This is a genomic window from Planomonospora alba (assembly GCF_039534085.1).
Classification (GTDB): Bacteria; Actinomycetota; Actinomycetes; order Streptosporangiales; family Streptosporangiaceae; genus Planomonospora_B; species Planomonospora_B alba.
On the sequence record NZ_BAAAUT010000020.1, the window covers coordinates 16,728 to 74,398 of the forward strand.

At 73.6% G+C, this 57,671-nt stretch carries 44 protein-coding genes and 1 pseudogene (1 of these 45 only partly in view); 15 read left to right on the forward strand and 30 right to left on the reverse strand.

Annotated features, from left to right (window positions below; all coding sequences use genetic code 11):
* Positions 1–61: 61 nt before the first annotated feature.
* The 6 genes from ABD823_RS13975 to ABD823_RS14000 form a co-directional block, all read right to left on the reverse strand.
* Positions 62–3,130, reverse strand: coding sequence for a glycoside hydrolase family 3 C-terminal domain-containing protein (locus ABD823_RS13975; RefSeq protein WP_344859518.1), 3,069 nt, complete (start codon positions 3,128–3,130; stop codon positions 62–64).
* Positions 3,131–3,235: 105 nt separating this feature from the next.
* Positions 3,236–4,051 (reverse strand): carbohydrate ABC transporter permease, encoded by an 816-nt coding sequence (locus ABD823_RS13980; protein WP_344859520.1) that lies wholly within the window; start codon positions 4,049–4,051, stop codon positions 3,236–3,238.
* 73 nt (positions 4,052–4,124) lie between these two features.
* A complete protein-coding gene (locus ABD823_RS13985) occupies positions 4,125–5,078 on the reverse strand; it encodes a carbohydrate ABC transporter permease (RefSeq protein WP_344859522.1) in 954 nt (317 codons plus the stop codon).
* A gap of 201 nt (positions 5,079–5,279) precedes the next feature.
* Positions 5,280–6,596 carry an ABC transporter substrate-binding protein gene (locus ABD823_RS13990; protein WP_344859524.1) on the reverse strand — a complete coding sequence of 439 codons (1,317 nt, stop codon included), beginning with the start codon at positions 6,594–6,596 and terminating at the stop codon, positions 5,280–5,282.
* Between the two features lie 96 nt (positions 6,597–6,692).
* Positions 6,693–8,927, reverse strand: coding sequence for a TIM-barrel domain-containing protein (locus ABD823_RS13995; protein WP_344859526.1), 2,235 nt, complete (start codon positions 8,925–8,927; stop codon positions 6,693–6,695).
* 33 nt (positions 8,928–8,960) lie between these two features.
* On the reverse strand, positions 8,961–11,210 hold the full coding sequence (locus ABD823_RS14000; RefSeq protein WP_344859528.1) for a glycosyl hydrolase family 95 catalytic domain-containing protein: 2,250 nt from the start codon (positions 11,208–11,210) through the stop codon (positions 8,961–8,963).
* Between the two features lie 40 nt (positions 11,211–11,250).
* Here ABD823_RS14000 and ABD823_RS14005 point away from each other — a divergent pair, with 40 nt between their 5' ends.
* The gene (locus ABD823_RS14005) at positions 11,251–13,107 is read left to right on the forward strand and encodes a beta-galactosidase (RefSeq protein ID WP_344859530.1); all 1,857 of its coding nucleotides are present in this window, start codon (positions 11,251–11,253) and stop codon (positions 13,105–13,107) included.
* 92 nt (positions 13,108–13,199) lie between these two features.
* Entirely contained in the window at positions 13,200–14,429 is a 1,230-nt protein-coding gene (locus ABD823_RS14010) for a pentapeptide repeat-containing protein (protein ID WP_344859532.1), read from the forward strand.
* A gap of 136 nt (positions 14,430–14,565) precedes the next feature.
* Here ABD823_RS14010 and ABD823_RS14015 read toward each other — a convergent pair whose 3' ends face one another.
* Complete coding sequence (locus ABD823_RS14015; protein ID WP_344859534.1) at positions 14,566–15,003, reverse strand: helix-turn-helix domain-containing protein; 438 nt, start codon at positions 15,001–15,003, stop codon at positions 14,566–14,568.
* A 137-nt stretch (positions 15,004–15,140) separates the two neighbouring features.
* Complete coding sequence (locus ABD823_RS14020) at positions 15,141–16,535, reverse strand: NAD(P)H-quinone dehydrogenase (RefSeq protein WP_344859537.1); 1,395 nt, start codon at positions 16,533–16,535, stop codon at positions 15,141–15,143.
* 143 nt (positions 16,536–16,678) lie between these two features.
* Here ABD823_RS14020 and ABD823_RS14025 point away from each other — a divergent pair, with 143 nt between their 5' ends.
* From ABD823_RS14025 to ABD823_RS14040, 4 genes are all read left to right on the forward strand, one after another.
* Complete coding sequence (locus tag ABD823_RS14025; protein ID WP_344859539.1) at positions 16,679–17,128, forward strand: gamma-glutamylcyclotransferase family protein; 450 nt, start codon at positions 16,679–16,681, stop codon at positions 17,126–17,128.
* A gap of 110 nt (positions 17,129–17,238) precedes the next feature.
* Positions 17,239–18,042 carry a purine-nucleoside phosphorylase gene (locus ABD823_RS14030; protein ID WP_344859541.1) on the forward strand — a complete coding sequence of 268 codons (804 nt, stop codon included), beginning with the start codon at positions 17,239–17,241 and terminating at the stop codon, positions 18,040–18,042.
* Positions 18,043–18,132: 90 nt separating this feature from the next.
* Positions 18,133–19,782, forward strand: coding sequence for a phospho-sugar mutase (locus ABD823_RS14035; RefSeq protein WP_344859542.1), 1,650 nt, complete (start codon positions 18,133–18,135; stop codon positions 19,780–19,782).
* A 147-nt stretch (positions 19,783–19,929) separates the two neighbouring features.
* Positions 19,930–21,411: an ATP-binding protein gene (locus ABD823_RS14040; RefSeq protein WP_344859544.1), complete on the forward strand. Its 1,482-nt coding sequence runs from the start codon at positions 19,930–19,932 to the stop codon at positions 21,409–21,411.
* Positions 21,412–21,493: 82 nt separating this feature from the next.
* Here the strand turns inward: ABD823_RS14040 and ABD823_RS14045 are convergent, their stop codons facing one another.
* The 5 genes from ABD823_RS14045 to ABD823_RS14065 all read right to left on the reverse strand — a co-directional run bounded on the left by ABD823_RS14045 (position 21,494) and on the right by ABD823_RS14065 (position 26,023).
* A complete protein-coding gene (locus ABD823_RS14045) occupies positions 21,494–22,138 on the reverse strand; it encodes a PH domain-containing protein (protein ID WP_344859545.1) in 645 nt (214 codons plus the stop codon).
* A 37-nt stretch (positions 22,139–22,175) separates the two neighbouring features.
* The gene (locus ABD823_RS14050) at positions 22,176–23,255 is read right to left on the reverse strand and encodes an adenosine deaminase (protein ID WP_344859547.1); all 1,080 of its coding nucleotides are present in this window, start codon (positions 23,253–23,255) and stop codon (positions 22,176–22,178) included.
* A 63-nt stretch (positions 23,256–23,318) separates the two neighbouring features.
* Positions 23,319–23,672, reverse strand: a complete 354-nt coding sequence (locus ABD823_RS14055; protein WP_344859549.1) for a cupin domain-containing protein — start codon at positions 23,670–23,672, stop codon at positions 23,319–23,321.
* 64 nt (positions 23,673–23,736) lie between these two features.
* Positions 23,737–24,423, reverse strand: a complete 687-nt coding sequence (locus ABD823_RS14060; RefSeq protein WP_344859551.1) for an AMIN-like domain-containing (lipo)protein — start codon at positions 24,421–24,423, stop codon at positions 23,737–23,739.
* A 166-nt stretch (positions 24,424–24,589) separates the two neighbouring features.
* On the reverse strand, positions 24,590–26,023 hold the full coding sequence (locus tag ABD823_RS14065; RefSeq protein ID WP_344859553.1) for an MFS transporter: 1,434 nt from the start codon (positions 26,021–26,023) through the stop codon (positions 24,590–24,592).
* 86 nt (positions 26,024–26,109) lie between these two features.
* Here ABD823_RS14065 and ABD823_RS14070 point away from each other — a divergent pair, with 86 nt between their 5' ends.
* Together ABD823_RS14070 and ABD823_RS34635 are read left to right on the forward strand one after the other, a co-directional pair.
* Complete coding sequence (locus ABD823_RS14070; RefSeq protein ID WP_344859555.1) at positions 26,110–26,541, forward strand: MarR family winged helix-turn-helix transcriptional regulator; 432 nt, start codon at positions 26,110–26,112, stop codon at positions 26,539–26,541.
* A gap of 25 nt (positions 26,542–26,566) precedes the next feature.
* Positions 26,567–26,641 (forward strand): annotated as a pseudogene (locus ABD823_RS34635) (hypothetical protein); the annotation flags it as partial.
* Positions 26,642–26,782: 141 nt separating this feature from the next.
* Here ABD823_RS34635 and ABD823_RS14080 read toward each other — a convergent pair.
* The 7 genes from ABD823_RS14080 to ABD823_RS14110 all read right to left on the reverse strand — a co-directional run bounded on the left by ABD823_RS14080 (position 26,783) and on the right by ABD823_RS14110 (position 35,244).
* Complete coding sequence (locus ABD823_RS14080) at positions 26,783–28,063, reverse strand: thymidine phosphorylase (RefSeq protein ID WP_344859558.1); 1,281 nt, start codon at positions 28,061–28,063, stop codon at positions 26,783–26,785.
* Positions 28,064–28,065: 2 nt separating this feature from the next.
* The gene (locus ABD823_RS14085; protein ID WP_344859560.1) at positions 28,066–28,467 is read right to left on the reverse strand and encodes a cytidine deaminase; all 402 of its coding nucleotides are present in this window, start codon (positions 28,465–28,467) and stop codon (positions 28,066–28,068) included.
* Positions 28,464–29,744 carry an ABC transporter permease gene (locus ABD823_RS14090; RefSeq protein WP_344859562.1) on the reverse strand — a complete coding sequence of 427 codons (1,281 nt, stop codon included), beginning with the start codon at positions 29,742–29,744 and terminating at the stop codon, positions 28,464–28,466. Before ABD823_RS14090 ends, ABD823_RS14085 begins: the two co-directional genes overlap by 4 nt.
* A complete protein-coding gene (locus ABD823_RS14095) occupies positions 29,741–30,892 on the reverse strand; it encodes an ABC transporter permease (protein WP_344859564.1) in 1,152 nt (383 codons plus the stop codon). The genes ABD823_RS14090 and ABD823_RS14095 overlap by 4 nt, the downstream gene beginning before the upstream one ends.
* Positions 30,893–30,929: 37 nt before the next feature.
* Positions 30,930–32,468, reverse strand: a complete 1,539-nt coding sequence (locus ABD823_RS14100) for an ABC transporter ATP-binding protein (protein WP_344859566.1) — start codon at positions 32,466–32,468, stop codon at positions 30,930–30,932.
* An 86-nt stretch (positions 32,469–32,554) separates the two neighbouring features.
* Positions 32,555–33,631, reverse strand: coding sequence for a BMP family lipoprotein (locus ABD823_RS14105; RefSeq protein ID WP_344859568.1), 1,077 nt, complete (start codon positions 33,629–33,631; stop codon positions 32,555–32,557).
* A gap of 371 nt (positions 33,632–34,002) precedes the next feature.
* Entirely contained in the window at positions 34,003–35,244 is a 1,242-nt protein-coding gene (locus tag ABD823_RS14110; RefSeq protein ID WP_344859570.1) for a M20 family metallopeptidase, read from the reverse strand.
* A 533-nt stretch (positions 35,245–35,777) separates the two neighbouring features.
* On the opposite strand from ABD823_RS14110, the gene ABD823_RS14115 reads away from it, so the two are divergent.
* The gene (locus ABD823_RS14115) at positions 35,778–37,154 is read left to right on the forward strand and encodes a peptide ligase PGM1-related protein (protein ID WP_344859573.1); all 1,377 of its coding nucleotides are present in this window, start codon (positions 35,778–35,780) and stop codon (positions 37,152–37,154) included.
* On the opposite strand, the gene ABD823_RS14120 is transcribed toward ABD823_RS14115, so the two are convergent.
* Positions 37,128–37,364 (reverse strand): SCO4848 family membrane protein, encoded by a 237-nt coding sequence (locus ABD823_RS14120; protein WP_344859575.1) that lies wholly within the window; start codon positions 37,362–37,364, stop codon positions 37,128–37,130. The two genes, ABD823_RS14115 and ABD823_RS14120, sit on opposite strands and share 27 nt — an antisense overlap.
* Before the next feature lie 104 nt (positions 37,365–37,468).
* Between ABD823_RS14120 and ABD823_RS14125 the strand changes: the two genes are divergently transcribed.
* Positions 37,469–38,662 (forward strand): D-alanyl-D-alanine carboxypeptidase family protein, encoded by a 1,194-nt coding sequence (locus ABD823_RS14125; RefSeq protein ID WP_344859577.1) that lies wholly within the window; start codon positions 37,469–37,471, stop codon positions 38,660–38,662.
* 269 nt (positions 38,663–38,931) lie between these two features.
* On the opposite strand, the gene ABD823_RS14130 is transcribed toward ABD823_RS14125, so the two are convergent.
* From ABD823_RS14130 to ABD823_RS14145, 4 genes are all read right to left on the reverse strand, one after another.
* The gene (locus ABD823_RS14130) at positions 38,932–39,642 is read right to left on the reverse strand and encodes a GNAT family N-acetyltransferase (protein WP_344859579.1); all 711 of its coding nucleotides are present in this window, start codon (positions 39,640–39,642) and stop codon (positions 38,932–38,934) included.
* A 437-nt stretch (positions 39,643–40,079) separates the two neighbouring features.
* A complete protein-coding gene (locus ABD823_RS14135; protein WP_344859581.1) occupies positions 40,080–41,012 on the reverse strand; it encodes a YihY/virulence factor BrkB family protein in 933 nt (310 codons plus the stop codon).
* Between the two features lie 81 nt (positions 41,013–41,093).
* Positions 41,094–42,098: a tryptophan--tRNA ligase gene (gene trpS, locus ABD823_RS14140; protein ID WP_344859583.1), complete on the reverse strand. Its 1,005-nt coding sequence runs from the start codon at positions 42,096–42,098 to the stop codon at positions 41,094–41,096.
* 13 nt (positions 42,099–42,111) lie between these two features.
* Positions 42,112–43,500, reverse strand: coding sequence for a hemolysin family protein (locus ABD823_RS14145; protein ID WP_344859585.1), 1,389 nt, complete (start codon positions 43,498–43,500; stop codon positions 42,112–42,114).
* Positions 43,501–43,622: 122 nt separating this feature from the next.
* Here ABD823_RS14145 and galE point away from each other — a divergent pair, with 122 nt between their 5' ends.
* The gene (galE, locus tag ABD823_RS14150) at positions 43,623–44,582 is read left to right on the forward strand and encodes a UDP-glucose 4-epimerase GalE (RefSeq protein WP_344859588.1); all 960 of its coding nucleotides are present in this window, start codon (positions 43,623–43,625) and stop codon (positions 44,580–44,582) included.
* Between the two features lie 358 nt (positions 44,583–44,940).
* On the opposite strand, the gene ABD823_RS14155 is transcribed toward galE, so the two are convergent.
* The 3 genes from ABD823_RS14155 to ABD823_RS14165 all read right to left on the reverse strand — a co-directional run bounded on the left by ABD823_RS14155 (position 44,941) and on the right by ABD823_RS14165 (position 48,479).
* The gene (locus ABD823_RS14155; protein WP_344859590.1) at positions 44,941–45,765 is read right to left on the reverse strand and encodes a hypothetical protein; all 825 of its coding nucleotides are present in this window, start codon (positions 45,763–45,765) and stop codon (positions 44,941–44,943) included.
* A 235-nt stretch (positions 45,766–46,000) separates the two neighbouring features.
* Positions 46,001–46,978 (reverse strand): malate dehydrogenase, encoded by a 978-nt coding sequence (locus ABD823_RS14160; RefSeq protein WP_344859592.1) that lies wholly within the window; start codon positions 46,976–46,978, stop codon positions 46,001–46,003.
* Between the two features lie 43 nt (positions 46,979–47,021).
* Positions 47,022–48,479, reverse strand: a complete 1,458-nt coding sequence (locus tag ABD823_RS14165; RefSeq protein ID WP_344859594.1) for an MDR family MFS transporter — start codon at positions 48,477–48,479, stop codon at positions 47,022–47,024.
* A 56-nt stretch (positions 48,480–48,535) separates the two neighbouring features.
* Here ABD823_RS14165 and ABD823_RS14170 point away from each other — a divergent pair, with 56 nt between their 5' ends.
* Positions 48,536–49,060, forward strand: coding sequence for a PadR family transcriptional regulator (locus tag ABD823_RS14170; RefSeq protein ID WP_344859596.1), 525 nt, complete (start codon positions 48,536–48,538; stop codon positions 49,058–49,060).
* 112 nt (positions 49,061–49,172) lie between these two features.
* On the opposite strand, the gene ABD823_RS14175 is transcribed toward ABD823_RS14170, so the two are convergent.
* Positions 49,173–51,440, reverse strand: a complete 2,268-nt coding sequence (locus tag ABD823_RS14175) for a bifunctional serine/threonine-protein kinase/glutamate ABC transporter substrate-binding protein (RefSeq protein WP_344859598.1) — start codon at positions 51,438–51,440, stop codon at positions 49,173–49,175.
* A gap of 335 nt (positions 51,441–51,775) precedes the next feature.
* Between ABD823_RS14175 and ABD823_RS14180 the strand changes: the two genes are divergently transcribed.
* Positions 51,776–53,344 carry an RNA polymerase sigma factor gene (locus ABD823_RS14180; RefSeq protein ID WP_344859600.1) on the forward strand — a complete coding sequence of 523 codons (1,569 nt, stop codon included), beginning with the start codon at positions 51,776–51,778 and terminating at the stop codon, positions 53,342–53,344.
* A 25-nt stretch (positions 53,345–53,369) separates the two neighbouring features.
* Here ABD823_RS14180 and ABD823_RS14185 read toward each other — a convergent pair whose 3' ends face one another.
* Positions 53,370–53,960, reverse strand: a complete 591-nt coding sequence (locus ABD823_RS14185) for a hypothetical protein (protein ID WP_344859602.1) — start codon at positions 53,958–53,960, stop codon at positions 53,370–53,372.
* 63 nt (positions 53,961–54,023) lie between these two features.
* Here ABD823_RS14185 and ABD823_RS14190 point away from each other — a divergent pair, with 63 nt between their 5' ends.
* A complete protein-coding gene (locus tag ABD823_RS14190) occupies positions 54,024–55,814 on the forward strand; it encodes a hypothetical protein (RefSeq protein WP_344859604.1) in 1,791 nt (596 codons plus the stop codon).
* Positions 55,814–57,671, forward strand: the 5' portion of a protein-coding gene (locus ABD823_RS14195; protein WP_344859606.1) for a WD40 repeat domain-containing protein. It continues 164 nt past the right edge of the window; the window shows 1,858 of its 2,022 coding nt (coding positions 1–1,858); the start codon lies at positions 55,814–55,816; its stop codon lies off the right edge, out of view. Before ABD823_RS14190 ends, ABD823_RS14195 begins: the two co-directional genes overlap by 1 nt.

Below are 57,671 nucleotides of genomic sequence, written 5' to 3' on the forward strand. Positions count from 1 at the left end.
GCACGGGCACGGGCACGGGCACGGGCACGGGCACGGGCACGGGCACGGGCACGGGCACGGGTCAGCGGGCCAGGACGAGGTCCTTGATCCGTACATCGCCCCCGGCCACCAGGTAGACGTCCTGCCGACCGGAGGCCCGCGCCAGCGGGGCGGAGACCTCGGCCCACCGGTAGGCGCCGCCGGTGGCGGCTACCGGGACCGTGCCCAGCAGCCTGCCGGTCGGCGAGCCCGTGCGGACCTCCACCGAGGCGGCCCCGCTCGCGGCGACGCCCAGCCTCACCCCGCTCACCCCCCGGCCGAGGCCGGCGTCGGCGAAGGAGATCCACTCCCCGGCGGAGAGCGCGACCGCGTCCCCGCTCGCCTTGGTCTCGTCGACCAGCTCCGCCCCCGAGTGGTCGTCGAAGTCGGCGGCCCGGGTCACCCGGGACAGGTCGCGGGCGGGGATGCGCTCCCCGTCCACCCGGATCACGGTCCGCTGCCGGATCCGGTCCGAGGCGGAGCCGACGAGCACGTCGTGGGCCGACTCCTCCACCGCGAACCGCCCCCGGGTCACGTCCCACAGCGCCAGGTCGGCGGTCCTCAGCGTGAACGTCACCGTCTTCGTCTCACCCGGCGCCAGGTGCACCCGCTCGAAGCCGCGCAGCTGCCTGACCGGCTGCTCCACCCGCGAGGAGCGCTGGTGGGTGTAGAGCTGCACGACCTCGTCGCCGGCGCGCGATCCGGTGTTGGTCACCTTGACGCCCACCTCGAAGCCGTCGCCGTTCCGCCGGGCCTTCAGCCCCTGGTAGCCGAAGGTGGTGTAGCTCAGGCCGTGCCCGAAGGCGTACAGCGGCCTTTCCCGCGAGTACAGGTAGGTCGAGCGGGTCTTGATGATGTCGTAGTCGAGGATGTCCGGCAGCTCCGTGCCCGAGCGCGGCCAGGTCTGGGTGAGGCGCCCGGCCGGGTTGGCGTCGCCGTACAGGATGTCGGCCAGGGCGTGGCCGGTCTCCGCGCCCGCGTGGGTGGTCCACAGGATCGCCGGGACTGCTCCCTGCAGGCGGTCGATGGTGGTCGGGTAGCTGTTCTCCAGGACCACCACCGTGTTCGGGTTGGCCGCGTGCACGGCCTCGACCAGCTTCTGCTGGCCCTCGGCGAGGTCCAGGTCGGCGCGGTCGTGGACCTCGCGGCCGTTGATGAACGGCATGCTGCCGACCACGACCACCGCGGTCTCGGCGTTCTTCGCCGCCGCGACCGCCTCGTCGACGCCGCTGCGCACGACCTCCCTGGTGAAGGGGGTGGCATTCTCGGCGGTGGTCAGGGAGAGCGTGCCGTCGTCGGCGGCGCGCACGTAGACGTCCGGGCCGAACCACGGCTCGGCGGTCTCGTAGCCGGCGTAGCGCAGCAGCACGCTCCCGTCGGCCTGGGCCTCCAGCTTGAACTGCTCCTGGACGAACCAGCCGCCGGGCTGGTCCTTGTCGTTGACGAGGGTGGACCAGTTGGCGCGGCTGACGTACTTGCCGTTGGCGACACTGCGCAGCGTCACGACGCCCCCTCCCCAGTCGAAGACGTCGAACTGCTCGGTCGCGCCCGGGCTGGTCGCCGAGAGCCTCAGGTCGGCGCCCGCGCCGGTCCCGGCGGTCAGATACATCCCGCCCGCCTTGAGCGCGATCCGGTCGACGCCCTCGGTCGCGCCGGCGACCGCGCCCCGCTCCCTGATCCCGTCGAGCGGGGTCACCCGGTACGGCAGCGCGCCGGAGTACCAGTCGGTGTAGAGGGTGTCGGCGAGCGGGCCGATGACCGCGACCTTCTCGCCGGGGTCCAGCGGGAGGGCCCCGCCGGAGTTCTTCAGCAGCACCGCGGCCTCGGTGGCGGCCCGCCGGTTCAGCTTCCGGTGCCCGGGGCTGTCCACCGCGTCCTTGGTGATCTTCCCGTACGGCCCGCCGCCCGGGTCGAACTCGCCGAGCCGGAACCGCACGCTGAGGATGTTGCCCACCGCCCGGTCGATGTCGGCCTCGGTGAGCAGCCCCTGCGCCAGGGCCGCCTCGACCGAGGCGACGGTCGGGCGGCCGTCGGTGTTGTCGGCGGTGAAGCTGTCCACGCCCGCCCTGACCAGCGCGGCGGCGGCCTCGGCCTGGGTGGCGAAGTACTTCTGCGAGCCGGTCAGGTTGTTCGGGCCGCCGGCGTCGGAGACGTTGAACAGCGTGCGCTCCGTCCACGTCCGCACGGTGGAGTTCAGGTCGGTGACCGTGGCGGGGCGGCCGTTGACGAGGTTGTAGGAGGTCATCACGCCGGTGGCGGCGTCGCTCTCCAGCGCGGCCCGGAACGCCGGGAACTCGTACTCGTGCATGACCCGGGGCCGGAGGCTGGAGTTGGTGGTGTCCCGGCGGACCTCGTTGTTGTTGGCCATGAAGTGCTTGAGCACCGGGGCGGCCCTCAGGTGGTCGGGGTCGTCGCCCTGGATGCCGCGGCCGTAGGCGGTGGAGACGGCGCCGGTGAGCAGCGGGTCCTCGGAGTAGCCCTCCTCGTTGCGGCCCCAGCGCGGATCGCGCAGCAGGTTGACCACGGGCGCCCACAGCTGCAGGCCCCACACGCGCGGGTTCTCGGCGTGGTAGCCGCGGGCCTCGGTGCCGACGGCCTCGCCGACCTTCTTCACCAGCTCGGGGTTCCAGGTGCTGGCCAGGCCGACGGCCTGCGGGAAGACCGTGCCCTTCGCGGTGACGACGTCGCCGCCGTCGTCGACGTCGGTGGACCAGGCGACGCCGTGCAGCGCCTCGGTACCGGTCTTGAACGGGCCGATGCCCAGCCGTTCGACCGCGGGCTGGTACTGGTGGAGCCAGGAGACCTTCTCCGCCAGGGTCAGCCGGCCGAGCAGGTCGTCGACGCGCTGCCGGAGCGGGAGCGCGGGGTCGCGGAAGGGGTACTCGGGGGCCGCGTGCGCCGGGGCCGCGCCGAGCCCGAGGGCCAGGGCGAGCGCCGCGGCGGCCGCGGCCGGCCCGCGCAGGCGCCTGCGGACCGCCCCGGACGACGGGGAGCGCGCCGACCCGGACGGCGGCCCGGACGGCGGCGTGCGGTGCGGCGTGCGCGAGGACGCGCGTGGCGCCGCGGGCGGGAGCGCGCGCACGGGTGTGCGCGGGAACGTGCGGAAGGACAACTGCGCCTCCAGGTCAGGTGGTCGAGCGCTGGTTCCGGCGGGACGGCGGGGACCGTCCGCCCCCGAGCGGCGGACGGTGACCTTCAGAAGGCGCCCGGACGGCCCCTACTTGATCGCGCCCACGGTCACGCCGCGGGTCAGGGTCCGCTGGAAGATGAGGAAGAAGACGACGGCCGGGAGGATGCCGAGCAGCGCCGAGGCGCTCGACATGGTGGCGTCCATCATCTTGTCGCCCTGGAGCACGCCCAGCGCGACGGGGACGGTCTGGTTCTCGTTGGAGATCAGGAAGACCAGGGGGAGGAAGAACTCGTTCCAGGTCCAGATGAAGAAGAAGATCAGCAGCACGGAGAGGGTGGGCCGGCTGACCGGGACCACGACCCGCCACAGCGCCCGCCACTTCCCGGCCCCGTCGAGCGCGGCGGCCTCCAGGATTTCGCGCGGGAACCGGCCGAGCACCGAGGAGAGCAGGTAGGTGCCGAACGCGCTCTGGATCACCGTGAAGATGATGATCACGCTGAGCCGCGTGTCGTAGAGCCCGGCCTCCTTGGACAGGTAGTACAGCGGGTAGACCAGCGCCTCCTGCGGCAGCGTGTTGGCCACCAGGAACAGCACCAGGATCCACGTGCGGCCGCGGACCCGGCCGATGCCGAGCGCGTAGGCGTTCAGCACCGAGAGCACGACCGCGAGCACCGCCACCGAGCCGCTGATCAGCAGGCTGTTCCAGAGCTTCTGGCCGAAGTCGACCCGCTCCCAGAACGCGACGATGCCGTCGATGGTCGGGCCGTCCGGCAGGCTCAGCGGGCCGTTGGCCGAGTAGTCCTCCGCCGAGCGCACCGCGTTGAGGGTGACGACGCCGAACGGCACCAGCATCACGACGGCCAGCACGGCCAGCGAGACCAGGACCGAGTACTTGCGGATCATCGGACGCTCCTCGGGCGCGGCGGGCGCGGGCGGCGGGCCGCGCCCCGGGGCGGGCGCGGGTGCGGGCGGCGGGTCACGGCTCCCGCTCCTCGTCGTCCTGGATCCGCAGGAAGAACACCGTGATCACGATGATCACGAGGGTGAGCACGGTGGCGATCGCCGCGCCGTACCCGACGTTGGCCTTCTCGAAGAAGTTCTGGTAGCTGAAGTACGACGGCACGAGCGTGGCCCCGCCGGGTCCGCCCCGGGTCAGCACGAAGATCGGCCCGAAGACCTTGAGCGCGGCGATCGTGCAGGTCAGCAGGACGACGTAGATCTCCGGGCGGATCTGCGGGATCGTGATGTGCCACAGCCGCCGCCACCACGAGGCCCCGTCCGTCTCCGCGGCCTCGTACAGCGCCGGGTCCACCCGCTGCAGGCCCGCCATGAAGACGACCACCGGATAGCCGATCTGGAACCAGACCATGATCACCATCACGCTGGGCAGCGCCCAGTCCGGGTCGCCGAGCCAGCTGCGCGGCTCCATCCCGAACAGCGCCAGGAACGCGTTGAGCACGCCGTAGCGGGGGTGCATGATCCAGCCCCAGACGATGCCGGCGACCGCGACGGGCAGCACCTGCGGCAGGTAGTAGGCGGCCCGCAGCACGCTCGCCGTGCGGGGGCCGAACCTCTTGCCCACGTAGTCGAAGAGGGTCGCCGCCAGGACCAGCCCGATGACCGTGGGCACGATCGCCATCGCCACGATCAGCGCCACGTTGTTCCGGAACGACGCCCAGAACCGCTCGTCGGCCGCCAGCCGCGCGTAGTTGTCGAGCCCGAGCCATCTCGGGTCGCCGATCCCCGACCACCGGGTGAAGGAGATCCCGAGGTTCATCAGGAACGGCACCGCGATCACCGCGGTGAACAGCACCGCGCTGGGCAGCAGGAACACCCAGTAGCCGCCGCCGCGCCGCCCGCGGGAGCGCCCCGGCGCCCGCGCCGTCTTCTCCGGTTCCTCCGGCCGGACGGCCGGAGCGTGCACTGCCATGGTCTCTCCCTCTCGTCCCGCCCGGTCCGGGCCGGTCCGGGTCCGCCCGGGGCCGGGCCCGTCCGGGGCGGGGTCCCGGCGGGCCCGGGCGCGGCCCGCCGGCGCGCCCCGGGTCAGGCGGGGGCGCGCCGCGGAAGCCGTGCCACCCGGAAGCCGTGCCGCCGCGGGGCCGCCGTACGGCCGCCGGGCCCGCCGGCGCGGTCAGCCGCCGATGTCGGCGAGGTTCTCCTCGTACGGCCCGGCGAGCTCGTCGAGCACCTGGGCGGGCGTCTTGGAACCGTTGATGAGGCTCTGCACCCCGGACACCAGCACGTCGTAGTAGCCCGGCGCGGGCCAGTCCGGGTAGAACGCCAGCCCGTCGGCGGCCGAGAGCTCGTTGAAGTTCTCGATCAGTTCCTTGCTCTTCGGGTCGGTGATCGCCGCGGGGTCGGCCGCCACCGGGATGCCGCCGGAGTTGCCGAGCAGGTTCTGGATCTCCTTCTTCATCGTGATGTCGATGAAGTCGTAGGCGAGGTCCTTGTTCTTGGCGTTCTCCGGGACCACCCAGATGTTCCCGCTGGAGCCGGCGTGCAGGGTGTTTCCGGGCCACAGGAACGTGCCCCACTCGAAGTCCTTGATGTCGGTGACGAACCGGCCGAACCACCACGAACCGGTGACCACCATCGGGTAGTCGCCGGAGATGAAGGAGGTGCCCATGTCCTCGGCCTTGATGGCGGCGGAGTCCTTGGCGACGTAGCCCTTCTTCACCCAGTCGGCCATCGTCTGGGCCGCGTGGGTGAACTCCGGCCCGTGGAAGTCGACCTCGCCCTTGTAGAGCTGGAAGGCGTCGACCCACGGCCGCTGCGCCTTGCCCAGGGCGAGCTGGTAGAAGATCTGCTGCGCCGGGTACTCGGCGCCGCCGACCGCCAGCGGGGTCACCCCTGCCTTGACGAAGGCGTCCATGGCCGCGGTGAACTGCTCGAACGTGGTCGGCACCTCGACCTCGTGCTTTTCGAACAGGTCCTTGTTGTAGTAGACCATCACGTACTCGGCGTAGTTCGGCACGCCGAACCACCTGCCGGAGCCCATGACGCCCCGGTCGTCGTACTTGGCGGTGGTCTGCAGCGAGGGGCTGAGCAGCTTGTCCCAGCCCCGCTTCGCCACCTCCTCGGACAGGTCGGTCAGCAGGCCCTGCTTGGACAGCAGGCCGGCGGTGGCGTTGCCCTTGTTGTACTCCATCACGTCGGGGGCCTCGTCCGAGTTGAGGATCATGCCCGCCGACTGGCGGATCTGCTCGAACGCCTTCTCCTCGAACTGGACCTTCACCCCGGGGTGCGCGGCCTCGAACTGCTTGATCGCCTCGGCCCAGGCCTTGCCCATCGCGCCGTCGGCGCTCTCGTAGTGCCAGAGCTTCAGCGTCCGGGGGCCGGAGGAGGAGGCGGAGCCGCCGGGCTCCTCCCCGCCGCTCCCGCAGGCCGCCAGCACGGCCAGCGCGGCCGCCGCGGCCAGTGCCGCCGCACCGGTTCTCACCTTGAACATGTTCTCTCCTTTAAGGTGGTGACGTGCGGGCGGCCCCGACCCGCCCGGTGGCCGGGCCGGCTCGGGCGGCCCCGGCCCGCCCGGCGCCCGGGCTGCTCAGGCGGCCCCGGCCCGCTCGACGCCCGTGATCCGGGCCGGGCCGTCCACCCGGATCCCGCCGTCGTCCACGGTCACCGTGGTGTCGCCGTCCACGTCGCTGATCACGGCGGTCCCCGTCTCCGTGCCGTAGCCGACCAGCGTGATCTCCCCGAACGGCCCGTCGCCGACGGTCTGGCCGGGGTCGGCCAGGACGGGGATGAGCGCGCCGCGCCGTACGAACAGGGGGATGCGCGCGAGCGGCGCGGAGACCGTGACGTACCGCCCGCCGGCGAGCGTCTCGCCCGTCCAGTGGTCCACCCACTCCCCGGCCGGCAGGTAGACCTTCCGGACGCCGTCGGGTGAGGTCATCGGGGCCACGAGCAGGTCGCGGCCGAGCAGGTACTCCAGGTCGGCCTGCCAGGCGACCGGGTCGTCCGGGTGGTCGACGCACAGCGCCCGCATCATCGGCGCCCCGGTCCGCGCGGCCTCGACCGCGGCGGTGTAGATGTACGGCATGAGCCGGTAGCGCAGCCGCAGCGCCGCCACGGCCTCCGCCTCGACCTCGGGGAACTCCCACGGTTCCCGGCTGGTGGTGCCGTGCAGGCGCAGCAGCGGGGACAGCGCGCCGAACTGCGTCCAGCGCACGTACAGGTCGTCGGTGGGGCGGCCGGTGAAGCCGCCGGCGTCGTGGCTCCAGAACGGGATGCCGGACAGGCCGTGCGCCAGCCCGCCGCGCAGGGTGCTGCCCATCGCGGGGTAGCTGGTGTAGGTGTCGCCGCTCCACTGGGCGGCGTGCCGCTGCCCGCCGAGGAATGACGAGCGCGCCCAGACCATGCCGTGCCCGGTGGCCTCGCGCGTCACCTCGGAGACCAGGTCGTTGAAGAGCAGCGTGTAGACGTTGTGCAGCTCGGTGCCGGTCATGCCGTTGGCGGCGACCGCGTCGTGCGGCACGCCCTCGGCGAAGTCGGTCTTGAAGACCTGCACGCCCTGCGCGAGCAGCGGGCGCAGCAGCCCGCGGAACCACTCGGCGGCCTCGGGGTTCGTGAAGTCGACGATGCCGCACTCCGGGTAGGAGCCGTGCCAGGAGTCGGCGACGTAGACCTCGCCGTCGGGCCTCTTCAGGAAGTAGCCGTCGGCGGCGGCCTCGGCGAAGGCCGGGCTCCGGTGGGAGATGTACGGGTTCATCCAGAGGCAGACCTTGAAGCCCATCTCCGCGAGCTCGGCGAGCATGCCGGCCGGGTCGGGGAAGTTGGCGGGGTCCCACCGCAGGTCGGACCAGTGGCCGTCGGTCTGCCAGTAGGTGTCCAGGTGGAGCACGTCGCAGGGGATGCCGCGCTCGCGGATCGTCCGGGCGCGGTTCATCACCCGCTCCTGGGTGTCGACGAAGAAGCCGGAGGAGATCCAGGTGCCGAAGGCCCACTTCGGCGGGAGCTGCGGGCGGCAGGTGAGCCGGTCGAAGCGGTCGAGGATCTGCGGCGGGGTCGGCCCGGCGATCACGTAGTAGTCGATCAGGTCGTCGGGGACGACGATCTGCACGCAGCTGTGCGTGGACTGGCAGACGTCGAACTCCACCGGCATGCCGCTGTCGACCAGCACGCCGTAGCCCCGGCTGGAGATGTAGAACGGCACGTTCTTGTAGGCCCGCTGGGACTCGGCGCCGAAGGCGTCGAAGTTCCACATCACCGGCCGCTGGCCGCGCTTGTCCAGCGGGGTGAACGACTCGCCGAAGCCGGTGAACGCCTCGTCGGCGGGGGCGGCGAAGCTCTCGTGGTAGCCGGCCACCCCGCCGCCGGCCGTGGAGCGGCCGAACGGCAGGGTGCGGAGCCGGCCGCTGATGTCGACGTGGCCGCGGTCCTGCTCCAGCAGGGTGGCCCCGGAGGCGTCGGTGAACCGCAGGTGCCAGGGGGACAGGGTGATCTCGGCGCGGAGCGGGCCGGCGTCGATCACGACCGTGCCGTCGCCCGCCTCCACCCGCGCCCCGGCGAAGGCGCCCGGCGTGACCATGGTGGTCGCGCGGGCCGAGCGGGTGCGCGCGTCGGCGTCCTCGCCGAGCCGCACCCGGATCACCCCCTCGCCCGCCACGCCCACACAGGCCACCAGGGTCTCCTCGGCCGAGGTCGTCCCCTTCAGGACCACTCCGGCCTCGTCCGCCGCCACCAGCTCCGCCGCGGTCAGCGCCGAGAGCCCGCCCTCGCCGCGCGAGCGGACGGGCAGCTCCGGCGGGTCCGCGACGAAGTACTCATGCGCGATCAAAGGGGGACGGTAGGGCATGGGGGCTCCAGCGCTTCAGGCTTCCAGTTCCTGAATTAGTTTTGCGTCCAAACCAACAAACGTCAATGGGAGGGACTCGCCCGGGAGCACCCGGGCGCTCTGGATGCCGCAGGTGACCAGGAGCGGAGCCCACGCCCGCACCACCGCCTCCACCCGCCCCGGCCGCCAGGACAGGTGCTCGACCGTCCCGCCGCGCACGACCAGGCCGCGCGCCTCGCCGCAGGCCCACTCCGCCGGGAGCGCGGGCAGCAGGTCCACCCGCCCGTAGCCGGCGCCGGGCAGCGAGGAGCGGACCAGCATCGCCGCCACCAGCGCGGGCAGCCCGCCGCAGACGTCCACGTTGAAGATCGCGTCCCGGTTGTGGGTCGAGACCAGGTTCTCCTCGCGCCAGTAGCGGGTGGCCAGCAGCGTCAGCGCCTCGTACGCCTCGGCCGCCATGCCCAGCGAGGCCGCCGCCAGCCCGAGCTGGACCAGGCCGAAGGCCATCTCGTCGCTGTCCGCCCCGCGCCACCAGGCCAGCCGCCGCCGGACCGCCAGCGCCGCGGCCTCGGCCAGCCGGGGGTCGTCGAAGGCCGGGTCCCGCTCGTACCAGAACGGGTACAGGTGGGAGGCGTGCCGGTGGGCGTGGTTGTCGGCCGGCCCCGCCGCCGCCACCGCGTCCCCGCCCGGGCCGCCCGCCGCCCGGGCCGGTCCCGCCGCCGCCCCGCCCGCCGTACCGCCGGCCGCGCCCAGCGGGCCGATCCACTCGGCCAGCTCCCCGGTCGGCGCGATCCGGTACGGCGGCAGCCGATCCAGCAGCCGCCACCACCGGTCCGCGTCGAGGCCCAGCCGCTCGCAGGCCCGGACCAGGTTGCGCAGCAGGTCCCGGGCGACCGCGACGTCCATGGTCGCGTTGACGCACGCCTGGGAGTCGCCGCCGGCGGGGGTGTTCTCCGGCGAGTAGGACGGCACGAAGCCGCCCTCGGTCAGGAAGTCCTCGTAGAACAGGGCCGCCTCGGTCATGAACGGCAGCGCCCGCTCGCGCAGGAAGGCCAGGTCGCCGGTGTGCGCGTAGTGGTCGTGGTAGAGCCGGGCCAGCCAGCCCGCCCCGGCCGTCCAGAAGGTCAGGCACCAGACCGGACCGAAGTGGTTGTGCAGGCCGTGCGTGGACAGGTGCGCCGGGGCGAGGATGCCGCGGCAGCCGTACAGCCGGCGCGCGTTCACCCGGAAGTCCTCCAGCATGCTCTCGGCCAGGTCGAAGACGGGTAGCACCAGCTCCGGCGTCCCGGTGGGCGCGAAGCCCGCCACCGCCGAGGCCAGGTTCCCGTCCAGGGTGAAGCCGCTGCTCCACGGCGGGTCGTAGGTGCCGCTCCACACCCCCTGCAGGGTGGGCGGCAGCTCCCCGGTTCCGGAGACCGCCGCGTACCGCCCCGCGGCGAACAGCCGCTCCACCCGCGCGTCGTCCGGGAGCCGGATCCGCGAGCGGGCCATCAGCCCGCCGTGCTCGGCCGCGTGCTCGGCCAGCAGCCGCTCGAAGTCCGCCGGGACCCCCTCCAGCGGGTACGGCTCCCGCCCGGCCGGCCCGACCCCGTGCACCACGGTGCGGACCAGCAGGAGCACCTCGTCGCCGACCACCAGGCCGCCGGAGACCGGCCGCGCCGGGCCGACCACCCGGCACTCGACCGTGTAGCCGGTGACCGCGCCGGGCCGGCACTCGGGCAGGTCCGCGCTCAGGACCAGGCGCCCCGGGGCGGCGGCGGAGGTGAAGCGGACGGGGACCGGCGGCTCGCCGGACGGCGGCAGGAGCCGGAGCAGTCCGCCGCCCCCGCGGTGGCGGACGACCACCACGTCGGCGGGGCGGGAGGCGAACACCTCCTGCCGGAGCGCCCCGCGCTCCTGCGTCACCAGGCCGGTGGCGAAGTCGCAGCTCCGGCGGGTCGCGCCCGGCGCTCCGGTGGCCAGCACCAGGTCGGCGGCGGGGACCAGCGGGTCGATCCAGCGGGTCTCCGCGTAACCGGGATGCTCGGCGGCGGCCAGCTCGACCACCCGCTCCGCGGCCTCCCGCCCCCTGCCCGCCAGCAGCAGCTCGCGCAGCTCCGGCAGGACGGGGGCGGTGTGCGGGGGCGGCAGGGGCTCGGTGACGGGCAGGAACAGGCGCTCGTGGGAGAGCGTCACCCGCAGCTCTCCCGGCCCGCCGTACACCAGGGCGCCCTGGCGGCCGTTGCCGGTGATGAGCGCGCGTTCCCAGTCCCCTGTGGCGCCGGTTGAGGCGACTCCGTGATCCATGGATAATTAGTTTAGATTCCATCCGAACAAAGGATCCAGAGTGGACTGGACCGAAAAGCTCGGCGGCCTGTGCTACGGCGGCGACTACAACCCCGAGCAGTGGCCGGAGACAGTGTGGGAAGAGGACGTCGCCCTGATGCGGCGGGCCGGGGTCACCCTGGTCAGCCTCGGCGTGTTCTCCTGGTCGCGCCTGGAGCCCGCCGAGGGCGTCCACGACTTCGGCTGGCTGGACCGGGTCATGGACCTGCTCCACTCCGGCGGGGTCAAGGTGAACCTGGCCACTCCCACCGCCTCCCCGCCGCCCTGGTTCTCCCTCGCCCACCCCGACGCGCTGACCGTCACCGCGGACGGCGCCCGGCTGACCCACGGCAGCCGCGACACCTACTGCGTGGCCGCCCCCGCCTACCGCGCCGCCTCGGTCCGCATCGCCCGCGCGCTCGCCGAGCGCTACGCCGGCCACCCGGCGCTGGCCATGTGGCACGTGCACAACGAGTACGGCACCTGGTGCCACTGCGACCACGTCGCCGCCGCCTTCCGGGCGTGGCTGCGCGAGCGGTACGGCACGCTGGAGGCGCTCAACGACGCCTGGACCGGCGCGTTCTGGAGCCAGCTCTACTCGGCCTGGGAGCAGGTCATGCCGCCCCGCGCCACCCAGTACCTGCCCAACCCCTCCCAGACCCTCGACTTCCGCCGGTTCCTGTCCGACGAGATGCTCGCGCACTTCCGCGAGCAGAAGGCGGTGCTGCGGGAGCTGACCCCGGACGTCCCGGTCACCACGAACTTCGTCTTCGGCGACTGGGTCCCGGTGAACCAGTGGGACTGGGCGAAGGAGGTGGACCTGGTCGCGATCGACCACTACCCGTCGCAGAACCCGCCGGAGGAGACGGCCTTGGCCGCCGACCTGGCCCGCGGCTGGGCAGGCGGGCGGCCCTGGCTGCTGATGGAGCAGGCCGTGGTGACCTACACCGGGCCCCGGATGGCCGCCAAGAGGCCGGGGGAGATCACCCGGCTGAGCCTGTCGCACATCGCGCGCGGCTCGCACGGGGCGATGTTCTTCCAGTGGCGCGCCTCGCGCGGCGGCGCCGAGCTCTGGCACGGCGGGATGGTCCCGCACGCCGGCCCGGACTCGCGGATCTTCCAGGAGATCCGCGACCTCGGTGCGCTGCTGCCCGCCCTGGCCGAGGCCTGCCGCGAGCCCGTCGAGGCGACCGCCGCGATCGTCTTCGACCCCGAGTCGGGCTGGGCCCTCGGCTCACCCGGCCTCCCCTCCACCGAGGTCCCCTACCTGGAGGCCGTACGGCAGGCGCACCGGGTGCTCTACCGGCACGGCGTCACCGCGGACTTCGTCCACCCCACCGCTGACCTGTCGGCCTACGACCTGGTGATCGTCCCGAGCCTCTACCTGACCTCCGACGAGGCGGCCGCCAACCTGCGCGGGCACGCCGAGCGCGGCGGCCGCCTGGTGGTCTCCTTCCTCAGCGGGATCGCCGACGAGCACGCCCGCGTCCGGACCGGCGGCTACCCCGGCGCGCTGCGCGACCTGCTCGGCGTCCGGGTCGAGGAGTTCCTCCCGATCGGCGAGCCGGTCACGCTGGACACCGGGGACCGCGCGACCCTGTGGACCGAGCACGTCCACCTGGCCGGGGCCGAGGCCCTGGCCCGCTACCCCGACGGCACCCCCGCGGTCACCCGCCGCGGCACCGCCGTCTACGTCTCCACCCGCCTGCCCGACGACGCCTACGCCCGCCTGCTCGGCCTGGGCCCCGAGACCCCCGTGGAGTCCGTACGGCGCGGCGAGTGGGTCTTCGCCATCAACCACGGCAGCCTGGAGCAGGAGATCCCCGGTAACCTGCTGCTGCCCCCGGGAGGGTACGCGGTGGCCAGGGTGCCGCGCTGAGGCGGGACGCGACGGCCGGGATCAAGCGGCCGTCCAGCGGCCTGCAATCGGCGCGCGGCACGCTCGGGGCTGTCAGTGAACTGGAGGCTCCCGTGCGTCGTTCCCTCTCCGTGCTCCTCGCCGCCCTGCTCGCCGCGGCGGGGACGGCGACCTCACCCGCCCTCGCCGCGGCCGGGCCGTGCCGCCCCAGCGAGGGCCCGAACCTGCGCGGCAGGGACTTCACCCAGGGGGCGCGCCTGCCGGAGAGCCTGCGCTGCGCCGACCTGACCGGGGCCAAGCTCGACGGCCTCGACCTGGTGCAGGAGGACCTGACCGGGGCGGTCCTGCGCGACGCCTCGCTCAAGGAGGCCAACCTCACCCAGGCCGTCCTGAAGTACGCCGACCTGCGCGGCGCGAACCTGAGGGAGGCCGACCTCGGGCAGGCCCACTTCGACCACGCCGACCTGCGCGAGGCGGTCCTCGCCGACGCCGAGGCGGGGCAGGCCGAGTTCCCGCACGCGGACCTGAGCGGGGCCAGGCTGAACCGGGCCGTGCTGACCCAGGTGGAGTTCACCGGCGCCAAGCTGGTCGGGGCCGACCTGTCGGAGAGCACCCCCGGCCAGCTCAAGGCCCGCAAGGCCGACTTCACCCGGGCCAAGGTCCGCGAGGCCGCCTTCACCCAGGCCAACCTGCGCAACGCCGTCTTCGCCGGGGCCGACCTGACCGAGGCCGAGTTCACCCTGGCCGAGCTGGCCGGGGCGGACTTCACCGGGGCGACGGTCGAGGGCGCCTCCTTCACCATGGCCGACGACGCCGACCTGTCGGGCGCGAAGGGCACCCCGACCGGCGTCGGCGGCCTGCCGACCGCCCTGCCGACCGCCCTGCCGACCGCCCTGCCGACGGCCCTGCCGACCGCGCTCCTGCCGGAGGTCTCCGGCGACGGGGAGCCGGCGGTCCTGGCCCCGGACGGGGGCGGCGGCCTGTCCGTCGGGCTCGTCATGGTCGTGATCAGCGCGGTGGGCCTGGCCGCCACCGTGGTGGCCTGGGGTGTCAGCGCGCAGCGGCGGAGCAGGCGCGAGGCCCGATTCGCCCTGATGCGCCGGGGTGCCGAGGAGGACATCACCCTGCTCGGCGAAGAGATCGCCCGGCTCGACCACGAGTTCCAGATCAGCGGGCGCACCGGCATGACCGCCGACCACGACTGGCGGCAGGCCGTCGACGCCTACGAGGCCGCCAGGAACGCCCTGGTCATGGCCCGGCGGGAGCAGGAGCTGCACGTCGTGGCGCGGGCCGTGCAGGACGGCAGGAACGCCCTGGGACGGCTGCGCGGCCGGGTCCGCTAGGCGTATCGGCCCGCGGGGCCGCCGGCACGGCTGACCGGGGGACGGCCTCCGGGAGCCCCCCGCCCGCCGGGCTCCTCCCCGCGCGGGCGCGGTCCGGCGGCGGCCCGGCCGCCGCCCGCCGCACCGCGGGCGCCGGTCAGAGCCCTTCACCCGCCAGCGCGGCGACGACCCGCAGCAGCTCGGCGCCGCCCTCCGGATCGCCCATCACGACGACCTTCAGGACGGCCCGCTCCTCGTCGTAGACCGTCTGCACGTGCATGGCCCGGTCCGAGCGGGGACGGCTGGTGACGGCGGTCGAGAGCATGGTGGCGAGCCGGTTCACCTCCTCGGGGCCGATCGCGTCGACCTGGACGATGCCGGAGAACTCGACGCGGCGGCGGCGCCCGGCGGTCTCGCGGGCGGGCGGCTCCACCGGGCGGCCGGTGAACGCCTCCAGGTCCTCCCGCGCGATCCGGTACTGCTTGCCGATGCGGACGGCCTTGAGCCGGCCGTCCCTGACGTAGTTGCGGACCGTCTTGACGTGCAGGCCCAGCAGGTCGGCCACCTGCTGGACGGAGTACGGCTGCTGCGGCACCTCGCCCCTCCCGAAGACCGCCTCATTCCCCGAAGGAATCGATCAAGGTCATCCTATAGGGAAGGATGGGGAGCGGGAGGGAATGACCGGTGGAGGACGAGCCGGGGCCCGCCCTCCCGCCGGCCGGGCCGGCCGCCTCAGATGCCGCCGGGCGTCATCGGCTGCATGAGACGCCGCGCCGCCTCGGTGATGGAGCCCGACAGCGACGGGTAGACCGCGAAGGTGTGGGCCAGCTGGTCCACGGTGAGCCGCTGCTGCACCGCCACCGAGACCGCCAGGATCAGCTCCGAGGCGCGCGGCGCGACCACGACGCCGCCGAGGACGATGCCGGTGTGCGGGCGGCAGAACAGCTTCACGAAGCCGTCGTGGAAGCCCTGCATCTTCGCCCGCGCGTTGGTGGCGAGCGGGAGCTTGACCACGTTGGCGTCGATCTCCCCGGACTCGATCGCCTTCTGCGCGACGCCGACCGCGGCGATCTCCGGGTCGGTGAAGATGTTGGAGGCCACGGTGGCCAGCCGGAGCGGCTGTACGGCCTCGCCGAGGGCGTGCCAGACCGCGATCCGGCCCTGCATGGCGGCGACCGAGGCGAGCATCAGCACCCCGGTGCAGTCGCCTGCCGCGTAGACGCCGGGCGCGGAGGTGCGGGAGACCTTGTCCACCTGGATGAAGCCGCCCCGGTCGAGGGTGACCCCGGCCTCCTGCAGGCCGATCCCGGCGGTGTTGGGGACCATGCCGACCGTCATCAGGCAGTGGCTGCCCTCGGCGGTCCGGCCGTCCTCCAGGGTGACGACCACGCCGTCGGCGGTGCGCTTGACCGACTCGGCGCGGGAGCGGCCCATGACGTTCATCCCGCGGCGCCGGTAGACCTCCTCCAGGACCTCGGCGGCGTCGGCGTCCTCGTTCGGCATCATCCGGTCGCGCGAGGAGACGAGCGTCACCTCGGAGCCGAGCGAGCGGTAGGCGCCGGCGAACTCCGCGCCGGTCACGCCGGAACCGACCACGATGAGGTGCTCGGGCAGCTCCCGCAGGTCGTACATCTGCCGCCAGGTGAGGATGCGCTCGCCGTCGGGCTCCGCGGTCGGCAGGATGCGCGGGGTCGCGCCGGTCGCCACGATGACCACGTCGGCCCGGATCGTCCGGTCGCCCGCCCGCACCACCTGGGGGTCCACCAGCCGCCCCGGCGCCCGCACCACCTCGACGCCCTCGGCGGCCAGCCGCGCCGCGATGTCGGCGGACTGCGCCTGGGCCAGCTCCTTCACCCGGCGGTTGACCAGCGGCATGTCGGCCACGGGGGTGCCCACGTCGCCGTCCGGGCCGCCGCTGTAGTGCACGCCGAGCGCGGCGGCGTCGAGCAGCGCCTGCTTGCGCACGGAGGTCGCGATCAGGGTCTTGGAGGGCACGCAGTCGGTGAGCACGCAGGCCCCGCCGGGACCGTCCTTCTCCACCACGGTGACCTGCGCCCCGAGCTGCGCCGCCACCAGAGCCGCCTCGTATCCGCCGGGCCCGCCACCGATGATCACGATCCTTGTCACTACCCCATTCTCCCGCATCCCCGGACCAACCGCCGCGCGGGTCCCCCGCCGGAAGACCGGAAAGCCCCGCCGTTCCGAAGGAAATCCGCGACATGACGCGGCGCGACGGGCCTGCGGGCGATCATGGATTAGGCTTTGGCACCGTGCCTGTCTACGCCGCCTACGGCAGCAACATGGACCCCGGCCAGATGGCCCAGCGGGCCCCGCACTCGCCCATCCGGGGGTCGGGCTGGCTTCCCGGCTGGCGCCTGACCTTCGGCGGGGCCGGGCAGGGCCCGGAGGGCGCGCTCGCGACCATCGTCGAGGACGCCGCCGAGCAGGTCTTCGTCGTGCTCTACGACGTGCCCGAGTGGGACGAGACGGCCCTCGACCAGTGGGAGGGCGCCACCCGGGGCCTCTACCACAAGGTGCGGCTGCGCGTGCAGACCCTGGACGGCGAGGTCGTGGCCTGGTTCTACGTGCTCGACGGCTACGAGGGCGGCCTGCCCTCGGCCCGCTACCTCGGCCTCCTCGCCGACGCCGCCGAGAAGGCCGGCGCCCCCGACGACTACGTCAAGGAACTGCGCAACCGCCCCTGCACGTCCGGCGGCTGACGGCGCCCCGCGGAGGCTCCCGCAGGTCACGGCCGGTTCCCCGCGGGTCCTCGGCGGGTCACGGGCGCCGGGGGCGTGCCGGGCCCGGCACGGCGAGTACGCTCGGTGAGGTGACCAATGACCCTTATGCACTCGCCACGGACGCCGCGGCCGCGCTGAAGAGCGCCACCGGAGTCGACTCCTTCGACGTCGCGCTGGTGATGGGGTCGGGCTGGGTCCCGGCCGCCGACGCCCTCGGCGAGACCGTCGCCGAGATCCCGGTGACCGACCTGCCCGGTTTCGCGCCCCCGGCGGTGGCCGGCCACGCGGGCAAGATCCGCGCCGTGCGCACCGACTCGGGCAAGAACGCCCTGATCTTCCTCGGCCGCACCCACCTGTACGAGGGCCGCGGCGTCGAGCCCGTCGTGCACGGCGTGCGCACCGCCGTACGGGCCGGAGCCCGCACCGTCGTGCTGACCAACGCCGCCGGCGGCCTGCGCCCGGAGACCCAGGAGGTCGGCGAGGCCGTGCTGATCAGCGACCACATCAACCTGACCGGCGCCAACCCGATCTCCGGCGCCACCTTCGTCGACCTCACCGAGGTCTACTCCCGGCGCCTGCGCGACCTGGTGCGCGCGGTGGAGCCCACCATGACCGAGGGCGTCTACATCGCCTTCCGCGGCCCGACCTACGAGACCCCCGCCGAGATCCAGATGTGCCGGATCCTCGGCGGCGACCTGATCGGCATGTCCACCGTGCTGGAGGCCATCGCCGCCCGCGAGGCCGGCGCCGAGGTGCTCGGCATCTCCCTGGTGACCAACCCGGGCGCCGGGCTGGTCGGCAAGCCGCTCAACCACGAGGAGGTGCTCCAGGTCGGCCGGACCACCGCCGCCCGCATGGGGGTCCTGCTCGCCGGGATCGTCAACAAGCTGTAGGCACCGGCCCGCGGGCACCGGCCCGCGGGCGGAGTGGAAGGGACAACCGGCGGGGGTGCGGTCCTCCCTGCCCGGGAGCGTGAGGTGATCATGAGCAGCGATCTCGTACGGCTCGCACAGGACTGGCTGGAGCAGGATCCGGACCCGCGGACCAGGGCGGAGCTGGAGGCGCTCCTCGCCGCCGGGGACGAGGCGGCGCTGCGCGACCGGTTCGGCGCCAAGCTGGAGTTCGGCACCGCGGGCCTCCGCGGTGAGCTGGGCGCCGGCCCCAACCGGATGAACCGCGTCACCGTCATGCGCGCCGCCGCCGGACTGGCCGCGGTCCTCGGCCCGGACAAGCACGTGGTCATCGGCTACGACGCCCGGCACAACTCCGACGTCTTCGCCCGCGACACCGCCGCGGTGCTGACCGGAGCCGGGCTGCGGGCCTCGCTGCTGCCCGCGCCGCTGCCCACCCCGGTGCTGGCCTTCGCCGTACGGCACCTGGGCGCCGACGCGGGCGTGACCGTCACCGCCAGCCACAACCCGCCCCGCGACAACGGCTACAAGGTCTACTGGGGCGACGGCTCGCAGATCGTGCCGCCGGTCGACGCGGGCATCTCCGCGGCCATCGACGCCGTCGGCCCGATCTCCTCGCTCCCGCTGGGCTCCCCGGAGGACCCGGAGTGGACCGACCTCGGCGAGGAGATCGTGGCGGCCTACCTGGACGCGGTGACCATGCTCCCGCTCGGCGACGCCCGCGACCTGCGGGTCGCCTACACGCCCCTGCACGGCGTGGGCGGCGTCACGCTCACCGCGGCCTTCCGCGCCGCCGGGTTCGACGCCCCGGTGACCGTCGAGGCCCAGGCCGATCCGGACCCCGACTTCCCGACCGTCGCGTTCCCCAACCCGGAGGAACCCGGCGCGATGGACCTCGCCCTGGAGCTCGCCGGGCGCATCGGCGCGGACCTCGTGCTGGCCAACGATCCCGACGCCGACCGCTGCGCGGTGGGCGTGCCCCTGCCGGAGGGCGGCCACCGGATGCTCACCGGCGACGAGGTGGGCGCGCTGCTCGGCGAGCACGTCATCCGGCAGACCTCCGGCGACCGGCTGGTGGCCACCACCATCGTCTCGTCGTCCCTGCTCGGGAAGATCGCCGCCGAGCACGGCGTGGGCTACGAGGAGACCCTCACCGGCTTCAAGTGGATCATGAAGGCGGGAGGCGGGCGGGGCCGGCTGGTCTACGGCTACGAGGAGGCGCTGGGCTACAGCGTCGGCTCGGACGGCGGCCTGCCCGTCCACGACAAGGACGGCATCGGCGCCGCGCTGACCGTCGCCGGGCTGGCGGCCCGGGCCAAGCGCGACGGCCGCACCCTGCTCGACCTCCTCGACGACCAGGCCCGCCGGTACGGCCTGCACGCCACCTCCCAGCTCTCGGTCCGGGTGCACGACCTGTCCCTGATCGCGGGGGCGATGGCGCGGCTGCGCGCCACCCCGCCGGTGGAGCTCGGCGGGCGCAAGGTCGAGGCGGTCGAGGACCTGAGCCTGGGCGCCGGCGGCCTGCCGCCGACCGAGGGCCTGCGCTACCGGCTGTCCGGCGGTGCCCGGATCGTGGTCCGGCCCTCGGGCACCGAGCCCAAGCTCAAGTGCTATCTGGAGACGGTGGTGCCGGTGACCGGCGAGGTGGCCGAGGCCCGGGCGCGGGCCGCGGCGGACCTCGACGCGCTGAAATCCGACCTGTCGGCCGCCCTGGGCCTGTAGCGGCTCCCCCGCCGGGCGGGGCGGCGCGGGACGGAAAGGCCGGTGAAAGCATCGGCGACGGAAGTCCCATATCGCGGCGTCCCGCTCATGACGCCCTCACGGGCGGGGATCCCATCCGTGAGCGTCTCATCCGGGAGACGCTCACGGATGAGACCTTCGGGAGCGATGGCCGCCTTCATCGGGAGAGCGTACGAGCTGGCCCGGCTGGAACGCCTGCTGGCCAAGGTGGTGGGAGGCGGCCGGGCCGGACGGCCGGGCCGGGCCGTCCTGCTCCGGGGCCGCCGCGGCGTCGGGAAGTCCCGGCTGGTGGAGGAGCTCGTCAGGCGCGCGGGGGTGCCCTGCCTGTTCCACTCCGCCTCCGGCGGCACGCGGGCCGAGCAGGTGGCGGCCCTCCTCGACGAGGGCGCCGCCTCGGACCTGCCCGGCGCCCGGCTCCTGGCGGGACGGTCCGCCGACTCGTGGCAGGCGGCGCTCCACCTCCTGGCGGAGGCCCTCCCCGTCGAGTCGCCGAGCGTCGTCGTGCTCGACGGGCTCCCCGAGCTGCTGGCCGCCGACCCCGGCCTGGAGGAGGCCCTGCAGGCGGCGTTCGCCCGGGAGCTGTCCCGCCGCCCCGCGCTGCTCGTCCTCATCGGCTCGGACCTCGCCGTGATGGAGGCGGTGAACCAGCGCGGCAGGCCGTTCTACATGCGCGCCACCGACATGCTGCTCCACCCCCTCAGCCCGGCGGACGTGGCGGACGCGCTGGGGCTGCCCGCGGCCGAGGCCGTCGACGCCCGCCTGGTCTCCGGCGGCCTGCCGCTGATCTGCCGGGAGTGGACGCCCGGCCTCGCCGTGCCGGAGTACCTCCGCCGGGCCCTGTCGCATCCCGCCTCCCCGCTGGTGGTGGCAGGTGAGCGGATCCTGGCGGCCGAGGCTCCGGCGGGCACCCAGGCACGGACCGTCCTGGCCGCCGTCGGCGCGGGGCACCGCTCCCACTCGGCGATCGGCCGCGCCGTGCCCGCCGTGCCCAGGGCCTCGCTCAACCGGGCGCTGCAGTCCCTCGTGGAACGGCGGCTGGTCACCGCCTCCCTGCCGCTCTCCACCCGGCCGTCGCGCGAGACCCGCTACCACGTCACCGACGGCCATCTGCGCTTCTGGCTGGCCTTCATCGGCCCGCGGCTGCCGGAGATCGCGCGGGACCGCGGCGACCTCGTCCTCGCCCGCCTGCTGCGCTCCTGGGACGCCTGGCGGGAGGCGGCGGTCAAACCCCTGGTCCGCGCCTCCCTGCGGCGGATGGGCGGGCTGCCCGAGGGGACGGGCGCGATCGGCGGCTACTGGACCCGCACCGACGACCCGGAGATCGACATCGTCGGCGCCGACGAGGAGCCGGTGGGCCGCAGGGTCACACTGGTCGGCTCGGTCACCTGGCGCGAGGACCGCCCGTTCGACCGGCGCGATCTGGACGCGCTCATCGTCCGGCGCTCCCGGATGCCGGGCGCGGACGCCGGCACGCCGCTGTTCGCGGTCTCCCGGAGCGGCTCGGCGACCGCGGAGGTCACGCCGGTCACCCCGGAGCAGCTGGTCGACGCCTGGCGGCCCGGTCCTCCCCCGCCTCCCGAGCCGCCCGGGTCCCGGCCCCGGACCGGCTGAGCCGGCCGGTCCCGGGCCGGGGCCCGCGTGGCGGTCCGGGCCCCGGCCGGCGGGTGGTCCGGCGGACCGGGGAGCGAGCGGCTCAGGAGATCAGGAAGGCGACCGCCACCAGGGCCAGGGCGGCCCCCAGCGCGGCCAGGGCGCTCGGCGCCCAGGTGGTCCGCATCCCCGCGGCCTCCGGAGACCCGGATCCGCCCGTGCCCCCCGGAGCCGCGGGCCCGCCGTCCGCGCTCTTGCGCCGGGCGGCCCCGGCGCGCTCCCGGATCTGCTCGGCCGCCCAGTCGGCGTGGGTCCGGCCGGCCAGCGCCTCGGCCGCCGCCTGCTCCCCCCTGCTGCGGGCGGGCGCGGTGGCCAGGCGCCCTCCCGCGGAGGAGGAGCCGCGCCGCAGCGCCACCGCCCGCTCCCGCGCCGTGGTCTGCGGGGTCCAGCAGCGGACCCGGTCGCCGCCGGAGGTGATCGTGATGGCGTGCGAGACCGCGACGTCGTCCACCGCCTCCCACGGCACGGAGACGTTCCGCAGGGGGTTGCGGACCAGCAGGCGCTCGGCGTCCAGGACGACCGCCGGCCGCAGGCAGGTGACGAAGACCAGGGCCGTCAGCACCCCCAGGACCGCCGCGGCCGCCATCGAGGGCGGCCCGCTGTAGCGCACGGCCAGGTCGACCGCGTTGAGGGCGGCGAACGCCATCCACACCCAGCCCAGGACCAGCGCGGTCTTCGATCGGAACACCTGTCTCATCGTCCCCGTCCCACCCGCGCCGATCCGCTCACGCCCGCCACTTGAGCCGCGCGAAGCCGGGCTTGATGACCCCGTTGATGAGCGCCAGCCGGTCGTCGAAGGGGAGGAACGCCGACTTCATGGCGTTGACCGTGAACCACTGCAGGTCGTCCCAGTCGTAGCCGAAGGCCCCCACCAGCTTGGCGAACTCCTCCGAGACGGAGGTCCCGCTCATCAGCCGGTTGTCGGTGTTGACCGTCACCCGGAAGTTCAGCCGGCGGAGCAGGCCGATCGGGTGCTCGGCGATGGAGGGCGCGGCCCCGGTCTGCAGGTTGGAGGTCGGGCACATCTCCAGCGGGATGCGCTTGTCGCGGACGTAGGCCGCCAGCCGGCCGAGCTTGGGCTCGCCGTCGCCCGGCACCGCGATGTCGTCGATGATCCGCACGCCGTGGCCGAGCCGGTCGGCGCCGCACCACTGGATCGCCTGCCAGATCGAGGGCAGCCCGAACGCCTCGCCGGCGTGGATGGTGAAGTGGGCGTTCTCCCGCTGGAGGTACTCGAAGGCGTCGAGGTGCCGGGTGGGCGGGTAGCCCGCCTCGGCCCCGGCGATGTCGAACCCGGCCACGCCGACGTCGCGGTAGCGGACCGCGAGCTCGGCGATCTCCATGGACCTGGCCTGGTGGCGCATCGCGGTGAGCAGCGTGCCCACCCGGATCCCCCGGCCCTCCGAGCCGATCCTGAACCCCTCCAGGACCGCCTCGATGACCTCCTCCAGGCTCAGGCCCCGCTCGGTGTGCTGCTCGGGCGCGTAGCGCACCTCGGCGTACACCACGCCGTCGGCGGCCAGGTCCTCCGCGCACTCGGCGGCGACCCGGACCAGCGCCTCGCGCGTCTGCATGACCCCGACCGTGTGGTCGAAGGTCTCCAGGTAGCGCTCGAGCGAGCCGGAGTCGGCGGCCTGGCGGAACCAGGTGCGCAGCTCGCCGGGGTCGGTCGTGGGCAGCCGGTCGTAGCCGGTCTCGCGGGCCAGGTCGACGATGGTCTCGGGCCGCAGACCACCGTCGAGATGATCGTGGAGCAAGACCTTCGGAGCCTGGCGGATCTGCTCAAGGGTGGGTAGCTGGCTCATCTCGTCATCCTACTGTCCGGTAGCAGGTCAGCGGGCTCCCGGAGATCGCCGGAAGTCCCGCGGCTACTCGTCGCGGCGCGCCGTCTCCGGAGAGAAGGCGGGCACGCAGACCGCGACGTACTCGGCTCCCTCGGGGCCGCAGCTGTAGCGGACCTTCTCCCCCGGCTCGCACGCGATCGCCTGGCCGGCGTGCACCTCGGTGGTGCCCTCCGCGTGCTCGACGACGACCGTGCCGGAGAGCACGAGCGTGTACTCGGTGAACTCCGGCGTCTGGGCGGGCTCGTCCCACCCCGCGGGAGCCTTCATGTGCGCGATCGAGATCCCCGTGTCGCCGCTGTTGACCCGGCCGACGTACTCGTCGATGATCTTCCCGCCCGGCACCGGGATCCGCGTCGCGTTCTCGATTCTCCTCACCATCTGTCCATTTTCCCACCGGTACGGCGTGCGGGACGCGCGGGCATGCCGGCGGACCGGCGGCGGCTCAGTGCGCGACGTCCACGACCAGGCGGTCGGGCCGCTTCTGCTCGATGACCCGGAAGGCCGCCTTGCGCTCCAGCACGACGCCCACGCCCACCACGGCCTCGAAGTCGCCGGTCTTCACGACGCTGCGCACGTTGCCCAGCCCGGCCTGGAAGACCGGGCCGCCCTTCAGGGTCGGCTCCCCCGCCTCGGTGTGCGCGTTGGCCGGGGTCAGCGTCACCTGCAGATAGGCTCCGCCCTCGACGTCGATCGGGTCGCCCGACCCGTCCTGGACCAGCGCGGGCACCCAGTCCACGGTGTACCCCGGCAGGGTGCCGGCGAAGTCGATCACCACCCGGTCGAACCCCGGGTGTTCAGCGAAGCGCACCCCGGTGACCAGCGGCGGCTCGTCGGGGTTCCGCTTCACCTCGACCGGCTCGGTGCCCGTCGGCGCCTTCAGCCCGGTCGGCGAGGTGGGGTCCTGCTGTCCCGGCGTGCCCTGCGCGGGCGGCCGGCCCGGCCGGGTCGCGTCCGGGGTCCCGGCGGGGGCCCCGGACGGGTCCGCCGCGGCGCCCGGCGAGCCGCCGGCCCCCGAGGCCGCCGCGGATCCCGGGGGCCCCGAGGGTTCCGCCTCCGTGGCCGCGCCTCCGCAGCCGGCCAGCAGCAGGACGAGGGGAATGGCCGCGAGCACGGCGCGAGAGCTGTTCATGTGAGCCTCCTGCGCTTTAGATGCCCCGGAACCCGGGCGGGTTCACCGCCCGCGGCCGTCCCGTCCGGCAAAGGTCCGCGCCTCCCGCGGAGCCCCTGTCCTTCCCGCGGGAGCGCGTCCCCGTGCCGTTCCCCCCGTTCCCCGGAGCCCTCGCGGGCCGCCCCGACTACGCCGGCTCCGGGGCCTGCAGCGCGGCGTCGTCCCGTACCGCGACGGCCGTACGGGCTCCGCGCAGTCCGGTCAGGGCGATGACGAGGCCGGCCAGGGCGAGGGCGCCGGAGACCGCGATCGCGGCGCGGAACCCGTCGAGCGGATCGGCTCCCGTGCCGGAGGTCAGCACGGCCGTCACGACCGCCAGCACGACGGCGCCGCCGACCTGGCCTGAGGTGTTGAGCAGACCGGAGGCCAGGCCCTGCTCGTCGTCGGCCACGCCGTTGGTGGCCTGGATGTTGAGCGAGGGGAAGGACAGGGCGAAGGCGATGCCCAGCAGGACCATGCCGGGGACGACCAGCGTGGCCAGGTCGGGGGCCTCGTCGATGCGGAGGAAGAACGCGTAGCCGGCGGCCAGCGCGGCCGCGCCGACCGCGATCAGCCGGGCGGTGCCGTACCGGTCGGCCAGGCCGCCCATCTTCGTCGAGGTGACCGCCACCAGCAGGCCGGCGGGCAGGAAGGCCAGCGCCGTCTCCAGGGCGGACCAGTGCAGGAAGTTCTGGAAGTACTGCATGGCGACGAACTGGAAGCCGACGTAGGAGCCGAACAGGATCACCAGCCCGAGGTTGGCCCGGACGATGGGGCCGGAGCGCAGGATGCCGAGCCGCACCAGGGGGTGGCGGACCCTCCGCTCGGTCACCACGAACGCGGCCAGCAGGGCGGCGGCGGCCAGCAGCGAGCCGACGGTCCGCAGCGAGCCCCAGCCTGCCTCGGGGGCCTCCACCACGGCGAAGACCAGCAGCAGCATCGAGCCGGTGATCGTCGCGGCGCCGACGAGGTCGTGGCCGCCCTCGGCCCGCTCCTCCTGCTGCCGGGGCAGGAACCGCAGGGCGGCGGCCAGGGCGAGGAGCGCGACGGGGACCGGCATGAGGAAGGTCCATCGCCAGCCGAGACCGGTCAGGAGCCCGGAGATGACCAGGCCGAGGGAGAAGCCGCTGGCCCCGGAGGCGGTGAAGATGCTGAGGGCCCGATTGCGGGCCGGGCCCTCGGCGAAGGTCGTGGTGATGATCGACAGCGCGGCCGGCGCGGTGAAGGCGGCGCTGATGCCCTTGACGAACCGGGCCGCGATCAGCAGGGCGCCGTCGCTGACCAGGCCGCCGAGGAGCGAGGCCACGGCGAAGACCGCCAGGGCCACCAGGAAGACCCGGCGCCGCCCGAGCAGGTCGGCGGTGCGCCCCCCGAGCAGGAGCAGGCCTCCGTACCCGAGCACGTAACCGCTGACCACCCACTGCAGCGAGGAGGTGGACAGGCCGAGGTCGGCCTGGATGGACGGGAGCGCGACGCCCACCATGGAGACGTCGAGCGCGTCGAGGAACACGACGGTGCACAGGACGCCCAGGGCGGCCCACAGGCGCGCGTCCCAGCGTCCTTCGGTGGAAGAGGGAGTCATGGAAGGCAACAATACATGCATGCGCATGTAATGCAACGGAATTTAATTCCTATACATTTGATGTTCATGCATGATAGGGTGCGCGCATGAGCGAGGAGTCCGCCGTCCGCGCCTGGCGCGAGGTGCTGGCCCTGCACGCCAGGGCCGCCTGCGCGCTGGAGCGCGAGCTCTCCGAGAGACACGGCGTCGGCATGAGCGAGTTCGAGGTCCTGGAGCGCATGGTCGAGGGCGGCCGGCCCCGATACCGGGTCCAGGAGATCGCCGATGCCGTCCACCTGAGCCAGAGCGCGTGCTCGCGGCTGATCGCCCGCCTGGAGCGGGCGGGCCTGGTCAGGCGGTGCATGTGCGAGGCCGACCGGCGCGGCGTCTTCGTCGGCGTCACCGACGAGGGCCGCGCCCGGCACGCCGCCGCCCTGCCCGTCCACCGGGCCGTCGTCGCCTCGGTCTTCGGCCCCGCCCGTGCGGAGACGGCCGCCGCGGCCGGAGCCCCGGCGGCCGTCTCCCGTTCAGGGGCTTGAGCCGTTCGGCCGCACCCGCGCGCTGGTGCTGCGGGCGCTGGGCGACCGGAGCCGCACGACCGGCGAGATCGCGCGGGCCCTCGGCATCTCCATGGCCTCGGCGAGCGAGCACGCCTCGCTGCTGCGCGAGGCCGGGCTGGTGGCGAGCGAGCGGTGCGGCGACAGCGTCCGGCACCGGCTCACCCCCTGGGGCTGGACCTCCTGCACGGGCCGTGCGGCACCCGGTCCGCGTGGCGGCGCCTCAGGCCCTGATGCGGTCGATCACCAGCGGGAGCAGGTCGACCTCACCGGCCCCGCCGATCGCGTAGGCGCCGTCCAGCGCGGCGAGCGCCCGCTCGAAGCGGGAGGCGTCGTCGGCGTGCAGGGTCATCAGCGGCTGCCCCTCGCGGACCTCCTCGCCCGGGCGGGCGTGCAGCGTGATGCCCGCGCCGAAGGAGACCGGGTCCTCCTTGCGCTCCCGGCCCGCGCCGAGCCGCCAGGCGGCCAGGCCCACGCCGTAGGCGTCGAGCCTGGTCAGCACGCCGGAGGCGGGCGCGACGACGTCCATCGTCTCCGCGGCCGTCGGCAGGGCCGCGTCCGGGTCGCCGCCCTGGGCGCTGATCATCCGGCGCCAGGCGTCCATCGCCGAGCCGTCCTTCAGCGCGTCGGCGGGGTCCTTGCCGCCGTCGAGGCCCGCCGCCGAGAGCATCTCGCGCGCCAGCCGTACGGTCAGCTCGACCACGTCCTCGGGGCCGCCGCCGGCGAGCACCTCGACGGACTCGGCGACCTCCAGCGCGTTGCCCACCGTGCGGCCCAGCGGCCGGTCCATCGCCGTCAGCAGGGCCACGGTGTTCACCCCCGCGTCGGTGCCCAGCTCGACCATGGTGGTGGCGAGCTCCCGGGCGCGGTCCACGGTCTTCATGAACGCGCCCGAGCCGACCTTGACGTCCAGCACCAGCGCGCCGGTACCCTCCGCGATCTTCTTGGACATGATCGAGGAGGCGATCAGCGGGATCGCCTCGACGGTGCCGGTCACGTCGCGCAGCGCGTAGAGCTTCTTGTCCGCCGGGGCGAGTCCCTCGCCCGCCGCGCAGATGACGGCCCCGGCCTCGCGCAGCACGCCGAGCATCTCCGCGTTGGACAGCGAGGCCCGCCAGCCGGGGATGGACTCCAGCTTGTCCAGCGTGCCGCCGGTGTGGCCGAGGCCGCGGCCGGACAGCTGCGGGACGTAGCCGCCGCACGCGGCGACCAGCGGGGCCAGCGGCAACGTGATCTTGTCGCCGACGCCGCCGGTGGAGTGCTTGTCGGTGGTACGGCCCGGCAGCGATGACCAGTCCATCCGGTTCCCGGAACGGATCATGGCCTGGGTCCACTCGGCGATCTCCCGCCGCGTCATGCCGTTGAGCAGGACGGCCATCGCGAGGGCGGACATCTGCTCGTCGGCCACGACGCCCTTGGTGTAGGCGTCGATCACCCAGTCGATCTGCTCGGTGGACAGCTCCCGGCCGTCCCTCTTGGTGACGATGACGTCGATGGCGTCCATGGTCAGGCCCCCCGGCCCAGGTCGTCGGGCCCGAAGGCGTACGGCAGGATCTCCGCCATCGGCTTGGGCCCGTCGACGGTCTCGACCAGCAGGTCGGTACCGCCGAACTCGAACAGCAACTGGCGGCAGCGCCCGCACGGCATGAGCACCTCTCCGTGCCCGTCCACGCAGGTGAAGGCGACCAGGCGGCCGCCGCCGCTCGCCTGGAGCGCGGAGACCAGGCCGCACTCCGCGCAGAGCCCGACGCCGTAGGAGGCGTTCTCCACGTTGCAGCCGGACACGATCCTCCCGTCGTCCACCAGGGCGGCCGCGCCCACCGGGAACCGGGAGTACGGGACGTAGGCGTTGCCCATGATCCGCACGGCCTCGGCCTTGAGCGCCGCCCAGTCGATCGGAGTGGTCATTTCGCCTGTCCCTTCCGGTACGGCACGCCGTCGGCCGCGGGCGGCCGGAGCCGCTGCGCCGCCAGCGAGAGCACCAGCAGCGTGGTGATGTGGGGGGTGACCGAGGTGAACTGCGCCGGGATGCTGTCGGTCAGCGTGAACAGCACGAGCACGATGACCGCGGCGGCTCCGGTGAACACCGCGGCCTGGGTACGGCTCTGCTTGACGAGCTGGTAGACCGCGACCCCGGCGAGCAGGACCGCCACCAGCAGCAGCAGCGCGTGGACCGACTCCCCGCCCCGGCGGAGCTGGAGGGCGTCGGTGTAGCCGAACAGCAGCGAGCCGGCCGCCAGACCGCCCGGCCGCCAGTTGCCGAAGATCATGGCGGCCAGGCCGATGAAGCCGCGGCCGCCGGTCTGGCCCTCGCGGTAGGCGCTGGAGGCCACCAGCGACAGGAACGCGCCGCCCACGCCCGCGAGCACACCGGAGATGACCACCGCGACGTACTTGTAGGTGTAGACGTTGACGCCGAGCGACTCCGCGGCGACCGGCCGCTCGCCGCAGGCGCGCAGCCGCAGGCCGAAGGCCGTGCGCCAGAGCACGTAGAACGTCAGCGGGACCAGCAGGACCGCCACGATGGTCAGCAGCGAGACGTTGACGGTCAGACCTCGCACGATCCCGGCCAGGTCGGAGACCAGGAACCACTGCCTGGCCTCCAGCGAGGCCAGCGCGTCGCCGACGCCCGGCACGCTGACCACGCCCGGCTTGGGCACCGGGGGCGACTGCGAGTCGCCGCCGCCGGGCATCTCGGCGAAGGTCACCTTGGACAGGAACTGGGTGATGCCTGTGCTGAGAATGGTGATCGCGACACCGGAGATGATGTGGTCCACCCCGAAGGTCACGGTCGCCGCCGCGTGCAGCAGGCCGCCCAGCGCACCGGCGAGCGCGCCGATGACGACACCCGCCCACGGGTTGCCGAACTGGATGGCGCCCCAGGCGCCGCCCCAGGTGCCGAGGATCAGCATGCCCTCCAGGCCGATGTTGACCACGCCGGCCCGCTCGGACCACAGGCCGCCCAGACCGGCCAGGCCGATCGGCACGGCCAGCGCGATGGCCGCGTTGACCGCGCCCGCCGAGGTGAGGTCGACGGCCCCGGTGACGGACCGGACGAACGACAGCAGCAGGACCAGCGCGCCGAGGGCGAGCAGGAGGTGCTTCCAGGTGAAGCGGAACCTCGAGGGGACCCGCTCGACCTGCTCCACCCGCATCTCGGCGGTGGTGTCCCTCTCCTCGGTCATGCCGACGCTCCTTCAGCCTGCGGCGGGGTCTTGCTCGCCAGTTCCTTGCCCACCCGGCGCTGCTCGGCCGTGATCTGGTAGCGGTGCACCAGCTCGTAGGCGACGATGACGGAGAGCACGATGGTGCCCTGCATGATCTGGACGATCTCCGGGGCGATCTCGTGGAGCTGGAGGATGCTCGCCGAGGTGTCCAGGAAGGCCCACAGGAGGGCGCCGAACGCGATGCCCACGGGGTGGTTCCGGCCCAGCAGCGCGATCGCGATGCCGGTGAAGCCCAGCCCCGTGGGGAAGTCCAGGCTGTAGGAGTAGGAGGCGCCCAGCAGCTGCGGCATGCCGATCAGGCCCGCCGCCGCGCCGGACAGGAGCATCGTCGCCATGATCATCTTCTTGACGTTGACGCCGCTGGCCACGGCCGCCGTCTCCGACCGCCCGGTGGCCCGCAGGTCGAAGCCGAAGCGGGTCCGGTTGAGCAGCACGTGGTAGAGCACGCCCACGACGATCGCGAGGATGATCAGGCCGAAGACCGGGTACTCGGTGCCGGGGACGAGCGCCATGCCGGGCACCCGCCCGGACTCGGGGATCGGCTTGGTCCCGATGTTGTTGCTGCCCGCGACCTCCACCGCCCACCGCTCCTTGTTGAGCAGCCAGGCACCGAGGTTGGTGGCGATGGCGTTCAGCATGATCGTGGAGATGACCTCGCTGACGCCGCGCTTGACCTTCAGCAGGGCGGCGATCGAGGCCCAGCCGGCGCCGACGAGCATCGCCACGAAGACGATCAGGGCGACGTGCAGCGGGGCGGGCAGCGCGACCGCGCCGCCCACGGCCGCGGCGGTGAGCGCCGCGAGGCGGTACTGGCCGTCGACACCGATGTTGAACAGGTTCATCCGGAACCCGATCGCCACCGCGATCGCGGCCAGGTAGTAGGTCGTCGCGTAGTTCAGGGTCAGCGCGATCGACCGCGGCTGCGCGCCGTACTCGGCCATGACGCCCAGCGTCTCCAGCGGCGGGGCGTCGGTGGCGAGCAGGACGACCGAGGTGATCAGGGCAGCGAAGACGATCGCCAGGACCGGCGCCACGACGGAGAGCAGGCCGCTCAGCCGTACCCGTCCGAGCAGGCGGTCGGCGAAGCTCGACTCAGCGGATTTCATGAGATGACTCCGGATCCGGTGCGGACCGTGCGGGCGTTCATGCCGCCTCCCCCGCTCCCGTCATGGCCGAGCCCAGCTGCTCGGGCGTCACGTGCTGCGGGTCGACGTCGGCGACGATGCGCCCGCGCAGGATGACCTTCAGCGTGTCGGACAGGCCGATGAGCTCGTCCAGGTCGGCCGAGATCAGCAGGACGGCCAGGCCCGCCGCGCGCGCGGCGCGCAGGTGGTCCCAGATCGCGGCCTGGGCGCCGACGTCCACGCCGCGGGTCGGGTGCGAGGCGATGAGGAAGACCGGGTCGCCGCTCATCTCCCGGCCGACGATCAGCTTCTGCTGGTTGCCGCCGGACAGCGCCGCGGCGTCCACGTCGATGCCGGGCGTGCGGACGTCGTATGCCTCCACGATGCGCCGGGTGTCGGCGCGCGCTCCGGCCCGGTCGATCCACGGGCCCTTGGCGTTGGGCCGGCGGGTCTGGTGGCCGAGGATGCGGTTCTCCCAGAGCGGGGCCTCCAGCAGCAGGCCGTGCCGGTGCCGGTCCTCGGGGATGTAGCCGATGCCGGCCTCACGGCGGCGCAGCGTGGACCAGGAGGAGATGTCCTCCTCACCGAGCCGGATCTCCCCCTCGGCGTGGCGCATGCCCATGATGGCCTCGACGAGCTCGGCCTGGCCGTTGCCCTCGACGCCGGCGATGCCCAGCACCTCGCCCTTGCGGATGTCGAAGCTGACGGCGTCCACCAGCGCGCGCCTGTCGGCGGAGTGCACCGTCAGGTCCCGCACCGAGAGGGCGACCACGTCGGTGACGGTGGACTCGCGGGTCTCCGGGCTGGGCAGCTCGCTGCCGACCATGAGCTCGGCCAGCTGCCGGGCGGTCACGTCCCGGGGATCGACGCTCGCCACGGTGGTGCCGCGCCGGATGACGGTGATCGCGTCGGCGACCGAGAGCACCTCGTCCAGCTTGTGGGAGATGAAGATGATGGTCAGGCCCTCGCTGACCAGCTCGCGCAGGTTGCCGAAGAGCTCGTCCACCTCCTGCGGCACGAGCACCGCGGTGGGCTCGTCCAGGATCAGGATGCGCGCGCCGCGGTAGAGGACCTTGAGGATCTCCACCCGCTGCCGGGCGCCGACGCCCAGGTCCTCGACCAGCGCGTCGGGGTCGACGCCCAGGCCGTAGGTGGCGGAGATCTCCCTGATCCGCCTGCGGGCGGAGCCGAAGTCGAGGGCGAGGCCGCCCTTGCGCGGCTCGCTGCCGAGGACCACGTTCTCCAGCACGGTGAGGTTGTCGGCCAGCATGAAGTGCTGGTGGACCATGCCGATGCCCGAGGCGATGGCGTCCGAGGGTGACTTGAAGGCGGCGGGCCTGCCGTTCACCCGGATCTCGCCCTCGTCGGGGCGCTGCATACCGTACAGGATCTTCATGAGGGTGGACTTGCCCGCGCCGTTCTCACCGACGATGGCGTGCACGTGCCCCTGCTGCACGGTCATGGAAATGTCGCGGTTGGCCACGACGCCGGGGAACCGCTTGGTGATCCCCTCGAGCTCGACGGCCGGTGTCGAGGTGCTGATGACGGCCTCCTCCATCGGATGGCCACGATGATGTGATGAGGTGGGAAAACCCGTGCGAAGGGCCCGGGGATCAGTCCGCCGGGCCCTTCATTGATACCAGGTCAGGAGACCTTGTCCGGCACCGTGATCTCGCCGGAGATGATCTTCTGCTTGTACTCGTCGAGCTTGGACTTGATGTCGTCGACGTGGCCACCGGTGGTGGAGTAGTCGACGCCGCCGGCCTTGAGGTCGTAGACCACCGGGCCGCTCTTGACCGAGCCGTTCGCGACGTTCTTCAGGAAGTCGAGGACCGCGACGTCGACCTTCTTGACCATGGAGGTCATGATGACGTCCCGCACCTCCGGCGCGGCGGTCAGGGCCTGGTCGGAGTCGACGCCGATCGCCTTGCCGTTGGCGGCCTTGGCCGCCTCGAACACGCCGCCGCCGGAGCCGCCCGCGGCGTGGTAGACCACGTCGGCGCCCGCGTCGAACATGCCCTCGGCCGCGGTCTTGCCCTTGGCCGGGTCGGTGAAGCCGCTGAAGTCCGGCGGCTGCGACAGGTACTTGACGTCGACCTTGATGTCGGACTTGACGGCCTTGGCGCCCGCGGCGAAGCCCGCCTCGAACTTCTTGATCAGCGGGACCTCGACGCCGCCGACGAAGCCGACGTGGTTCTTCTCCGACTTCAGCGCCGCGGCGGCGCCGACGAGGAAGGAGCCCTCGTGCTCGGCGAAGACCAGGTTGGTGATGTTGGCGCCGGTGGCCGCCTCGTCGTCGACGATGGCGAACTTGACGTCGGGGAACTCGGCGGCGACCTTCTTCACCGGGCCGGAGTAGGCGAAGCCGACCGCGATGATCGTGTTGAAGCCGCCCTGGGCGAGCAGGCGGAGCCGCTCCTCCTTGGCCGCCTCGGTCTCGCCGCTGCCGGCTTCGAGCTCCTTGGTCTGGCCGACGCCGAGCTCCGTCTTGGCCTTGTCGAGACCCGCGGCGGCGGCGTCGTTGAACGACTGGTCGCCGCGGCCGCCGATGTCGTAGGCGAGGCCGACCTTGAGGTCGGAGGCGGCCGGGGCCGAGGTCCCCGTCGCTCCCGGCGAGGCCGTGGTGGCGGTCTCATCGCCTCCGCCGCACGCGGCGGCGGCCATGAGCATGCTGCCCGCAATCGTGGTAGCGGCCAGCTTGCCGAATCGCTTCTGAAGCAAGATGGACTCCCTTCGCGTCCAGTGCACGCGCGAAGAGACGCACGGCAACTCTGCACGGAAGATAGTTGTTCGCTGAGCACGGACCAAACCGGCGCACAGGTCCGCAACAGGTCCGTTACCCAGCTCAAGCCACCTTGTGACACACAAAGCGGAGCGAATCTACCCACCGGTAGCATCCCGTGCCGTAACGATCACCTCACGGACCGCCCGCCGTGCCGCCGCTCCCGGAGGGTCCGTACGCCGCCGTCCACCCCCGGCCACACAGCGTGACCGCGCAGGTCACGTCGTGGCGGGGGCCACCGTACCGCCGACCGCGCCGCCGGGCCAAGGATCCTTTGCGGAGATTTGGCCCGCGTCCCGCGCGGCGGAGGTCAGCCCTCGGCGTTCACCACGACGAGCGACTCGTCGACGGCGGGCTGCCGCTCCTCCCACAGGGCGGTCAGCGCGGCCCCCACCATGAACCGCACGCCGACCCCGATGCAGCTCTCGTCGACGTCGAAGGTGCCCTGGTGGATGTCTCCGGCGTTCGCCGCGCCCGGCGTGCGGGTGCCCAGGCGGGCGAACGCGCCGGGGACGGACTCGAGGTACCAGCCGAAGTCCTCGCCGCCCAGGCTCTGCTGGGTGGGCACCGAGGCGCCCTCACCGAGCATGCTCTCGGCCGCCTCGGCCAGCATCTGCACGCTGTCCTCCTCGTTGACCACCGGCGGCACGCCGCGCACGTAGTCGAGGTGCGCCTCGACGCCGTAGGCGCCGGCGACCGACTCCAGCAGCGACTTGATCACGTCGGGCGCCGCGTGCCACGCCTCCTCGTCCAGGCAGCGCATGGTGCCCTCGGCGATGCCCTCGTCCGGGATCGCGTTGGCCACCGAGCCGGCCTCGACCCGGCCCCAGACCAGGCTGAGCGACGAGCGCGGGTCGACCCGGCGGGAGAGCGCGGCGGGCAGCTCGGTGAGGATCTTGGCGAGCGCGAAGACGAGGTCGGCGGTCAGGTGCGGCCGGGCGGTGTGCCCGCCGGGGCCGCAGACCCGGACGTTGACCCGGTCGCAGGCGGAGGTGATCGGCCCGGTCTTGAGGCCGACCTTGCCGACGTCCACCTTGGGGTCGCAGTGCAGGCCGAAGATGCGGTCCACACCGCTCAGGCCGCCCGCGGCCAGCACCTCCATCGCCCCGCCGGGAAGCTCCTCGGCGGGCTGGAAGAGCAGCCGGACCCGGCCGGGCAGCAGCCCGGCCTCCGCCTGCCGGGCGAGGAAGAGCCCGGCGCCGAGCAGGATCGTGGTGTGCACGTCGTGGCCGCAGGCGTGGCAGACGCCGGGGACGGTCGAGCTGTAGGGCACGTCCTTCTCGTCGGGCACGGGCAGCGCGTCGATGTCGGCCCGCAGCGCCACGGTGGGCCCGTCGCCGCTGCCGATGTCGCAGATCAGGCCCGTGCCGCGGGGGAGCACCGACGGGAGCAGGCCCGCCTCGGTCAGCCGCTCCGCGATGCGCTGGGTCGTGCGGTACTCGGCGAACGCCAGCTCGGGGTTCATGTGGAGGTCGCGGCGGAAGCCGATCATCGCGGCTTCGCGCTCGGCGAGGAACGCGTCGAGTTCCCCCCGAAGATTACGCCCTCGCATTGGTTCACCGTCCCATCCGCGCCAGCGGTCCGAATCGTCGACGCACGTGCCACTGCCCAGAATCGCCTGATCCATGGGCGGCCTTCGAAAAGCGATCGCCGCGCGGACGGGCCTGGTGGATGTCACGGGCCGTACCGGCGCGGGCGACGAACCGCCGGCGTCGCATCGGCGTGCCGGAGTGAGGCCGCCGCCGCGCTGACGATGAGAACGACTTTATCCCTCCCGCGCGGCCCCGCGTCGACATCCCCGCCAAATGTTTTGTCGCCCCATACCCTTCTCCTGTCCCTCCTGACCCCTATGAACCATGACGAATGATCAGGAATGACCAGGGAAGGGTAGTCCGTACGGGCGGTCCCCGATCGGCACCGGCGTCCGGAGCGGTCCCGGCGCGATTGAAACATCGCCCGACCTGGCAACTTACGTGACCCCGAAGTACCGCTCATCGAACCCGGCGGACTGATGCAAGGCGAAAGAATGCGTGGTTCACTCCGCTTATGATCACTAATATCCCATTTGGGGAGAAGCACTCCAAATTGAGCATCTTCGAACCGAACGAGGGAACCCTGGTGGTCATCCCCTCGCTCTCACTCCCCCAGGACGAGCTGCGCAAGATCACCGGTGCGCGCTGCTACGAGGAGCGCCTGCTCTTCCTGCTGTTCACCCTGAAGCGGCCCGGTGTGAAGGTCGTCTACCTGAGCTCGGTCCCGGTGGACCCCGCCATCGTGGACTACTACCTGGGTTTCCTCGACGACCCGGACGAGGCCCGGGAGCGGCTCGAAATGATCACCTTGGACGATGCCCGCCCCCTGCCGCTCACCGACAAGCTCCTGGCGCGGCCCGGGATGGTCGACCGGGTCCGCCGCGCGCTGGCCGACCCTGAGGACTCCTGGATGGTGCCCTTCGTGGTCAGCGAGGCCGAGGAACGTCTCTCCGCGCTGCTCAGGCTGCCGATCTACGGCCCGGCCACCGCCCTGGCCCACCTGGGCTCCAAGAGCGGCGGGCGGATGGTCGGCGAGGAGGCCGGGGTCCCGCTCGTCCCCGGCTTCACCGACCTGCGGTCGCTGACCGAGGTGGAGCACGCGGCCCGCGCGCTGAACCGCGGCGGCAGGCTGATGGTCAAGCTCAACAACAGCTACTCCGGGCTGGGCAACGCCATCGTGGTCAAGGACGACCCGCGCCTGACCGCCTGCCGTACGAGCTTCTCCGCCGCCGAGGAGACCTGGGCGACCTTCGCCGAGAAGATCGCCGAACGGGGGGCGGTGATCGAGGAGTTCCTGGAGGACCGGCCGCTGCGCTCCCCCAGCGCGCTGGCCAGGATCACGCCCGGCGGGGCCTACGACGTGGTCGCCACGCACGAGCAGGTCCTGGGCGGGCCGAACGGCGACGTGTACCAGGGCTGCTCCTTCCCCGCCAGCCAGGAGTACCGCGCCCAGATCGGCGAGTGCGCCGAGCGGATCGCCGCGGTGCTGGCCGCCCGGGGCGTGGTGGGCCTGTTCGGCATGGACTTCTTCGCCGTCAAGACCGACGGCGGCTACCGGACGCTGCTGTGCGAGATCAACCTGCGCATCGGCGGCACCACCCACCCCTTCGGCGCCGCGCTGCTGACCACGGGCGCCGTCTACGACCCCGCGACGGGCCTGCTGATGTGCGGGGACCAGCCCAAGTACTACGTCGCCACCGACAACTGCGCCGCCGCCCGGCTGCGGGGCCGCCGGCCCGGCGAGGTCGTGGACCTGCTCCGCGCCCAGGGGCTCGGCTTCGACCGCGCGACCCGCACCGGGAACGTGCTGCACCTGCTCGGCGCCGTCCCCGAGTTCGGCAAGCTCGGCTTCACCAGCATCGGCGACTCCGAGCAGGAGGCCGCCGAGCTGCACCGGCGGACCCTACGGGCGCTCGGTCCGGCCGCCTAGCCCGTCGCGCGGGGCCCCGCGCAGACCCCGCAGCCCGATCACACCCAGCACGAGCGCGAGCACGAGGTTGACCGCGATCAGGATCCCGTGGACCACGTAGAAGGACGTCTCGTGGCCGTCCGCCAGGTTGAAGCCAAGGTTGATCCACTCGAAGATCATGAAAGCGGCAAGGGCCAGTAGAAATCCGGCGATCTTTCGCGACATTTGCATGGTGTCCGTGTTCCTCGGCGTGGCGCCGTCCGGGCGCGGGGATGAGCCCACGCATGCCGAACGCAGGCGAATCATCACAAAGCTACCCTGTGATCACTATGGGGATGAAACATGTCGTACCTGCCGGAGTGCTGCTCACGGTGACCCTCTTCCTGGGCGCGCCCGCGCAGGCGCTGCCGGCCACGGCGGGCGGCCCGGCGCCCGCCCCGGCACCCACCGCCGCACCCACCGCCCCGGCGCCCGTGCCGACGCAGGCCGCCCCCGCGCGCGAACCCGTCGGCGGCCCCCTGCTCGGCGGGCGCGGCATCATCGTCCCCGCCGGGGTGAAGGCCCCGCCCAGGACGGCGGCGAAATCCTACGTGATCGCGGACGCCGACACCGGCGAGGTGCTCGCCGCCAAGAATCCGCACGGCCGCTACCTGCCCGCGAGCACGCTCAAGGCGCTGACCGCGCTGACGCTCATCCCGAAGCTCGACAAGACGAAGAAGGTCAGGCCGAGCAGGAACGCCGTCAACGTCGAGGGCAGCGCGGTCGGCCTGGTGACCAAGCCCCTCTACACCGTCGAGGACCTGTTCAAGGCCCTGCTGCTCGTCTCCGGCAACGACGCCGCGCTGGCGCTCGCCGAGGCCAACGGCGGCCTGGAGAAGACCCTCGCGGACATGAACGCCGAGGCCCGGCGGCTGCAGGCGTTCGACACGGTCGCCAAGACGCCGAACGGCCTCGACAAGCCCGGCCAGAGCAGCTCGGCCTACGACCTGGCGCTGATCGCCCGCGCCGGTCTCGCCGACCCCGACTTCCGGCGGTACGTCAGCCTCAAGACCGACAAGTTCCCGGCGCCCAAGGGCTACTACGAGATCGGCAACCACAACAAACTGCTCTGGCGGTACAAGGGCATGATCGGCGTCAAGAACGGCTGGACGTCCAAGGCCCTGGCCAGCTTCGTCGGCGCCGCCAAACGGAACGGCCACACGGTCATCGTGGCGATCATGCGGCACGACGGCTACATGTGGGAGGACATCGCCGACCTGCTCGACTGGGGTTTCGCCGCCCGCGGCAAGGTCGCCCCGGTCGGCCACCTGGTCGACCCCGTCCCCGAGCCGGCCCCCGACCCGGCCGTCCACGCCGCGCCCCCGGCGCCGCGGGAGCCCGCCGCCCGGGAGCCTCAGGCCGTACGGCCCGCCGCCGACGGCTCCGCCGCCGGGTCCGGCCTCCCGCTCCCCTACGCGCTCGCCGCGGCCGGCGTGGTCCTGCTCGGCGCCGCCGCCTGGCTGCTGTACGGCCGCCGCCGCTCCCGCTGACCCGTCCCGTGGGGCTTCTCCGCGGCACGCTACGAATCGCTCCGGTGAGGGCTTTCACGGGCGGGCATGGTCGGGGTTCCGCGGTGTCTCCCCTGGTGGGGCGGTGGCTTCGGTGAGGGCTTTCACGGGCGGGCATGGTCGCGCTCTGCGGGCCGTATGGATGCGGTCCTTTCCCGGACGACCATGCTGCCCGCCGATGCTGAAGCCACCGCTCGTGCCGGGCTGAGGGTGCCCGACGTCGCCTTGCGGCCATCGTGGCGGGAAGGAGCTCAGGGCCGGCCGCCGCAGGGTGCCCCGCCGGGAGCGGAGAGGGTTCCGTCAGTGCTCCGGCCCGGATCCGAGTCATCGTTCGGGGCCGCGAACGACACGCCCATCATGATCAGATGTGTTCGGCCGACACCCGAGGCCGCTTCAGGGACAGAGCCGGACCGGCGCGCGCCCTCTCCGGGGACAGGCCGTGAGCGCGCTGTCCCGGAGAGGATTCGGTCAGGGCCTCCTGTAGTAGACGACGACCGGGAGCAGAGTGCACCTGAGCTTCTCGTAGAGAGCTCTGGCGGGTGCGTGGAAGGGGTCGGGTCTCCCCCGGTGCCTAGCTCGACCGCCTCGGCTCCGAGGGCCCACATCTCACCGAAGGCGTGCTCGCACAGCGCGGTGCCCACGTGGTGCCGACGGTGCTCGGCCGAGACGGCGAGGTGCGTGACGGTCCCGTTCCCGCGCGCCGGCTCGACGCTCCAGGCGGCGTAACCGGCGACGGCATCCTCGATCTCCGCGACCGCGACGTACTTGTTCAGACCGGGGTCGTGGAGCCCGGCGACCTGCTCGCAACAGTCGCCGCGCCAGTTGCCGTGCTGGTTGGCGAAGACGACCTCACCCACCAGAGGGCGGAAGTGGTCCTCGTAGAACGGCCGGAACGTCTCGACGGTCGATTCGGTGAGCCGCGCCAGGTCGTGCTGGACGAACAGGCGGATGAGCGATGACAAGCGATGGTCCGCCGGACGGACCGGACCCTCCGCTCCCGGCAGGGCACCCTGCGGCGGCCGGCCCTGAGCTCCTTCCCGCCACGATGGCCGCAAGGCGACGGCGGGCACCCTCAGCCCGGCACGAGCGGTGGCTTCAGCATCGGCGGGCAGCATGGTCGTCCGGGAAAGGACCGCATCCATACGGCCCGCACGCCGTACGGCGGAATGCGAGGAGCGCGGCGCGGGCCGGTGGTCCGGGCGGCGTACAGCAAAGCGCAACCCCGCGCGCCCGCCGGACGCCGGAGGCGAAGACCCACCAGGCATCGACTGCGACGGCCGCCCGGACCACCGGCCCGCAGAGCGCGACCATGCCCGCCCGTGAAAGCCCTCACCGAAGCCACCGCCCCACCAGGGGAGACACCGGAGCACAGGAAACACCGCAGAGGGAAGGCGCCGTCTCAGCCTTCGGGCGCGCCGCCCGGGACGGGGGTCGGCTCGGGCGGCGGCCCCATGGCGGCGGTGGCCGTCCAGGCCGCGGCGTACATCACCACGCGGGCGGAGAAGTTGATCCAGACCAGCAGGCCGACCATCACCGCGAACACCCCGTACAGGGGGTTGTTCAGGGTGGACGACAGCAGGAACGCGGCGAGTTGCTTGAGCAGGGCGAAGGCGAGCGCGCCCAGCAGCGCGCCGTGCAGCACCACCCGGAACGGCTGGGTGGACCGCCCCAGCCAGCCCAGGACGATGAGGAAGACCACGGTGTCGGCGGCCACGCTGACCGCCAGGCCCGCCAGCCAGACCGTTCCGGTGCCCAGGAGGGAGGCCGACAGGCCCAGCCACCCGGCCACCATCCCGCTGGCCTGCGTGGCGAAGCCGCCGACCAGCACCGAGGCGACCATCGTGGTGCCGGTCAGGACCAGCGCGGCCAGGTCGCGGAGCCTGCCGGCCAGGAAGCCGAGAGGCGGCTCGGTGGTCATGGTGATCTCGCGGAGCGCGCCGCGCAGGGCGTCGATCGCGCCGAGACCGGCGTAGAGCAGTCCCAGCAGGCCGATGAGCCCGGCACCGGCCCGGGCGTCGGCGATCTGCTCGATCGGGAGCTTGGTGGCGAGGCCGGGGAGGTATTCGTCGATGGCCTGTGCGAGGGCCCGCTCGGCGCCCGGCCGCTCCGACAGGAAGAAACCGAAGACGGCGAAGGCCAGCGCGATGATCGGGAAGAAGGACAGGAAGGCGAAGTAGGTCACCGCGCCGGCGAGCCGGTCGCCGGAGCGCATCTGGTAGCGCTGCACGGTCCGGATCAGGTGGTCGAGCCACGGCCACCTGACCCGGTCGTCCCGGACCTCATGCCCGCCCCATTCGCGCAGTGCGCCGATGCGCTCCCTCAGACCCGTCACTCCGGTTCCCTACCCGGACGAGCGGGGACCGAGCCTGTCTTCTTCCCGCGGACGGAGCCGGGCCCGCGTCCGGGGAGGGGGTCAGGAGGCGGTCAGGAAGCCCGCCCGGTCGCGGACCTTCTCCATGGTCTCGGCGGCCACCTTGCGGGCCCGCGCGGCGCCGGCGGCGAGCATCCGGTCGAGCTGGGTCTCGTCGGCGAGGAGCTTCTCCGTGCGCTCCCGGATCGGCGTGAAGGTCTCCACGACGGCCTCGGCCACGTCCTTCTTGAAGGTGCCGTAGCCCTGCCCGGCGTAGCGGGTCTCCAGCTCGGGGATCGGCGTGCCGGTCAGCGCGGACAGGATGCGCAGCAGGTTGGCGATGCCGGGCTTGTTCTCCTCGTCGAACACGATCTCGGTGCCGGTGTCGGTGACCGCCCGCATGATCTTCTTGCGGAGCGGGCCCGGGTCCTCCAGCAGGTCGAGGATGCCCCCGGGAGAGGAGGACGACTTCGACATCTTGGCCGTCGGGTCCTGCAGGTCGGTGATCTTCTCGACGCCCTTGACGATGTGCGGCTCGGGCAGCGTGAAGGTCTCGCCGAAGCGGTGGTTGAAGCGCTGCGCCAGGTCGCGGGTGAGCTCCAGGTGCTGCTTCTGGTCGGCCCCGACCGGGACCTTGTCCGCCTGGTAGAGCAGGATGTCGGCCGCCTGCAGGATCGGGTAGGTGAACAGGCCGACCCCGGCGGAGCTCTCGCCGTACTTCGCCGACTTGTCCTTGAACTGGGTCATCCGCCCGGCCTCGCCCATGCCCGTGAGGCAGATCAGCACCCAGGCCAGCTCGGTGTGCTCGCGCACGTGGCTCTGGATGAAGACGGTGGACCGGTCGGGGTCCAGGCCGACGGCGAACAGCTGGGCCGCGGCGACCCTGGAGCGGCGCCGCAGCGCCTCGGGCTGGTAGTCCACCGTGATCGCGTGCAGGTCGACGACGCAGTAGAAGGCGTCGTAGCCCTCCTGCATCGTGACGTACTGCCGCACGGCACCCAGGTAATTTCCCAGGTGGAAGGAGTCGGCGGTGGGCTGGATTCCGGACAGGACTCGGGGACTGGCCATGCCTTCAATTCTGTCAGGCGCCGGGAGTGCTCGGGGGCGAAGGCGCGGGCGGCGCGCCGGAATCCGCGGGCGTGGCGCCGGAATCGGGAGGAAAGTCCGCTCCCGGATCGCTGCGGGCCTCCTCCGGGAGGCGCACGATCCGCACCCGCGCCACCCTGCGCCCGTCCATCTGCGCGACCGAGAGCTCGAAGCCGGGGATCTCCACCCGCTCCCCCAGCTCCGGCAGGTGGCCCAGGGTCGCCATCATGAACCCGCCGAGCGTCTCGTAGGGGCCGTCGGGGAGCCTGATGCCGGCCTGCTCCGCCACGTCGTCGAGGTTGGCCAGCCCGTCGAGCTCGACCTGCCCCGCGGGCAGCGCGTCGTGCCGGTCCTGCACGTCGTGCTCGTCGCGGATGTCGCCGATGAGCTCCTCGACCAGGTCCTCCAGCGTGACGATCCCGGCGGTGCCGCCGTACTCGTCCACCACGATCGCCAGGTGCTGCCCCTCGGCGCGCATCTCCGACAGCGTGATCAGCACCCGCTTGCTGGCGGGCACCCGCTTGACCGGCCGGATCGGCACCAGCTCGCTGATCGGCTCGATCGAGCCGGTGAGGACCGGGTCGAGCAGGTCGCGGATGTGCACGAACCCGATGACGTCGTCGTAGGAGTCCCGGTAGACGGGGAAGCGGGAGTGCGGCATGGCCGCGGCCAGGACGGCGGCCTCGGCCAGCCGGGTGTCGGCGGCCATGAACTCCACCTCGGTGCGGGGCAGCATCACCTCGCGGAGCTGCCGCTTGCCCGCCGCGAAGACCTCCGCGATCAGGTGGCGCTCGTCCTCGGTGAGCTCCTGGTGGCCGACCACCATGTCCCGCAGTTCCTCGGTGGAGATCTCCTCCCGGTCCGCCTCCGGGTCGCCGCCGAGCAGCCTGACCACCCCGTCGGTGGACTTCGACAGCATCCAGATGACGGGCCGGGAGAGCGCGGCCAGCCGGTCGAGGACCGGCGCCACCAGGAGCGAGAGGCCCTCGGCCCGCTGCCGGGCCAGCCGTTTGGGCACCAGTTCGCCCAGGACCAGGGAGCAGTAGGAGATCGCCAGGGTCACCAGCACCAGGGCGGCCGGGGCCGCGAGGGCGCCCGGCACGCCCCAGCCGGCGAGCACGGGGGACAGGTCCTGGGCGAGGGTGTCGGCGCCGAACGCGGCCGAGAGCATGGTCGCCACGGTCACGCCGATCTGCACCGCCGACAGGAAGCGGTTGGGGTCGCGGGCGAGCTTGGCCGCCCTGGCCCCGGCGCGTCCCCGGGCGCCGAGCCTGCGCACCTGGCTCTCCCTGAGGGAGACCATGGCCATCTCGGCTCCCGCGAAGAAGCCGCCGATCAGGACGAAGAGCAGGACCAGCGCGATGTTGGCCAGGACACTGTTCACGACACCGACTCCGTCATGGCCGTCGACCGTTCCGCCTGTCGCCGACAGGGGCCGGGCCAGCATATGCTGGCGATAGGCTTACATAAATAAACATCTTCAAACACTATCAAACAGGAGGCTTCGTGAAGCTGCTGGTCACCGGGGGAGCCGGCTACATCGGGAGCGTCGTCGCGGCACAGCTCGCCGAGGCGGGCCACGAGATCACCGTGCTCGACGACCTCTCCACCGGCCACGCCGACGCGGTGCCGCCGGGCGCCCGCTTCGTCCAGGGGTCGATCACCGACGCCGCCGGCGTGCTGGAGGGCATGGACGGCGTGCTGCACTTCGCGGCCAAGTCCCTGGTCGGCGAGTCCATGGAGAACCCCGGGCTCTACTGGGCGCACAACCTGGGCGGCACCCTGGCCCTGCTGGACGCCATGCGCGCCGCCGGCGTCGGCCGCATCGTGTTCTCCTCCACCGCCGCCACGTACGGCGAGCCGGAGCGCTCCCCCATCGTGGAGACCGACCCGACCCGCCCGACCAACCCCTACGGCGCCTCCAAGCTCGCGGTCGACACCGCGCTGTCCGCCTTCGCGGGCATGTACGGCCTGGCGGCGGTGAGCCTGCGCTACTTCAACGTGGGCGGCGCGTACACCGCCGCGGACGGCCGGGTCTACCGGGAGCGGCACACCGTGGAGACCCACCTGATTCCCAATGTCCTCGCCGTGGCGCTGGGGCAGCGCGACTCCGTCAACGTGTTCGGCACCGACTACCCGACCCCCGACGGGACATGCGTGCGCGACTACATCCACGTGGCCGACCTGGCCCGCGCCCACCTGCTGGCGCTGGACGCCTGCGCCCCCGGCGAGCACAAGGTCTACAACCTGGGCAGCGGCAGCGGCTTCTCGGTCCAGGAGGTCCTGACGGTCTGCCGCGAGGTCACCGGGCACCCGATCCCCGCCGTGGTCGGCGACCGCCGCCCCGGGGACCCGGCCGTGCTGGTGGCCTCCTCCGAGAAGATCCAGCGGGAGCTCGGGTGGAAGCCGGAGCACCCGCAGGTGGCCGACATCGTCGCCGACGCCTGGGCCGCCCTGCCCCGCTGAGCGGGGGACGGCAGGACGAGGGTCCGCCGGGCGGGGCGCAGGCTCCGCCGGCCGGGTCGCACGAAAAGTCATGGGCGTCCGGTGATTATGTGGTGTGATCTCCGGTCGTGTGGAGCTTTTCACCTTCAGTCGCCAAAGTCATGTTCGGCGGCCTCATCCTGCTCTGCAGCCTGCTCGCGGCCGCGGCGGTGATGTTCGCCACGTCCGGTCCGGCGCAGACGCGGCCCGCCCCGACCGCCTGCCCCTCCTGACCGGCCCGGCGGCCGGGCACCGGCCGCCGGAGCGGGCGGCTCCGCCGCGCGGCGGGCGCGCGGGGCGGTGCCCGGAGCCGGTCCGCGGCCTGCGGCGGGCGCTTTCCTCAGCGCGACGACCGCAGGCGGTCGGCGTTGTCGCGCAGGCGGCGGTCGCCCGCACCGGCCGAGTAGACGGTCGCGCGGGCGTCCACCGCGCGGCCGCGCGGACGGAGGACGAACCGGAGCGCGATCCGGTCGCCCGGCCTCATGACGCGCAGCGCGCAGCCGGAGTAGCCGGAGCGGGAGCGGCAGCGGGCGCCCTCCACCGAGACGACCCGCGCCCTCTTCGCCTGCAGGACGACCAGTGCGTCCCGGACGGTCCGCGGCCCCCGGTTGCCGACCAGCGCGTCCACCGTGACGGTCCGCCCGGTGCGCCGCAGCCCCGACAGCCGGACCGACAGGTCGGCCCCCTCGCCGACCGGGGTCACCGTGCGCGCCGAGTTGTCGCCCGCGTCGCCGTCCACGACCTGGGAGGAGAGCGTCGCGGTGGCCCGCAGCGGGCCGCGCGCGCCGGGGCGGACCACCCCGGTGATCGCCACCCGCCCGCCGTTCCCGGCGGGGACGTCCCGGCGCGAGGCGCAGACCACCTCGCGCGCCGTACGGCCCGGCCGGCACTCGGCGACGTCGACGTCGACGTGGACGATCCGCACCGCCTTCGGCACCCGCACCGTGAGCACCGGCAGCACCGCGGCTCCCGGGCCCGCGTTGTGCACCCGCACCCGGTAGACCAGCCGCTGCCCCGGCCGGGCGCGCCGCGGCGACGCCTTCAGCCGCACGGACAGGTCCGCTCCGCCCGGGTCCGCCGCCGCGGCCCCCGCCGGGGCGGGCGCCCCCGCCCTCCCCGCCTCCGCAGGCGCCGTCCCCGGCACCCCTGCGAGGACGAGACTCATCACTCCCGCGGCGACCCGCGCCGCACCACGCATCATCAACACCGCTCCCCCGACCTTCAGCGATCATTGAACGCGGTGATCATGTTCTCCCGGCCGACCGACACGCCACGTCTTCGCCATCACACGCCACGTCTTGCCCATCGCGGGGGACATACGACGGAAAGAGCCCCGGACCGCACGGCCGGGGCTCTCAGGCGTCCGCCGCCGGAGGGGGCTCCTCCGGCCGGGGCTGCGGTCAGATCAGGCCGAGCGAGCGGACGGCTTCCCGCTCCTCCTCCAGCTCGCGCACCGAGGCGTCGATGCGCTCCCGGGAGAAGGCGTCGATCTCCAGCCCCTGGATGATCTCCCACCTGCCGTTGCGCGAGGCGACGGGGAAGGAGGAGATGAGGCCCTCGGGGACGCCGTAGGAGCCGTCGGACGGGATCGCCGCGGAGGTCCACTCGGTGCCGTTGACCCAGTCGAAGACGTGGTCGATCGCCGCGTTGGCCGCGGAGGCGGCCGAGGACGCGCCCCGGGCCTCGATGATGGCGGCGCCGCGCTTGGCGACGGTCGGGATGAAGGTGTCGCGCAGCCAGGCGTCGTCCACCAGCTCGGCGGCGATCTTGCCGCCGACCTCGGCATGGAACAGGTCGGGGTACTGCGTGGCGGAGTGGTTGCCCCAGATGGTCATCTTCTTGATCTCGGTGACCGGGACCTGGAGCTTGGCCGCGAGCTGGGAGATCGCCCGGTTGTGGTCGAGACGGGTCATCGCGGTGAAGCGCTCGGCCGGGACGTCCGGGGCGTGCTGCTGGGCGATCAGGGCGTTGGTGTTGGCCGGGTTGCCCACGACGAGCACGCGGATGTCGTCGGCGGCGTGGTCGTTGATGGCCTTGCCCTGCGGGCCGAAGATGCCGCCGTTGGCCTCCAGCAGGTCGCCGCGCTCCATGCCCGCCTTGCGCGGCATGGCGCCCACCAGCAGCGCGACGTTGGCGCCGTCGAACGCGACGTTCGGGTCGTCGGTGATCTCGATGCCGCTCAGCAGCGGGAACGCGCAGTCGTCGAGCTCCATCGCGGTGCCCTCGGCGGCCTTGACCGCCTGCGGGATCTCCAGCAGGCTCAGCTTGACCGGGACGTCAGCGCCCAGCAACTGGCCCGACGCGATGCGGAACAGCAGCGCGTAGCCGATCTGACCGGCGGCGCCGGTGACGGTGACCTTTACGGGAGTCTGGGCCATGACCTTCCCCCACTCGCAGGATGAATTTCTGACGCTGGGGATGTTACTCCGCGGTCAGCGGCGGTTCTCCGGCGAGTGCCCCGATCCGCCCTCCGGGCAGCGCCGCCAGCGCGACCAGGGCGAGCAGGGCACCGGCGGCGGCGAGCCAGGGGATGACGGTGGCCGTCGCGGCGGCGTGCGCGGCGGCCGGCCCGTGCGGCGGGGCCTCCTCCCGCACGACCGAGGCGTAGAGGGTCCCGGCGAAGGCCAGGGCGACGGAGCCGCCGATCTGCCGGAAGAACGTCAGGTTGGCGCTGGCCGTACCGATGAAGCGCGGCGGGACCGAGAACTGGATCGCGACGGTCAGGCCGGAGAGCATGGGGCCCATGCCCAGGCCGAGCAGGGCCATCCAGACGGCGAGGACGGGGCCGGGGGTGGTGGCCGTGATCCCTGAGCAGAGCAGCGCGCCGGCCGTCATCAGCACGGTTCCGGCGACCAGCCAGGGCTTGTGGCGCCGGGACCGCGCGATGAGGGCGCCGGTGACCACGCTGCCCGCCACCATGCCGAGCATGAGCGGGTAGATGCGCAGCCCCGAGTCGGTGGCGCCGAGCCCCCGGGCCTCCTGGAAGTAGCGGGGCAGGAAGACCACCCCGGCGTAGAGGCAGAAGGCGGTGAGGAAGGAGGCCGCGTTGGCCAGGGCGTAGGTGCGGTTGCGGAACAGCTCCAGCGGGATGACCGGCTCCGCGGCACGCCGCTCGACGAGGACGAACACCACCAGGCCCGCGGCGGCCGCCAGGATCGGCCAGAGCACCGGGCCGCTGGTCCAGGAGTGGTCGCCCGTCCCCTTCTCGGTGAGCCCGACGAGCAGCGCGCCGATCGCCGCGGCGAACACCGCGATGCCCGGGTAGTCCGGGCGGGCGCCGCGGCCCTGCCCGGCCGTGTGCGGCAGCCGCGCCGTGACGATCGCGACCACGACCAGGCCGACGGGCAGGTTGACCAGGAACGCCCAGCGCCAGCCGACCGTGTCGGTGAAGACCCCGCCGAGGAAGGGCCCGGCGATGTAGCTCAGCGCCATCACGCCGCCGAGCGCGCCCTGCACCCGGCCGCTCCTGCCGGGCGGGAACAGGTCGGCGACCAGGGCCAGGGAGAGCGGGAGCAGGGCTCCGGCGCCGAGCCCCTGGAGCGCGCGGAAGGCGATGAGCTGGGTCATGTCCTGGGCCGCCCCGCACAGCGCCGATCCGGCCAGGAACAGCCCGATGCCCGTCAGGAGCAGCGGCTTGCGGCCGTAGGTGTCCGACAGCCTGCCGTACAGCGGGACGGTGATCGTGGAGGTCAGCAGGTACGCGGTCACGACCCAGGTGTAGAGGTCGGCGCCGCCGAGTTCCCGGACGATCCGGGGCAGCGCCGTGCCGACGATCGTCTGGTCCAGCATCGCGAGGAGCATGCCGCCGAGCACGGCGAACAGGAGCGGCCCGGTTCCGGACCGGGCCGCCGAGGGGGGAGTCGATATGTCACTAGCCACGTGTTGATACTGATATGTCAGTTTCTACATGTCAATCTGCGGGGAAGAATGGAGGCATGTCCCTGCGCATGGCACTGCTCGGCCTGCTGGCCGTCTCGGGCCCGGCAAGCGGTTACGACCTCACGAAACTCTTCGAGAAGTCGATCAGCCACGCCTGGCACGCCCGGCACAGCCAGATCTACCCGGAGCTCAACAAGATGGCCGCCGACGGCCTGGTGACGGTCCAGGAGGAGGGCCCGCGCGGCCGGAAGGGCTACGCGATCACCGAGGAGGGCTCCCGGCGGCTGCGTGAGTGGCTGGTCGGAACGGAGCATTTCCGGCCGGTCCGCGACGAAGGGGCGCTCCGCGCCTTCCTGCTGCCCATGCTGGAGCCGCCGGAGGCCGTGGCCCTGCTCCGCGGGGAGGCCGAGAGGTACGGCGCCAAGCTGGCGGCGCTGGAGGAGTTCGACAGGGCCAAGGCCCGCGAGGGGAAGTCCGGTTTCGGCAGGTACGCCCTGGACCTGGGGATCCGCCAGATGCGGATGATGCGGGACTGGGCCGAGGAGACCGCCGACCGGATCGAGCGCGACGACCGCGGCTGACCCCGGCAGCGGGCTCCCCCGGCGCCCCGGGGCCGCCGCGGGATCGCCCGGCGGTCCCCTGTCCGGCACGCCGGGCCGGACGCGGCTGCCGCGACCGGCCTCCGCGGCCGGGCTAACCGCAATCGGCCATCGCGGGCGGCCCGTCCTCCCGGGTGGCGAAGTCGACGCCGGGGAAGTGCTCGTCGAGCATCTCCTTGATCCTGCCCTTGGCGTACAGGTCGGTGATCACGGCCCGGATGGCCTTGCAGGCGCGCTCGTCGCCCTTCTTCAGGGCCACCGCGTAGCGCTCGTCGGTGAGCTTCAGGCCGACCACCCGCTTGGGGGTCGCCTCCCGCGCGGGGTTGCCGTATCCGGCCAGCAGCAGGTCGTCGCCGGGGACCGCGTCGACCTCCCCCGCCACCAGCTTGTCCATGCACTGGGAGTAGTTCTCGGCGGAGACCAGGGAGACGCCACCGGCCTCCCGGCGCACCGTGTCCGCGGCGGCGCTCCCCCGCGGCGCGCACAGCCGCCTGCCCCGCAGGTCGGCCAGGGACGCGATCGGCGAGTCGTCCCTGACGAGCACGTCCGTGTGGGCGAGGTAGTACGGCCCGGCGAACGTGACCCTGCCCGCGTCCTTCTCCTTGATCGGATAGGTCGCGATGACCAGGTCCACCTCACCGCTCGCCAGCAGCTCCGGCCGCTCCTCCAGGCTGGTGGCGCGGAAGGTGACGCCGCTCTCCGGCACGTCCAGCGCCCGGGCGATCTCGGTGGCGAGGTCCACCTCGAACCCGGTCCACCTCCCCCCGCTCCGCAGCGCGATGCCCGGCAGGAAGTCGCGCATCCCGACCGTGAGCTTCTTCGTCATGGCCGCCCGGTCCACGAGCGAGTCGGCCGACCGGCTCCCGGGGCCGTCGGACGGCTCCGCGGACCCGGCGAGGAACGGCGGGCGCCAGCCGGTGGCGTAGGCGGTCGCCGCGCCGCCGGCCAGCAGCACGGCCGTCACCAGGGCGATCCAGCGCCCCAGGCGCGGGCGGCGCTCCGGGGGGTGGACGTCGCCGAGGTCGATGGGCCGGGTCTCCTGCCAGCCCGGCCGCCCGGGCCCCGCGGGTGAGGAGCCGGAGGCCGGCGGGTGCCCCTGGTGGGCGGGCAGGTCCGGACGGGGCCGGGACGGTGCGGGCCCGGACGGGTGCGCCGCCCGCCGGTCGGGCTCCGGCGGCGCGGCGTGCACCGGCGAGGCGGCCGGGGCGGGGTGCGCCGGGGAGGCCGCCGGGGCGGGGTGCGCCGGGGAGGCCGGGGGCCGTACGGCGGGCGGGGACGCGAACGGGGCCGGCGGCTGTGCGCGCCGCTCGCGGGCCTCCCCGGCGGGGGCGTGCGGCCCGGTGGACGGCACCGGCGGCCTCGTCCGGGGCGCGGGGACGCGCATGACGTTGGTGGCCTCCCCGGCCTCTTCCTCCTCCGTCCGCGCTCCGGCGGACCGCGCCTGCGGGGCGTCCCCTCCGGCACCGCCAGGGCCCGGCGCCGCCGGGTCGTCCCCCGCCGGGCTGGCGGCCTGGACCCCGCGGGTGAGCACCGCCGGGGAGACGTCCCCCATCTCGGGACGGCCGAGCAGGCGGAGCAGGATCTGGTCGGACGAGGGCCGCTCGGCGGGGTCCTTGGCCAGTGCCGCCCGCACCGTGCCGCGCAGCGGCTCCGGCATCATGCCGACGTCCACCTCGTGGGTGAGGATGCGGCTCAGCACCACCGCGATGGAGTCGCCGGCGAAGACCGTCTTCCCGGTCGCGGCGAACGCGATGGTCGCCCCCCAGGCGAACACGTCGGTGTAGGGGCCGACGTCGTCCCCGGCGATCTGCTCCGGCGCCATGTAGGCGGGCGTGCCGACGGCCCGGCTGGTGATCGTGCCGGTGGAGTCGATGATGCGGGCGATGCCGAAGTCGACCACGCGGGGCCCGTCGGCGGCCATGAGCACGTTGTCGGGTTTGAGGTCGCGGTGCACGATCGCGGCGTGGTGGATCGCGGTCAGCGCGGTGGCCGTGCCGACCGCCAGCCGCTGCAGCGCGGCGCCCCGCAGCGGGCCGTCGGTCTCGACGACCTCCCGCAGCGACCTGCCCTCGATGTACTCGCTGGCGATGTAGGGGACGTCGCCTTCGAGGTCGGCCGCCACGACCGCCGCCGTGCAGAACGAGGCGACCCGCTGCGCCGCCCGCGCCTCGCGCGCGAAGCGGGACCTGGCGATCGCGTCGCCGGAGAACCGCACGTGCAGCAGTTTGATCGCCACCCGTTCCCCGTCGGCGTCCTCGCCCAGGTAGACGGTCCCCTGGCCGCCCTCCCCGATCCTCCCGACGACACGGAACGGGCCGAGCCGGCGCGGCTCCCCCGCCCCCAGCGGCTCGATCTGCGGCATCTCCGCCCCCACGTTCCGACCCGTCTCCCGTTGGGGAAGACTTTACGGCCCGCCGGCCACCCGGCCCCACCCGTTACCCCCACGTGACCTCGCCCTGGCCGCGCCGTCCCCCCACGTGACCTCGCCCTGGCCGCGCCGTCCCTGCGGGACCCCGTACGGCACCCCGTACGGCGCGCCCGCGGCGCCGAGGTGCCGCGAGCGGGGAGGACAGCGGCTCTCCCCGGCGGCGCGTCCGGCGTCCCGCCTCTCCGACCGGCGGGAATTCGTCCCGATTTGGCGCTCCGGCCGTCCGGATCGCTACCGTTGATCTCCCCGACCATGCGGAGTAAGGCCCAATGAGGCGATACATCGGTTTTCGCGACTTCGTCCAGCGTGATCAGCGCTCTCTCGTCGGCACCGGACTCCTCCTGACCGGCAGCCACGAGCAGGCCATCCGCCTGGCCCTGCGCGCGTACCGCACCGTCGGCCTGGCCTGGCCCCCGACCCCGTGGGAGGACCCCGCCGCGCACGCGCACACCGAGCTCTACCGGGCCTTCCTCCGCAAGCCCACCGCCGCCGGCGCCACCGCCCTGGTACGGCTCCCGCCCCGGCGCCGCCTCATCGCCGTCGCCTGCCTGCACGAGGGCAGGACGCCCGCCGAGATGGCCGACATCCTCGGCCTGCCCGCGCAGACCGTGGAGTCGGAGCTCGCCGAGGCGCTCGACGAGCTCACCAAGGGCGACCGCAAGCGCCTGGTCAACCGGTTCGCCACGCAGGCCGGGGAGGCGTCCGTCCCCGACCTGTCCGGCCGGGCCCTGACGGTCCTGCGCCGCCGCGGCCGGCGGAAGGTCCTGCTGACCGCCGCCGCCCTCACCCTGCTGGTCGCCTTCATCGTCACGCTGACCCCGCAGGGCCAGGTGTGGACCACCGCCCTGGCCGCCGGCGACCGCGACTCCCGGGCGTCGGCGGCGAGCCCGCTGACCGCCTCCGCCTCGCCGTCGCCCTCCGGAGCCGCCGCCGGGTCCGCTGAGAGCTCCGCCGGAGCGGTCGCCGCCCCCACCGCGTGGCAGGCGCCCCGCACGGCCTTCGTGATCCGCTACGCGGTCCCCGGACGCTGCCCGCAGCAGCGGCCCGAGGCGCCCTGGAGCGGGAAGTACCTGTGCGCGGGCTGGACGCTGAACCTGGTGGGCGGCCCCACCGCGGAGAAGGGCCCGCTCCCCGCCTCCTGCGGGCAGGGCGTCTGCGAGCACAGTGTGAGCGTCCCGGACGCGACCCGCGAGCTGGGGGCCGGCGGCACCGGCACCTGGGTGCTCGCGCCCGCCCTCAGCCGCGACGGGCGGCGCGTCGCCTATCTCAGCGCGGCGGAGCGCCGGTACGTCGCCCATGACCTGCCGACCGGGACGAAGCGGTACCTGTCCCCGGTCCTCGCCCCCGCCGACACCGAGAAGGGCACGTCCGTCAGCGTCTCCGCGAGCGGGCGCTACTTCACCGTCGCCCTGGGCGAGCGGCGGCTGCGGACCGACTTCGCCACCGGGCAGACCGCCGACCTGCCCGGCGGCACGGGCACCCCCGCCGAGAAGGCCGCGGCCTGGCTCGACACCGAGCACCCCGCCTGGGCCGCCTCGCCCGCCGGCCGGCACGCCGCCGCCGCCTCGCCGGGGAAGACCGGCTGCGTCCTGCACATCGTGGACGCGGCGTCGCGGAGGACGACCGGGCGGTTCCCGCTGCCCGCGCTGGGCGATCCCACCGGCTGCGAGGTGGCCGGATGGCTGAACGCCCGGGAGGTCGTCGTCCGGATGACCGACCGGGCCAGCGGGGAGTTCCTGGGCTTCTACCGGGTCGGCGCGCGCAGCGGCGAGATGCACCGCGTGGCCGGGCTCCCGGGCGACCGCGGGCTCGTCATCGGCGCCGCCACGGCACCGTGAGGGCACGCGCCGTGCGGGCACGCCCTCAGCGCCGCCGCGCCCGCTCCCGGTGCCTCGCCGCGTGCTCCGCGTCCTCGCAGGCGGACGTGACCGGTCCCCTCACTCCCGCGAACTCCCGCTCGTCCTCGCCGAACGGCACGTCCGCCTCCGCCGTCCCCCACCACCGCTCGGCCCGGAGCCGCAGGCCGATCGTCTCGGCGGGCGTCTCGCAGTCGGTGACGGCGTAGCCCACCACCACCGTCAGCCGCTCCCCCGCGCCGATGACCCACGGAAGACGCCGGCCGTCCCCGGCGGTGACGGAGTCCAGGACCAGTCCCGGGCCGTGCCCCGCCGCGGCCGTGACCGTGACGGGGAGGAAGCCGTCGTTGACGACGATCCGCCGCTCGTGGACGAGGGGCAATCCGGGGCGGTCCGCGGCGTCGTCCCGGAGACCCGTCTGGTGGCCGTGGGGGAACGCGTGGAACCGGGGGACCAGCGCGCCCGAGTACCACAGGAGAAGACCCGCGGCGGCCAGGGCCAGGCCGGCGCAGCCCGCGATCGTGAACCTGCGCCGGTCCCGGCGGGTGAGCGCCCCCGCCCCGGAGTCCCACCCCGCCAGAGTCTCGTTGGAAACCATCCCGCCCCCTTACCGGTCGGCAATCGATCATGTTAGATTTCCGGCCCGGACGGAAGGGGGACCGTGCTGTCGCTCGCCCCGGTCGCGCTCGTGCTCGCCCCGGTCGCGCTGGTCGTCGTCCCGCCGCTCGCCGACGACATGGATCCGCGCCGGATCGTCCGCTTCGCCTCCCGCCAGCGCCTCGTGCTCACCCCGTCCAACGCCGGCCGCGTCCTGACCTACCTGCGGGTCACCCGCCGCTGGCGGGCCCTCGGCCTGACCTTCGGGGCACTCGCCGTCCTCGCCTTCGAACCGTTCATCACGGTCAGCCCGTTCTACCCGGTCCTCGGCTGGTTCGCCGGGGCCGTGGTCGCCGAGGTACGGCTGGCGCGGGCCCGGCCCGCCGGGCGTGCGGACCTCGGCCTGCGGCCGGCCCCGCGCCGGTCGGCCTGGTTGTGGCGCGCGAGCGCGGTGGTCGCGGGGGCGCTGGCCCTGGCCGGGGCGGTCCGGGCCCTGTCGTCCGGCGCGGCCGCCGCGGCCGTCCCGGCGTCGAGCGCCGCCAGGGCCGCCGCGGCGGCGGCCGTACCGGTCCTGCTGCGCGGGCTGCGCACCCGGCCGCTGCCCGCGGGACCGGCCGACGAGGTGGCGGCGGAGGTGGCCGCGCGCTCCCGGTCCGCGCAGGTGCTGCTCGCCGGAGGCGCGGTGGCCGCCCTGTGGTGCGCGGTCCAGGCGGTCCTGCCGCCGGAGCCGCCGAGGGTGCTCGCGCCGCTGATCGCCCTCGTCTCGTGGGTGGTGCCGCTCGTCGCCCTGGCCGTGGGCACCGGGTCGTGGGCCCCCGCCCCGCGCACCGGGCCGGAGCGCTGGTGGGCCGCTCCCGTCACCGCCGTCGCGACCTTCGCCGCGGCGGTCGCGCTCGGCACCGCGTTCGTCGTCTCCGCCGCGGTCCCGCCGGGGAAGACCGCCGAACGGACCGTCCGGGACGAAGCCACGACCTCCTCGCGGCCGGTCGCCGAGGCGTCGCTGCCGAGGTGCGGCACCCGCCAGACCGTCCGCGGCTGCGCGGTGTGGGAGCTGATCCCCGTGGCGGGCCCCGGTGACTGGAGCCACCCGCTCCCGCTCCCGCAGGCCGCGGCGTTCGCCGGGCGGTACGGCGCGCTGCCGCGCCCGGCGCCGTTCGCGCTCAGCGGCGACGGCTTCCACGCCGTCTACCTGGACGCCCGGACCCGGCGGATGGTCCACCACGACCTGCGCACCGGGGCCCGCCGCGACCTCACCGGCCCGCTGGCCGACACGGACCTGCCGGTGCCCGCGCTCTCCCCCGACGGCCGGTACGCCGCCCTCGCCGCCACCGGGCCCGGGCGGGGTTCCGTCCGCCTCGTGGACACCGGCGGCGGCCGGAGCGTGGAGGTGCCGGGGCTCGGCCGGGTGCTCGGCGTCGGCCCCCGGGGCTTCGCGGCGGTCACCGTGCCCGACGGGGAGGCCGGGGGGAAGGAGGCCGAGCTGGCCGTGGTCGGCCTGGACGGCGCCGTGCGCTCGCGGGTGCCGTACGATCCCGCCTCGGTCGTGCGGCTCTTCCCCGACGGGCGCCGGCTGCTGGTCCTCACCGCGGGCGGTGAGGCGGTGACCGTTGACTCCGCCACGGGGAGGACCCTGCGCCGGGTGAGGCTCCGGATCGAGCTCGACCGGTACGCCGACGCCCCGGAGTTCCTGGGCTGGGACGACGGCGGCCGGGCCCTGCTCAGGCTCGACCCCGACGAGCCCGCCGACGGGGAGACGCATCTGGTGGACCCGGTCACGGGGAAGACCGCCGAGGCTCAGGACGCCGGACCGGCCGAGGAGGCCCTGGCGTCCGCCACCGGCAAGGTGAAGCCCTGATGACCGCCGCTCCGGTCGCGGCCGCCATGGCCGCGGTCGTCCCTGGCGGCCGTTCCCGGCTCGCCCGCCGTCTCCGCCCGGGGCTCGGGGCGGTCTGCGGCACGGTCGTCGTGCTCGGCGTGCTCCTGATGCTCCTGGTGGACCCCGGACAGGGTCGGCCGCCGGTCGGCCCCTGGGAGCCCCCGCCGCTCCCGGTGACCGTCGGCTACGCGTCGTGGCGGGACGACTGCCGCCACGACCCCGGGCCCGACGAGTCCTCCGCCTGCTCCGGCTGGCGGCTGGTCGTACGGTCCGGGGAGTCCGTCGAGGGCGCGGAGCCGGTCGAGGGGAACGGCGCACTCCGGTCGATCGAGATCTCCGACGCGGCCATGTGGATCACGCTCCCCGACGGTCCCGCCCTCCGACCTCCGCTCCGGGTGACCCCCGACGGTCACCGGATCGCCTACTTCAGCACGGCCGAGCGGCGCTTCGTCGCCCACGACCTGCCGAGCGGCCGGAAGGTCGGCCTGGCTTCTCCGTCGCTGGACGACGTCTCCGAGGGAGAGCGGCTCGACCTGCACGTCTCGGCGGACGGCAGGTTCTTCGCGGCGGCCCGCCTCGGCGGGCGTCCGCAGGTCCGTCTCACCGACTTCGAGACCGGCGCGACCACCACGCTGGACGGCGTCTGCGAGATCCTCAACCTGGGCCGGGACGCCCGCAGGATCATCGGCGTCCCCTGCTCCGGCGATCCGCCGGACGCGGAGGATGGTCCGTACGAGCGGTACGGGAACCGCTCGTGGACGGTGTTCGACCGGGACGGCACGCGCATCGGGAATGCTTCCGAGCACGCCTTTCTCACTGGGGTGTCTTCCGACGTCGGCAGGGGGACCGCCCTCGTCTCGGCGGACGGCGGGCGCACGGCCGGGCTCTACCGGGACGCCTTCCGCGGTGCCCGCTATCCCGGCGGAGACGAACGGCTTCCGGAACCGCCCGACATCCTGGCCGTCAGGGGCCTGGAGTCGGGACGGGTGCTGCGCCTCGTCCGGTTGCCCGAGGTCTCCCCCGGCTGGGGCTACCACGGCGTGGTCGGCGACCGGGTGGTGCTGCGGAGTCCGCGCGATGACGTGTACCTCATGGTGGATCTCACCGATGGCGGGATCCACCGGGTGCTGGACGCTCCGCCGGACGATCCGTCAGCCGTCTTCGGTGCTCCCGCGACGAGTCCGGCGACCGGCCCGCCCGCACCGTCCGGGCGGCCGCTCGCGGCCGCTCCGCCGTCCGGCGTGGTCTCCGGCTGCACCGGCGACCCGTGCGAGCGTTGGCACCTGGCCACGGACGCCGTCCCGGACCCGCCGCTGCCGGGGGCGCTGGCCGTGCCGTCCCTGTTCGCCGTCAGCCGGGACGGCCGCCATCTGGCCTACGGCCGCGAGGAGGACCTGAGCCTGGTCGTCCACGACCTGGAGACCGGGCGGGTGCTCTCCGCCTCCGGCCCGCTCGACCCCGACATCGGAACGGCGGAGAAGCGTCCCCGGCTCTTCTTCACTCCGGACGGGCGCCGCCTGCTCTTCCAGCCCTGGGAGGGGCGGCCAGTTGAGACCGTCGATCCCCGTACGGGGCGCCGGTCGCGGTTCCGCGTCGGCCCCGGGGACTCCCTCGTCGGCTGGACCTCGACCGGGCCGGTGGTCCACCGGGTCACGATCGGCGAGGACGGGCCTTACGAGAGCGAGCTGCGTTTCCTCTCCCCCGGCGGGAAGCGCCTGCGGACCGTCCGCACGGACGACTGGCCCGGCGCTCCGCCCTCCGGCGTCTCCCCCGACGGGAGCAGGGCGGTCGCTCCGGGTGACGGCGACGCACCACTGATCATCGACATCCCCACCG

What these genes read in the sequence shown, in the direction of transcription:
- ABD823_RS14180 (WP_344859600.1), top strand. Translation starts at nt 51,776, where the DNA reads ATGAGGCGATACATCGGTTTTCGCGACTTCGTCCAGCGTGATCAGCGC.
- ABD823_RS14040 (WP_344859544.1), top strand. Translation starts at nt 19,930, where the DNA reads ATGAGACCTTCGGGAGCGATGGCCGCCTTCATCGGGAGAGCGTACGAG.
- ABD823_RS14035 (WP_344859542.1), top strand. Translation starts at nt 18,133, where the DNA reads ATGAGCAGCGATCTCGTACGGCTCGCACAGGACTGGCTGGAGCAGGAT.
- ABD823_RS14050 (WP_344859547.1), bottom strand. Translation starts at nt 23,255, where the DNA reads ATGAGCCAGCTACCCACCCTTGAGCAGATCCGCCAGGCTCCGAAGGTC.
- ABD823_RS14175 (WP_344859598.1), bottom strand. Translation starts at nt 51,440, where the DNA reads ATGCCGCAGATCGAGCCGCTGGGGGCGGGGGAGCCGCGCCGGCTCGGC.
- ABD823_RS14185 (WP_344859602.1), bottom strand. Translation starts at nt 53,960, where the DNA reads ATGGTTTCCAACGAGACTCTGGCGGGGTGGGACTCCGGGGCGGGGGCG.
- ABD823_RS14080 (WP_344859558.1), bottom strand. Translation starts at nt 28,063, where the DNA reads ATGGACGCCATCGACGTCATCGTCACCAAGAGGGACGGCCGGGAGCTG.
- ABD823_RS14100 (WP_344859566.1), bottom strand. Translation starts at nt 32,468, where the DNA reads ATGGAGGAGGCCGTCATCAGCACCTCGACACCGGCCGTCGAGCTCGAG.
- ABD823_RS14000 (WP_344859528.1), bottom strand. Translation starts at nt 11,210, where the DNA reads ATGGATCACGGAGTCGCCTCAACCGGCGCCACAGGGGACTGGGAACGC.
- ABD823_RS14095 (WP_344859564.1), bottom strand. Translation starts at nt 30,892, where the DNA reads ATGAAATCCGCTGAGTCGAGCTTCGCCGACCGCCTGCTCGGACGGGTA.
- ABD823_RS14160 (WP_344859592.1), bottom strand. Translation starts at nt 46,978, where the DNA reads ATGGCCCAGACTCCCGTAAAGGTCACCGTCACCGGCGCCGCCGGTCAG.
- ABD823_RS13980 (WP_344859520.1), bottom strand. Translation starts at nt 4,051, where the DNA reads ATGATCCGCAAGTACTCGGTCCTGGTCTCGCTGGCCGTGCTGGCCGTC.
- ABD823_RS14155 (WP_344859590.1), bottom strand. Translation starts at nt 45,765, where the DNA reads ATGAGTCTCGTCCTCGCAGGGGTGCCGGGGACGGCGCCTGCGGAGGCG.
- ABD823_RS14125 (WP_344859577.1), top strand. Translation starts at nt 37,469, where the DNA reads ATGAAACATGTCGTACCTGCCGGAGTGCTGCTCACGGTGACCCTCTTC.
- ABD823_RS14120 (WP_344859575.1), bottom strand. Translation starts at nt 37,364, where the DNA reads ATGCAAATGTCGCGAAAGATCGCCGGATTTCTACTGGCCCTTGCCGCT.
- ABD823_RS14085 (WP_344859560.1), bottom strand. Translation starts at nt 28,467, where the DNA reads ATGACCACTCCGATCGACTGGGCGGCGCTCAAGGCCGAGGCCGTGCGG.
- trpS (WP_344859583.1), bottom strand. Translation starts at nt 42,098, where the DNA reads ATGGCCAGTCCCCGAGTCCTGTCCGGAATCCAGCCCACCGCCGACTCC.
- ABD823_RS14055 (WP_344859549.1), bottom strand. Translation starts at nt 23,672, where the DNA reads ATGGTGAGGAGAATCGAGAACGCGACGCGGATCCCGGTGCCGGGCGGG.
- ABD823_RS14070 (WP_344859555.1), top strand. Translation starts at nt 26,110, where the DNA reads ATGAGCGAGGAGTCCGCCGTCCGCGCCTGGCGCGAGGTGCTGGCCCTG.
- ABD823_RS13985 (WP_344859522.1), bottom strand. Translation starts at nt 5,078, where the DNA reads ATGGCAGTGCACGCTCCGGCCGTCCGGCCGGAGGAACCGGAGAAGACG.
- ABD823_RS13990 (WP_344859524.1), bottom strand. Translation starts at nt 6,596, where the DNA reads ATGTTCAAGGTGAGAACCGGTGCGGCGGCACTGGCCGCGGCGGCCGCG.
- ABD823_RS14110 (WP_344859570.1), bottom strand. Translation starts at nt 35,244, where the DNA reads ATGCGAGGGCGTAATCTTCGGGGGGAACTCGACGCGTTCCTCGCCGAG.
- ABD823_RS14170 (WP_344859596.1), top strand. Translation starts at nt 48,536, where the DNA reads ATGTCCCTGCGCATGGCACTGCTCGGCCTGCTGGCCGTCTCGGGCCCG.
- ABD823_RS14065 (WP_344859553.1), bottom strand. Translation starts at nt 26,023, where the DNA reads ATGACTCCCTCTTCCACCGAAGGACGCTGGGACGCGCGCCTGTGGGCC.
- ABD823_RS14060 (WP_344859551.1), bottom strand. Translation starts at nt 24,423, where the DNA reads ATGAACAGCTCTCGCGCCGTGCTCGCGGCCATTCCCCTCGTCCTGCTG.
- ABD823_RS14090 (WP_344859562.1), bottom strand. Translation starts at nt 29,744, where the DNA reads ATGACCGAGGAGAGGGACACCACCGCCGAGATGCGGGTGGAGCAGGTC.